The 57,671-nt window shown below is 49.1% G+C and carries 47 protein-coding genes (2 of these 47 running past the window's edge); 19 read left to right on the top strand and 28 right to left on the bottom strand.

Translation table 11 applies throughout. The annotated features are described in order from the left end of the window. From parC to ACJJIQ_RS17495, 3 genes are all read left to right on the top strand, one after another. Nucleotides 1–1,356: the 3' portion of a DNA topoisomerase IV subunit A gene (gene parC / locus ACJJIQ_RS17505; RefSeq protein WP_444911595.1), read on the top strand. The gene continues 894 nt to the left of window position 1, outside the view; the window shows 1,356 of its 2,250 coding nt (coding positions 895–2,250); the start codon falls outside the window, past its left edge; its stop codon occupies nucleotides 1,354–1,356. Between the two features lie 137 nt (nucleotides 1,357–1,493). Then, on the top strand, nucleotides 1,494–1,943 hold the full coding sequence (locus tag ACJJIQ_RS17500) for a MarR family winged helix-turn-helix transcriptional regulator (protein ID WP_445362575.1): 450 nt from the start codon (nucleotides 1,494–1,496) through the stop codon (nucleotides 1,941–1,943). Then, nucleotides 1,936–3,015: an HlyD family secretion protein gene (locus tag ACJJIQ_RS17495; RefSeq protein ID WP_282931136.1), complete on the top strand. Its 1,080-nt coding sequence runs from the start codon at nucleotides 1,936–1,938 to the stop codon at nucleotides 3,013–3,015. Before ACJJIQ_RS17500 ends, ACJJIQ_RS17495 begins: the two co-directional genes overlap by 8 nt. Nucleotides 3,016–3,079: 64 nt before the next feature. On the opposite strand, the gene ACJJIQ_RS17490 is transcribed toward ACJJIQ_RS17495, so the two are convergent. From ACJJIQ_RS17490 to ACJJIQ_RS17480, 3 genes are all read right to left on the bottom strand, one after another. Then, on the bottom strand, nucleotides 3,080–3,499 hold the full coding sequence (locus tag ACJJIQ_RS17490) for a DUF2147 domain-containing protein (protein WP_445362574.1): 420 nt from the start codon (nucleotides 3,497–3,499) through the stop codon (nucleotides 3,080–3,082). Between the two features lie 183 nt (nucleotides 3,500–3,682). Next, nucleotides 3,683–5,206, bottom strand: coding sequence for a protein adenylyltransferase SelO (locus tag ACJJIQ_RS17485; protein ID WP_445362573.1), 1,524 nt, complete (start codon nucleotides 5,204–5,206; stop codon nucleotides 3,683–3,685). Nucleotides 5,207–5,221: 15 nt separating this feature from the next. Next, nucleotides 5,222–6,694, bottom strand: a complete 1,473-nt coding sequence (locus ACJJIQ_RS17480) for a Ppx/GppA phosphatase family protein (RefSeq protein WP_445362572.1) — start codon at nucleotides 6,692–6,694, stop codon at nucleotides 5,222–5,224. A 385-nt stretch (nucleotides 6,695–7,079) separates the two neighbouring features. On the opposite strand from ACJJIQ_RS17480, the gene ppk1 (ACJJIQ_RS17475) reads away from it, so the two are divergent. Continuing rightward, nucleotides 7,080–9,128 carry a polyphosphate kinase 1 gene (ppk1, locus tag ACJJIQ_RS17475; RefSeq protein ID WP_445362571.1) on the top strand — a complete coding sequence of 683 codons (2,049 nt, stop codon included), beginning with the start codon at nucleotides 7,080–7,082 and terminating at the stop codon, nucleotides 9,126–9,128. Between the two features lie 359 nt (nucleotides 9,129–9,487). Then, nucleotides 9,488–11,539, top strand: a complete 2,052-nt coding sequence (ppk1, locus tag ACJJIQ_RS17470) for a polyphosphate kinase 1 (protein ID WP_445362570.1) — start codon at nucleotides 9,488–9,490, stop codon at nucleotides 11,537–11,539. Between the two features lie 89 nt (nucleotides 11,540–11,628). Here ppk1 (ACJJIQ_RS17470) and ACJJIQ_RS17465 read toward each other — a convergent pair whose 3' ends face one another. Continuing rightward, nucleotides 11,629–12,138 carry a hypothetical protein gene (locus ACJJIQ_RS17465; protein WP_444907179.1) on the bottom strand — a complete coding sequence of 170 codons (510 nt, stop codon included), beginning with the start codon at nucleotides 12,136–12,138 and terminating at the stop codon, nucleotides 11,629–11,631. A gap of 56 nt (nucleotides 12,139–12,194) precedes the next feature. Beyond that, complete coding sequence (aceK, locus tag ACJJIQ_RS17460; RefSeq protein WP_445359009.1) at nucleotides 12,195–13,949, bottom strand: bifunctional isocitrate dehydrogenase kinase/phosphatase; 1,755 nt, start codon at nucleotides 13,947–13,949, stop codon at nucleotides 12,195–12,197. A gap of 156 nt (nucleotides 13,950–14,105) precedes the next feature. Between aceK and ACJJIQ_RS17455 the strand changes: the two genes are divergently transcribed. Together ACJJIQ_RS17455 and ACJJIQ_RS17450 are read left to right on the top strand one after the other, a co-directional pair. Further along, entirely contained in the window at nucleotides 14,106–14,714 is a 609-nt protein-coding gene (locus ACJJIQ_RS17455; RefSeq protein ID WP_282931144.1) for a MarC family protein, read from the top strand. 149 nt (nucleotides 14,715–14,863) lie between these two features. After that, on the top strand, nucleotides 14,864–15,598 hold the full coding sequence (locus ACJJIQ_RS17450; RefSeq protein WP_445362569.1) for a sulfite exporter TauE/SafE family protein: 735 nt from the start codon (nucleotides 14,864–14,866) through the stop codon (nucleotides 15,596–15,598). 127 nt (nucleotides 15,599–15,725) lie between these two features. Here ACJJIQ_RS17450 and ACJJIQ_RS17445 read toward each other — a convergent pair whose 3' ends face one another. Both ACJJIQ_RS17445 and ACJJIQ_RS17440 read right to left on the bottom strand, forming a co-directional pair. Next, nucleotides 15,726–16,667, bottom strand: a complete 942-nt coding sequence (locus tag ACJJIQ_RS17445) for an IS1595 family transposase (RefSeq protein WP_445362153.1) — start codon at nucleotides 16,665–16,667, stop codon at nucleotides 15,726–15,728. A 99-nt stretch (nucleotides 16,668–16,766) separates the two neighbouring features. Then, nucleotides 16,767–17,126, bottom strand: coding sequence for a putative quinol monooxygenase (locus ACJJIQ_RS17440; protein WP_444911587.1), 360 nt, complete (start codon nucleotides 17,124–17,126; stop codon nucleotides 16,767–16,769). A 912-nt stretch (nucleotides 17,127–18,038) separates the two neighbouring features. Between ACJJIQ_RS17440 and ACJJIQ_RS17435 the strand changes: the two genes are divergently transcribed. After that, a complete protein-coding gene (locus tag ACJJIQ_RS17435) occupies nucleotides 18,039–19,901 on the top strand; it encodes a diguanylate cyclase (RefSeq protein ID WP_445362568.1) in 1,863 nt (620 codons plus the stop codon). 1 nt (nucleotide 19,902) lies between these two features. On the opposite strand, the gene pstS is transcribed toward ACJJIQ_RS17435, so the two are convergent. Continuing rightward, nucleotides 19,903–20,985, bottom strand: a complete 1,083-nt coding sequence (gene pstS, locus ACJJIQ_RS17430) for a phosphate ABC transporter substrate-binding protein PstS (RefSeq protein ID WP_445355595.1) — start codon at nucleotides 20,983–20,985, stop codon at nucleotides 19,903–19,905. A gap of 111 nt (nucleotides 20,986–21,096) precedes the next feature. After that, a complete protein-coding gene (locus tag ACJJIQ_RS17425) occupies nucleotides 21,097–23,019 on the bottom strand; it encodes a PhoX family protein (protein WP_445362567.1) in 1,923 nt (640 codons plus the stop codon). Between the two features lie 229 nt (nucleotides 23,020–23,248). Between ACJJIQ_RS17425 and ACJJIQ_RS17420 the strand changes: the two genes are divergently transcribed. After that, nucleotides 23,249–25,852: a TonB-dependent receptor gene (locus tag ACJJIQ_RS17420; protein WP_444911583.1), complete on the top strand. Its 2,604-nt coding sequence runs from the start codon at nucleotides 23,249–23,251 to the stop codon at nucleotides 25,850–25,852. 131 nt (nucleotides 25,853–25,983) lie between these two features. Beyond that, entirely contained in the window at nucleotides 25,984–27,864 is a 1,881-nt protein-coding gene (locus ACJJIQ_RS17415; protein WP_445362566.1) for a phytase, read from the top strand. Here ACJJIQ_RS17415 and ACJJIQ_RS17410 read toward each other — a convergent pair. From ACJJIQ_RS17410 to ACJJIQ_RS17385, 6 genes are all read right to left on the bottom strand, one after another. Then, on the bottom strand, nucleotides 27,842–28,279 hold the full coding sequence (locus ACJJIQ_RS17410) for a VanZ family protein (protein ID WP_445362565.1): 438 nt from the start codon (nucleotides 28,277–28,279) through the stop codon (nucleotides 27,842–27,844). The genes ACJJIQ_RS17415 and ACJJIQ_RS17410 overlap by 23 nt on opposite strands. A 100-nt stretch (nucleotides 28,280–28,379) precedes the next feature. Beyond that, nucleotides 28,380–28,799 (bottom strand): hypothetical protein, encoded by a 420-nt coding sequence (locus tag ACJJIQ_RS17405; RefSeq protein ID WP_445362564.1) that lies wholly within the window; start codon nucleotides 28,797–28,799, stop codon nucleotides 28,380–28,382. A gap of 73 nt (nucleotides 28,800–28,872) precedes the next feature. Beyond that, on the bottom strand, nucleotides 28,873–29,583 hold the full coding sequence (locus tag ACJJIQ_RS17400) for an outer membrane beta-barrel protein (protein ID WP_445362563.1): 711 nt from the start codon (nucleotides 29,581–29,583) through the stop codon (nucleotides 28,873–28,875). A 480-nt stretch (nucleotides 29,584–30,063) separates the two neighbouring features. Continuing rightward, nucleotides 30,064–30,513 (bottom strand): hypothetical protein, encoded by a 450-nt coding sequence (locus ACJJIQ_RS17395; protein ID WP_445362562.1) that lies wholly within the window; start codon nucleotides 30,511–30,513, stop codon nucleotides 30,064–30,066. Nucleotides 30,514–30,655: 142 nt separating this feature from the next. Beyond that, nucleotides 30,656–31,321 (bottom strand): replication protein P, encoded by a 666-nt coding sequence (locus ACJJIQ_RS17390; protein ID WP_445362561.1) that lies wholly within the window; start codon nucleotides 31,319–31,321, stop codon nucleotides 30,656–30,658. Beyond that, nucleotides 31,233–32,540, bottom strand: a complete 1,308-nt coding sequence (locus ACJJIQ_RS17385) for a DnaT-like ssDNA-binding domain-containing protein (protein ID WP_445362560.1) — start codon at nucleotides 32,538–32,540, stop codon at nucleotides 31,233–31,235. The genes ACJJIQ_RS17390 and ACJJIQ_RS17385 overlap by 89 nt, the downstream gene beginning before the upstream one ends. 200 nt (nucleotides 32,541–32,740) lie before the next feature. On the opposite strand from ACJJIQ_RS17385, the gene ACJJIQ_RS17380 reads away from it, so the two are divergent. From ACJJIQ_RS17380 to gbpA, 4 genes are all read left to right on the top strand, one after another. Beyond that, nucleotides 32,741–34,984, top strand: coding sequence for a heavy metal translocating P-type ATPase (locus tag ACJJIQ_RS17380; protein ID WP_445362559.1), 2,244 nt, complete (start codon nucleotides 32,741–32,743; stop codon nucleotides 34,982–34,984). Next, entirely contained in the window at nucleotides 34,985–35,353 is a 369-nt protein-coding gene (locus ACJJIQ_RS17375) for a cupredoxin domain-containing protein (RefSeq protein ID WP_282931156.1), read from the top strand. A 155-nt stretch (nucleotides 35,354–35,508) separates the two neighbouring features. Beyond that, complete coding sequence (locus ACJJIQ_RS17370; protein ID WP_445362558.1) at nucleotides 35,509–36,336, top strand: DUF417 family protein; 828 nt, start codon at nucleotides 35,509–35,511, stop codon at nucleotides 36,334–36,336. Between the two features lie 785 nt (nucleotides 36,337–37,121). After that, entirely contained in the window at nucleotides 37,122–38,774 is a 1,653-nt protein-coding gene (gene gbpA / locus ACJJIQ_RS17365) for an N-acetylglucosamine-binding protein GbpA (RefSeq protein ID WP_445362557.1), read from the top strand. Nucleotides 38,775–38,863: 89 nt separating this feature from the next. On the opposite strand, the gene ACJJIQ_RS17360 is transcribed toward gbpA, so the two are convergent. After that, nucleotides 38,864–39,475 carry a TetR/AcrR family transcriptional regulator gene (locus tag ACJJIQ_RS17360; RefSeq protein ID WP_444907191.1) on the bottom strand — a complete coding sequence of 204 codons (612 nt, stop codon included), beginning with the start codon at nucleotides 39,473–39,475 and terminating at the stop codon, nucleotides 38,864–38,866. A 134-nt stretch (nucleotides 39,476–39,609) separates the two neighbouring features. Between ACJJIQ_RS17360 and ACJJIQ_RS17355 the strand changes: the two genes are divergently transcribed. Beyond that, nucleotides 39,610–40,680 (top strand): MBL fold metallo-hydrolase, encoded by a 1,071-nt coding sequence (locus ACJJIQ_RS17355; protein ID WP_445362556.1) that lies wholly within the window; start codon nucleotides 39,610–39,612, stop codon nucleotides 40,678–40,680. A 130-nt stretch (nucleotides 40,681–40,810) separates the two neighbouring features. Here ACJJIQ_RS17355 and ACJJIQ_RS17350 read toward each other — a convergent pair whose 3' ends face one another. Continuing rightward, nucleotides 40,811–41,248 (bottom strand): hypothetical protein, encoded by a 438-nt coding sequence (locus tag ACJJIQ_RS17350; RefSeq protein WP_445362555.1) that lies wholly within the window; start codon nucleotides 41,246–41,248, stop codon nucleotides 40,811–40,813. A gap of 29 nt (nucleotides 41,249–41,277) precedes the next feature. Then, nucleotides 41,278–42,393 carry an alpha/beta hydrolase gene (locus tag ACJJIQ_RS17345; protein WP_445364825.1) on the bottom strand — a complete coding sequence of 372 codons (1,116 nt, stop codon included), beginning with the start codon at nucleotides 42,391–42,393 and terminating at the stop codon, nucleotides 41,278–41,280. Between the two features lie 29 nt (nucleotides 42,394–42,422). Here ACJJIQ_RS17345 and ACJJIQ_RS17340 point away from each other — a divergent pair, with 29 nt between their 5' ends. Next, on the top strand, nucleotides 42,423–43,448 hold the full coding sequence (locus tag ACJJIQ_RS17340; protein ID WP_445362554.1) for an IS630 family transposase: 1,026 nt from the start codon (nucleotides 42,423–42,425) through the stop codon (nucleotides 43,446–43,448). Nucleotides 43,449–43,772: 324 nt separating this feature from the next. Here ACJJIQ_RS17340 and ACJJIQ_RS17335 read toward each other — a convergent pair whose 3' ends face one another. The 6 genes from ACJJIQ_RS17335 to ACJJIQ_RS17310 all read right to left on the bottom strand — a co-directional run bounded on the left by ACJJIQ_RS17335 (nucleotide 43,773) and on the right by ACJJIQ_RS17310 (nucleotide 48,600). Next, on the bottom strand, nucleotides 43,773–44,525 hold the full coding sequence (locus tag ACJJIQ_RS17335; protein WP_445362553.1) for a copper resistance protein B: 753 nt from the start codon (nucleotides 44,523–44,525) through the stop codon (nucleotides 43,773–43,775). After that, a complete protein-coding gene (locus ACJJIQ_RS17330) occupies nucleotides 44,518–46,308 on the bottom strand; it encodes a copper resistance system multicopper oxidase (RefSeq protein ID WP_445362552.1) in 1,791 nt (596 codons plus the stop codon). Before ACJJIQ_RS17330 ends, ACJJIQ_RS17335 begins: the two co-directional genes overlap by 8 nt. Before the next feature lie 11 nt (nucleotides 46,309–46,319). Then, nucleotides 46,320–46,808, bottom strand: a complete 489-nt coding sequence (locus ACJJIQ_RS17325; RefSeq protein ID WP_445362551.1) for a DUF411 domain-containing protein — start codon at nucleotides 46,806–46,808, stop codon at nucleotides 46,320–46,322. Between the two features lie 108 nt (nucleotides 46,809–46,916). Continuing rightward, nucleotides 46,917–47,264 carry a hypothetical protein gene (locus tag ACJJIQ_RS17320; RefSeq protein ID WP_445362550.1) on the bottom strand — a complete coding sequence of 116 codons (348 nt, stop codon included), beginning with the start codon at nucleotides 47,262–47,264 and terminating at the stop codon, nucleotides 46,917–46,919. 81 nt (nucleotides 47,265–47,345) lie between these two features. Then, nucleotides 47,346–48,143 (bottom strand): oxygen-binding di-iron domain-containing protein, encoded by a 798-nt coding sequence (locus ACJJIQ_RS17315; protein WP_108734605.1) that lies wholly within the window; start codon nucleotides 48,141–48,143, stop codon nucleotides 47,346–47,348. A gap of 13 nt (nucleotides 48,144–48,156) precedes the next feature. Continuing rightward, the gene (locus ACJJIQ_RS17310) at nucleotides 48,157–48,600 is read right to left on the bottom strand and encodes a pseudoazurin (RefSeq protein ID WP_282931168.1); all 444 of its coding nucleotides are present in this window, start codon (nucleotides 48,598–48,600) and stop codon (nucleotides 48,157–48,159) included. A gap of 261 nt (nucleotides 48,601–48,861) precedes the next feature. Here ACJJIQ_RS17310 and radA point away from each other — a divergent pair, with 261 nt between their 5' ends. After that, the gene (gene radA, locus ACJJIQ_RS17305) at nucleotides 48,862–50,256 is read left to right on the top strand and encodes a DNA repair protein RadA (protein ID WP_444896030.1); all 1,395 of its coding nucleotides are present in this window, start codon (nucleotides 48,862–48,864) and stop codon (nucleotides 50,254–50,256) included. Between the two features lie 83 nt (nucleotides 50,257–50,339). Here the strand turns inward: radA and ACJJIQ_RS17300 are convergent, their stop codons facing one another. The 4 genes from ACJJIQ_RS17300 to ACJJIQ_RS17285 all read right to left on the bottom strand — a co-directional run bounded on the left by ACJJIQ_RS17300 (nucleotide 50,340) and on the right by ACJJIQ_RS17285 (nucleotide 55,547). Further along, nucleotides 50,340–51,446 (bottom strand): YHYH protein, encoded by a 1,107-nt coding sequence (locus ACJJIQ_RS17300; RefSeq protein ID WP_445362549.1) that lies wholly within the window; start codon nucleotides 51,444–51,446, stop codon nucleotides 50,340–50,342. Nucleotides 51,447–51,498: 52 nt separating this feature from the next. Then, nucleotides 51,499–51,753, bottom strand: coding sequence for a hypothetical protein (locus ACJJIQ_RS17295; RefSeq protein ID WP_413663408.1), 255 nt, complete (start codon nucleotides 51,751–51,753; stop codon nucleotides 51,499–51,501). A 397-nt stretch (nucleotides 51,754–52,150) separates the two neighbouring features. Next, the gene (locus tag ACJJIQ_RS17290) at nucleotides 52,151–53,209 is read right to left on the bottom strand and encodes an AraC family transcriptional regulator (protein ID WP_413663407.1); all 1,059 of its coding nucleotides are present in this window, start codon (nucleotides 53,207–53,209) and stop codon (nucleotides 52,151–52,153) included. Nucleotides 53,210–53,945: 736 nt separating this feature from the next. Continuing rightward, nucleotides 53,946–55,547, bottom strand: a complete 1,602-nt coding sequence (locus ACJJIQ_RS17285; protein WP_445362548.1) for an AbgT family transporter — start codon at nucleotides 55,545–55,547, stop codon at nucleotides 53,946–53,948. Nucleotides 55,548–55,862: 315 nt separating this feature from the next. On the opposite strand from ACJJIQ_RS17285, the gene ACJJIQ_RS17280 reads away from it, so the two are divergent. Together ACJJIQ_RS17280 and ACJJIQ_RS17275 are read left to right on the top strand one after the other, a co-directional pair. Further along, the gene (locus tag ACJJIQ_RS17280) at nucleotides 55,863–56,564 is read left to right on the top strand and encodes a glutamine amidotransferase-related protein (RefSeq protein WP_445362547.1); all 702 of its coding nucleotides are present in this window, start codon (nucleotides 55,863–55,865) and stop codon (nucleotides 56,562–56,564) included. Between the two features lie 572 nt (nucleotides 56,565–57,136). Further along, nucleotides 57,137–57,671, top strand: the beginning of a protein-coding gene (locus ACJJIQ_RS17275) for a TonB-dependent receptor (RefSeq protein WP_445362546.1). It continues 2,453 nt past the right edge of the window; only the first 535 of its 2,988 coding nucleotides appear in the window; the start codon lies at nucleotides 57,137–57,139; the stop codon falls past the right edge of the window.

The following is a 57,671-nucleotide window of genomic DNA, read 5'->3' as shown; positions in this document are numbered from 1 at the left end:
CCCACTCGCCTGGTAATTGTGCCGAAATCCAATCGGGTGGATATGGAATCGGTGATGAATCACCTGTTTGCCACTACCGATCTTGAGCGCAACTACCGCGTCAATATGAATATGATCGGTATCGACGGGCGCCCGCAGGTGAAGTCCCTCGATAAAATCCTGCGGGAGTGGCTGACTTTCCGCGCCACTACCACCCGCCGTCGTCTGCAGTTCCGTCTGGATAAAGTTGAGAAGCGCCTGCACCTGTTGGCAGGTTTGCTGGTTGCCTTCCTCAATATTGATGAAGTGATCGAAATTATCCGTACCTGTGACGAGCCCAAGCAGGAGCTGATGGATCGCTTTGAGCTCACGGATATCCAAGCGGACTACATTCTCGATACCAAGCTGCGCCAGTTGGCACGCCTCGAAGAGATGAAGATTCGCGGCGAGCAGGCGGAGCTGGAAAAAGAGCGAGATACCCTCACCAAGACCCTGAATAGCGAGCGTCGCCTCAAGACCTTGATCAAGAAAGAGCTTCTGGCCGCAGCCAAAGAGTTTGGCGACGATCGCCGTTCCCCAATTGTGGCTCGTGAAGAGGCCAAGGCGTTTAGTGAATCTGAGCTGCTGTCTTCAGATCCCATCACCGTTATCGTTTCTGAAAAAGGTTGGATTCGCGCGGCCAAGGGCCATGAAATTGATGCGGCAGCGCTCAGTTATAAGGCGGGGGACAGTCTCGGTTTTGCCGCGCGGGGCAAGAGTAACCAGCCCGCGTTATTACTCGATAGCACTGGTCGCAGTTACTCCATTGCCTCCCACACTTTGCCTTCGGCACGAGGGCAGGGCGAACCCCTCAGCGGGCGTATCAATCCCCCCTCCGGTGCAACCTTTGAGGGCTTGTTGATGGGCCCTGATGAGCAGCGAGTGTTACTGGCTTCCGATGCGGGCTATGGCTTTATCGCCAAGCTCTCTGATTTGCAGTCGCGCAATAAGGCGGGTAAAGCCATGCTGACCCTGCCCAAGGGGGCCCAGGTGCTTGCACCTCAATTGCTGGAGAGTCTCGATGACGTTCTGCTGGCAGCGGTGACCACTGAAGGGCGCATGTTGGTATTCCCGGTGACTGAGTTGCCGGAATTGTCCAAAGGCAAGGGCAATAAGATTATCAATATCACTTCGGCCCGAGCTGCGGCCCGCGAAGAGGTGGTCATTGGTGTTGCTGTATTGAAGGGCAGGGACCAGCTGGTCGTTCACGCCGGTAAGCGCCATACCAAGATCAAGATCTCGGAGATGGATCACTATCGCGGTGAGCGTGGCCGGCGTGGCAACAAGCTGCCCCGGGGCTTCCAGAAGGTCGATAAGATCGAGGTTCTGGAGAAATAGGCCCATCCCGGATGCAGGTCGAAAGGGCGGTCCTAGTGACCGCCTTTTTTAATGGGGTTTTGGGATATTGATAACTCGCACATTGATGAAATAATAAGCAGGCTTATAATGAGCGGCCTTAGACAGGGAGAGTAGATATGTCCAGGGAAGATGCCGTTACTGAAATGAGTTTTGAACTACACAGTGCAGCACGGCTGCTGCGGCGAAACTTTGACCGCAGAGCCAAGGACCACGGGCTGAGTGGATCCCGCTGGCAGGTGCTTTGGCATCTATTGCGTGAGGAGGGCCTCAAGCAGGCAGAGTTGGCCGAGCGCCTGGACCTAGCGCCGATCAGTCTGGCGCGCCAGCTGGATAACCTCCAGCAGGAGGGGCTGGTGGAGCGGAGGCCCGATCCCGAGGACCGGCGCTGTTTCCGTATTTATCTGACGGGGCAGGCAATGCCGGCCCTCGAGTTACTGGGCGGTGTAGCCCAGCAGACCCGCAGTGAGGCACTTGCGGGCTTTTCCGCCGCAGAGATGGATCAATTGCAGTCGCTGCTATTGCGGTTGCGCAAGAATTTGACACGTGAAGAGATTGAATGTGACTGAAAAGCTGTCTATTAAGCTAGACCGCGCCGGACAAAGAGAGTTCGCACTCTCCTTTTTCCTGGTACTGGCCGTCCTGATAGGGGGATGGAACCTGTTGCGCGGTAGCGATATTGTCGAGACAGAGAACGCTTACGTGAAAGCGGACAAGATCTCCCTGGCGCCCGAAGTTAGTGGTGTTGTCACCCAGGTGCTGGTGAGTGCCAACCAAGTAGTGGAGAAAGGGCAATTATTGATTCAGATCGACCGCACGGCCTTCGAACTGGCGGTGACTGAGGCGGAGGCGCGCCTGGCCCAAGTGCGCAACGAATTGCTCGCTCGTCGTTCGGAATATGCTGAAGCAGATGCTGCGTTGCAGCAGGCACGGAAAGATGCGGACTTTTACCGCCGCCAATTGGAGCGCAATGAAAAACTGAGCAAGGTGGCGTTTTCCGAGGCGGAGCTGGACAGCGCCCGCCAGCAGCTGGAGCGCGCTCGCGCCCAAATCACCATTAATGCTGAGAAGCTTTCCAGCTTGCGCGCTGAACTGGGAGGTGATCCCAGTATTGCCCTGGAAGAGCAGGCAGATTTAAAAGTGGCTCAAGCGCAACTGGATACCGCCCGCTACCAGTTATCGCGCACGCGTATTATTGCTCCCGTGGATGGCACTATCGCCAATACTGTACCCAAGGTGGGGGAGATGGCCACTCTGGGCATTAACCTGCTACAAATGATTGGCTCCACTGGCCTTTGGGTGGAGGCCAACCTGAAAGAGACCGAGCTGGGCCGCGTGCGCACGGGTCAGCAAGCGGAAGTGACCCTGGATGCCTACCCGGATTTTGAGTGGCAGGCTCAGGTGGACAGTATGAGTCCCGCCAGTGGCAGTGAGTTTGCTTCCACACCGCCGCAGAATGCCAGTGGCAAGTGGGAGAAAGTAGTGCAGCGGGTGCCGGTGCGCCTGCGTCTATACCCTCTCAAGGATTCTCCGCCTCTGCGCGCAGGTATGAGCGCCAAGGTAAGAATTGATACCAGTGAAGACGATAAAGTGGTGTCGGCTCGTGCAACGAGCGGTGAAAGCGGCAGGGTGGTGCTTTAACTGAGTTTGAGAGAGAGGGTTCTGGGCCCGATAGAACTCGGGCCCGAGAGCTGCACCTAGTTGCTTATTGAACTCGGTGCCAAGTTTGGGTGCGGTAGAGGAAGCCCAGGTAGCCGCGCAGCTTAAGGGTGTTGTCATCCTCCAGCCAGACTTTAAGGTCGTAAACCTTGCCTTTTACCGGGTCGAGAATTTCCCCGTCCTCGTATTTTTTCCCTTTCTTTTCCAGCCCGCTGATGACATCCATGCCGACAATGGGCTTACCTTTCAGGTCGCCTGGGCACTTGTCGCAAGCGGTGTCGTTAGGCTTCATCAGAAGATCCACTACCTTGCCGTAATACTTCCCATCCTTTTCATAGATGTTGACGATGGACTTTGTCTCTCCGGTCTCGTCATCGATAGTGCGCCAGTTGCCCAGGATATCTGCAGCACTGGCCTGCAGGGCGAACAGCAGGCCAAAGGTGGCCAGAAGCAGGTTTCTAATCATCACTTATTTTCCTATGTAAAGTAGGGTGACCCGGATATTACATCAAGTCACCTGCGAGGGCAGTGGGCTAGTCGTCATCAGGTAAAATCTAACAGTCAAAAAGTAGCATTTGGCCACATATCCCTGCCTTTTCTCTCTATTTGTCCCAATTTCGGGACCTTTGTGTGTTACCCAAAGGCACCTTTAAGAGGAACAGCTCAAGGGGATACGCTTGCCGGATTCTGGCGGTGCACTGGCCCAGACTTCTCGCTCCGGGTGCTCGGCGAAAGGGGATTGCAGTAACTGGCGCAGAGTCCGCAAAGGATGATAGTCGCCATCTTCAGCAGCCTCGATGACCTTCTGTGCCAAATAGTTGCGCAGAATGTATTTCGGGTTGACTGACAGCATGGCCAAATTGCGCTCCCGGGAGTTATTTGTCTCCCGGGTGAGGCGGCGATCGTAGTGCTCCAGCCATTGATCCAGGGCGCTGTGGTGAGAGGGTTTGAGTAACTCGTGCAAAGCGCTGGCCGGACGCTCCCCCCGGTAGTGGGCCAGGGCGCGGAAAAACAGGCTGTAGTCGGCCTGGCCGTGTTGAAGCAACTTCAGCAGTTCCGAGCAGAGGGCCTGGTCGCCATCCTCTTCTTTTTCCAGGCCCAGTTTGGCCCGCATACGTTGCGCATAGGCTTCGCTTACCACCGGCTGGAATTGCTCCAGGCATTCGCGTAGGGCGTCTACACCGACAAAGGCCGACAGTGCATGGGCGAGAGCATTCAGGTTCCACAGTACGACTCCAGGCTGTTGCTCAAAGGCGTAACGGCCGGTGTGGTCGGAGTGATTGCAGATAAAAGTGGGGTCGTAGTCGTCCAGGAAGGCGTAGGGTCCGTAGTCAAAGGTGTCGCCAATAATCGACATGTTGTCGGTGTTGAGCACGCCGTGGGCAAAGCCTGCGGACTGCCAGGCTGCAACTAGCTCTGCACTGCGGCGGGTGGTAAAGCGCAGCAGTGCTTCAGCTTGGTCTCCCACTGCCATACCCTCTGTACCCGGTATAAAGCGTCGGCAAATAACCCCGATCAACTCCTGTAGGGCCTCCAGTTGCTTGGTGTAAAACAGGTATTCAAAGTGACCGAAACGCACGTGGCTCTCCGCTACTCGGATCAGCATGGCCCCGGTTTCAATTTTCTCACGGGTGACAGGTTCGTCGCTTCCGACAATGCACAGTGCCCGGGTACTGGGAATACCGAGGCCGTAGAGTGCCTCACTGGCGAGGTACTCCCGTATGGTGGAGCGCAATACTGCGCGGCCATCACCAAAGCGGGAGTAGGGCGTTTTTCCTGCACCCTTTAAATGCAGTTCCCAGCGCCGGCCTTCATTCTCGATTTCACCCAACAGCAGCGCTCGCCCATCCCCCAGGTCCGGGTTGTAGACCCCGAACTGGTGACCGGTGTATTTCATGGCAAATGGGCGGCTTCCCTTAAACAGGCGGGCGCCGCAGCCCAGCTCGGCCCAGGCGGGGTCAGATTTCTCGTTGGGATCTATTCCCAATAGTTGCAGCACTGAAGGGTTGGTATCGATTACCTTGGGGTGGCGGAAAGGAGTGGGTGCTATGGGGGTGCCAAAGGCTTCCCCCATATCCGCATAGTGGTGTTCGAGAGTGACTTCGCTCAGTTTCATAGCTTTTGATTGTAGGGTGAATATTCGCGTAAAACGCCAGTGTCCAGAGTGGCTCACAAGGGCCCCTGGCTCTTATATCGCCGTTATCTGTAGGGGCCGATTTTGTGAGCGCCAGTGTTGCTCTTCCTGCTCCAACAATTCTGCAATTGCCGGGCTATCCTCCAGCCACTGTTGATCGGCTTCCAGGTGATAGGCGTCTCCCTGGTCATATAGCTTTAAGCCGTCCAGGCTGCGTTCGGTGCGGTCCCGGTGAATAATACATCCGAGGCGCAGACATAATAGAAGGTCTGGGCTGGGGTGGAAGCCATAGTGCTCCCGTGGCGGTTTGATTCTTCCCCGTTGGTTGTGCACCAGATAGGCCAGGTGCTCCTGTTCACTTTTGGCAAATCCGGCCATATCGGCGTGTTTAACCATATAAGCCCCCAGCTTGCGGAAGCTGCTGTGAGTTAGGGCCAGGCCGGTTTCGTGCAACTGGATAGCCCAGTGCAGTCGCACCTTGCCTTCTGGTGGGTACTGGGGGCGCAACTGCTGCAGGAGCTTGAGTGAGGTGGAACTGACACGTTTAGCCTGGTTGGTATCTACCTGCCAGCGCTCTACCATGGCGGCAATCGTATCTGCACGTCGATCCCCGCCGTGCAAGCGCCCGGCCAAGTCGTGCACTATGCCCTCGCGGATTGCATAGGGAGAGACTTCCATACGCATAATGTCAAGTTCGCAGAATATTGCATGCAGTATCGCCAGGCCGGCAGCTAATACCGGGCGACGCTCTTCATCCAGGTAGGGCAAATCCAGGTCCGCGATATGTTTGGCGGAGGAAACCCGGTGCGCAAGCTGATCGATATCCCCGCGCTTGATCGCCTTTACTTCACCATCATTGCAAATCCTGGCAACCGCTTTGATAGTCCCGGAGCAACCGGTAACTTCCGCGCCTTCGGCAATATGCTGTAGCTCCTGCAATTCGGCCCGCGCCGCTCGCCGCGCGCGCTGGAAGTGGTTTACAGTGTTGCGGCTGATCAGGCCATCGGCGAAGAAACGTTTACTGTAGGAAACACAGCCTATATCCAGGCTTTCCAGTTGCTGTGGAGTATCACCACCGCGAACCAGCTCCGTAGAGCCACCGCCAATATCAATAATGCAGCGCAAACGAGGGGGGCCATTGGCGGCGGCGAGAACCCCAGTAAAGATCAGGCGGGCCTCCTCGATGCCGCTGATAATTTCCACCGGCACACCGAGTATTGATTCCACTTCTTCCAAAAAGCCATCGGCATTGGCCGCAGCCATACGCAGTGTATTTGTACCCACAACACGTACATGGTCGAGGGGCAGTTTATCCATCACAGGTTGAAAGCGCTGCAGAGCGGCCAGGGCCCGTTCGGTTACTGTCGGGTCCAAGTGGTGGTTAATATCCAGCCCCTCGGCCAGGCGCACCATGGCTCTGTCTGTGTGCAGGCGTACCATGCGCTGATCACGAAATTCTGCCAGGAGCAGATGAAAACTGTTTGAGCCCAAATCTAGGGCGGCATAGCGTTCGTTTGGAGCTTGCATCAATATCCCGTTGAAAGCGCTAATGTATGGAGTCGGACGCTCTATTATTCATTTCGCCACTTTTCAGTCCAATAGTGGGTGCAGTCAATTTACAGCGCACCAAAAAGGCGCCACCTATAAAAGTGTTACAAAATTATTAAATATCTTTTATAAATAAAAGATATTTTTTATTTATTTGTGCCAATTTATGGACTGAAACAGTGTGGCAGAAAACTGTGAAGCCATACTAGATCGTTATATTGCTATAGGCGCTTGCTCACAGCCACATTTCAGTGGCATATTTCTTTACTTAATCTTGACCCTCAGCCCCGTGTTAAGGCTGCTTTCAGAATAATCTGGATTTTTAAACTGCCGTCAGATACTGGGTGCGTTTTATGGTTTTGCAATGTCTAACGATGTGCCTCTATTTCCCAAAGAGTTGAGCTGGCTTTCATTTAACGAGCGTGTTTTGCAGGAGGTGGAAGATGAAAGTGTACCTGTTATTGAGCGCGTACATTTTTTGGGAATCTTCTCTAATAACCTGGATGAGTTTTTCCGTGTGCACGTTGCAGCGGTACGTCGTTTAGCAGCCTTTTCCGTTGGCGGAGAAAAGAAGGAATATTACAGTAATCTATTGCAATCGATTAATAATCGAGTGTTGAGGTTACAGTTGCGCTATGCGAAGGCCTATAACAAAGCTTTAAAGGATCTGGCAAAGCATGATATCCATGTGGTTAGGGAGACTTCGCTTAGCGATAACCAGCGCCAGTTTGTAGAAAGTTACTTTCACCGGGAAGTGCTGCCGGAGTTGGAGCCATTCTTTATCGATGGGCGCAAGCCCATGCCATTGATTAATGAAACCAGTATCTATTTTGCGATAGCACTTGAGTTGGATGATGGTACCGAGCGCTATGTGGCAATGGAGATTCCTACGGATACACTTCCCCGCTTTGTGGAGATTCCTCCACGGGAGGGGAAGCGGGAGAAAGTCTACATCGTTCTCGATAATATTATCCGGGGATGCCTTAAAGAAATATTTCGCCATGTGGTGCCTATCGCTAAAGCCAGCGCCTATACCTTTAAGATCAGTCGCGATGCTGAGTTGGAGTTAAGTGAAGAGGTAACCCAGAATATTCTCGACCGAATGGAGCGCTCTCTAAAAAAGAGAAAGCGCGCAGATCCGGTGCGTATGGCATACGATGGTGATATGCCTGAGGCTCTACTGGAGTTGGTGAAGAAGAAACTGAAAATGGGTCGTTATGATACCTATACCCCCGGTGGGCGTTATCACAACTCCAAAGATCTGATGAAATTCCCGGGAGAATCCGCCCGACTTCGCTATAAGCGCCTCACACCACTGCCAGCCTTACCGAAAAATGAAAGTGTATTTTCACAGCTATGCGTAGGGGATCGGCTTTATTATTATCCCTATTATGACTTCCATGCGATTGTCAATTTCCTGGCCTCTGCCGCACTAGACCCTCAAGTTAAAGAAATTCGGATTAATCTCTACCGGGTAGCAAAGAACTCCCGTGTAGTTGCGGCTCTGGTTAATGCGGTTCGCAATAACAAAAAGGTGACTGCGGTGGTGGAGTTGCGGGCGCGCTTTGATGAAAAGGCCAATATCCATTGGTCCCATGAGCTGAGCGATGCCGGGGTGAATGTAGTGTATGGCATGCCCAACCTCAAAGTACATTGCAAGTTAATTTCTGTGCTTCGCCGCGAGGATGGCAAAGACCGTTTCTACAGCCATCTAGGCACCGGTAACTTTAATGAAAATACAGCGAAGGTCTATTGTGATTTTAGCTTATTGACCAATAACCAGGAGCTGGGTAGGGACGTTTACAATGTATTTGAGTTTATGCAGGCACCGCGTAAGCGCCCTTCTTTTAAGCGTATTATCACTTCACCATTTTTCTATCGGGATGCGATTACTGCGGCGATAGATCGTGAAATTGATGCCGCCCAGGCAGGGAAGGAAGCGGCGCTATTTTTCAAGTGTAATAACCTTGTGGATAGTCAGATTATTGAGCAGCTGTATCGCGCCAGTGCCGCAGGTGTAAAAATTCGTATTATCGTTCGTGGGATGTGTGCATTGGTTTGTGAAACTCCGGGCGTATCAGACAATATTCGTATTATCAGTTTGGTAGATAAGTACCTGGAGCATGCCCGGGTCTATATTTTTCACAATGGTGGTGATGAGCTGATGTGGTTGTCTTCGGCGGACCTGATGAAACGAAACCTGGATCAGCGAGTTGAAGTCACTTTCCCGCTTATGAATCCGGAGCACCAGGCTACAGTTCGCAAAATTATGGAATTGCAGTGGAGTGATAATCAGAAGGCGCGGCTGATTGATGCCAAGCAAACAAATTCCAAGTTAGCTAATGAGGGACGAAAAGGTTGTCGATCCCAGGATGCCATCTATCGCTTTTTAAAGCAGCGTGAGGCGGAATAGTATAGATCGCCAGTGATGGGCTGCAGACCTTCCTTAGATTAAATGGTGACCCTTCAGTTTGTCTGTGGGGTCACAAATACCATTTGCACTGCTAACATCATTATTCTACCCAGTTTAGGCTTCACTCTTGACAGAGTGCATCTTTTCTCTATTTATTGATCCCGCTACCAAGATAGAAACTTTACTGTTGGTTTTATAGCCGACATCACAAGGAGTTAATCCAAAAATACGCTGTCACCTTGTTCTATTATTTTATAGTTAGCCAGATTTTAAGCTCTGTACCAGTAGGGCGGATTTAGGGAGGCTAGCATCTGGATTTTGGTGATTAATAGTAGAAGCGTTGGTGAAGTGCTCTATCTATGCTGAATGATATTCCTCTATTTCCCAGCGAATTAAGCTGGCTATCTTTTAATGAGCGAGTACTGCAGGAAGCCGAGGATGAAACAGTCCCGGCTATCGAACGGGTACACTTTCTCGGAATTTTCTCCCAGAATATGGATGAGTTTTTCCGCATTAAGGTGGCTGGTGTGCGGAGGTTGGCGAGTATTGATTCTGGTGTGGGGCAGAGGGAGCACTTTTCCCAGCTGTTGAAAACTATTAATGATCGTATTTTGACACTTGAAAAGCGCTATGCCGAAGCTTATGTCAAAGTGTTATCGGGGTTGAAAAAACATAGTATTTATCTTGTTCGAGAAGATAGCTTAAATAGCCATCAGTTGGGATTTGTAAAAAATTATTTCCATAGCCTGGTTTTACCGGAGTTAGAGCCTTTTTTTATCGATGGCAGATCAGCAATGCCATTGCTGAGTGACAACAATATCTATTTCGCTATCACTTTGAATTTAAAAGGGGAGCCAAGCAGATATGCAGTTATGGAGATTCCCACTGCTATTCTTCCCCGGTTCCTGGAAATCCCATCGCGCCAAGGCAGGAAAGAAAAAGTTTACATCGTTCTGGATAATATTATTCGAGTGTGCCTGGAAGAAGTCTTCCGCAATGTTCTGCCTATTCTTTCTGCCAAGGCCTATATGTTCAAGATAAGTCGGGATGCAGATATTGAGCTGGGGGAGTATGTCAACCGGGATATTCTCGAACGTGTTGAACGGTCGCTCAAACAGCGTAAGCGTGCAGAGCCGGTACGTCTTGCTTACGACATGGAAATGCCTAATACACTGTTGGAGCTGATTAAGAAAAAGCTGAAGATGGGGGCCAGGGATAGTTATACCCCTGGTGGGCGTTATCACAACTCCAAAGATCTTATGGGCTTTGCCCCGGACTCCAAAAGTTGTCGGTATAGAAGGCCGGCACCGCTCTTGGCTTTATCCGCCAGTGAAAATATTTTTGACCAATTGCAAGCCGATGATGGATTGTTTTGTTATCCGTATCACGATTTTTGGGCAATAACAAATTTTCTTGCCTCGGCATCTATTGATCCGCAGGTAAAAGAGATACGTATCACCTTGTATCGAATGGCGAAAAACTCAAGAGTGATCGCGGCGTTAATTAATGCGGCTAGAAATAATAAAAAAGTGATTGCGGTTGTTGAATTGCGGGCGAGTTTTGATGAAAAAGCCAATATTTATTGGTCCCGTAAATTAATAGAAGCAGGAGTATTGGTTGTTTACGGCGTTCCTGAAATGGAGGTTCATGCGAAGTTAATTTCTGTAGTCCGCCGTGAGCAGGGAAAGAATCGTTTTTATACCCAGTTGGGAACAGGAAATTTTAACGAGAGTACTGCTCGTGTCTACTGTGATTTCAGTGTGTTGACTAATGATCAGGGAGTGGGTCGCGACATCTATAACTTGTTTGAATTTATGCGATTCCCCAATACGAAACAGGTTTTCAAGCATATTATCGTTTCTCCTTTCTCATTGAGAAGTTCCTTTGAGCAGGCAATAGACCGGGAAATAGAGGCAGCCCTTGCTGGGCGTAAAGCTGGCATATTCTTTAAGTGCAATAGCCTGATAGACAGCAAACTGATTGCCCACCTTTATCGGGCGAGCGCTGCGGGAGTAGAGATTCGATTACTCGTTCGCGGTGAGTGCTCTTTGGTATGCGACACCCCTGGATTATCCGACAATATTAAGGTGATCAGTTTGGTGGATAAGTTTCTGGAGCACGCAAGGATTTATGTGTTTCATAATGGTGGCGATGAACTGATGTGGATGTCCTCTGCAAACCTGAAAAACCGCTGTCTGGATCAACGGATCGAAGTTACTTATCCGGTAACCAATTCTCGACACCTCCGAACCATTAAGAAGATCATGGAATTACAGTGGCATGATAATCAGAAAGCCCGCTTAATTGATGCCGGTCAAACCAATACTAGATTGGCTAATGAAGGGAGTAGGGGCTGTCGGGCCCAGGACGCTATTTACCGCTATTTAAAGAAGCATTCTCAGAGGTACTAAAAAAGGCAGAAGGGAAATTGTACGGTGCCCAAGAGGCCTAACCGGGTGTCTCAACTAAGGTCTATTTACGCTAGTGGCAACTCTTTTTTTCAGTTGGGGCTAAATCCCACCAGTTGTCCATCACTAAATGAAAAACGATATCCCTGGCCCACCTTCAGCCGCTGGCCGCAGGGGGATTGAATCGTAATACGGGGATATTGCGGTGTTGAGATCCAGGTTGCAAAGTCGCCTCTAGGTCCGCGTCCCAGCAGCTGGTAATAATCTCCATAGTTACAGAAGGCTGCTGGCGTACACCTTTCCGCGCCCCAGACATAGGCAATCACGTCGAACTGTTGGGGTAGGCCGTATGACTCTACGAACGGTTGTCGCGGATTTTCGGTAAAAGTAAACACTTCATCAAAGGATAGGGTTGGAAACCCCCGGGCGGGGGTTGCGCAGCTAACTACGTGGGGTTTTCCTGTGATTCGTGCGTAAGGTGGTGGGCGCTTTGCCGGCGGAAGCTTACCGGGGATGGACATCTCGCTGGGGAAATAGCCGCAACCGCTGGTCGTCAGCAGGGAAACAGTTGCGGCAACTAGAGCCCAGCGAAAAATATGCACGGATTATCCGCTCCCTTGGAAAAGTCCTCCTACCAATATAGTCATAGATTGGTCGTCTACTTTTGTTGTGCACGGTTATGGGAACGGCGCGGGAAACGCCACTTGCGTCGATAGGGGAAAGCACTCTCCACATGTCCGGCGCGAATACGATCTTGTAAGAGTTTCCAGAAGCGATAGTTGTATAAATCGCCGTGCTGCTTTTCGAATGCAGCGCGCGCGGTGGGATTGCCAGAGAAGAACAGGCGGAATTCTTCCGGGAAGACGTCGGCTTCTGCGACGGTATACCAAGGCTTGTCGGCCAGCTCCTGCTCAGAGGTGTGAGCTTCGGGAATCTTGCGGAAGTTACATTCCGTCAATGGGCAGAGCTCATCGTAATCGTAGAAGACTACCCGCCCGTGACGGGTAACCCCAAAGTTTTTCAGCAACATGTCGCCTGGGAAGATATTTGCGGCTGCCAGCTGTTTGATGGCATTGCCATACTCTTCCATGGCCTCCTTGGTTTGCTCTTCATTGGCGTGTTGCAGGTAGAGGTTAAGCGGTTCCATACGCCGCTCTACATACAGGTGTTTGATGATGACCCGCTTCTCATCAATGATCAGTTTTGATGGTGCTACTTCCTGCAGTTCTTTAATCAGCTCTTCACTGAAGCGATTGCGGTAGAAAATAAAGTAAGAATACTCCTGGGTGTCAGCCATACGGCCGACCCGGTCAGAGCGGGATACGAACTTGTACTTTTCTTTTACGATCTTCTCGGTGACAGTTTTCGGCTGGTCGAACTCATCTTTAATGACTTTAAATACCACCGGGTAGGAGGGCAATGTGAATACACTCATCACCATCCCTTTAATGCCCGGTGCAATAACAAACTTGTCGTTACTGACCTTCATATGGGCGAGGATATGGCGGTAGAACTCGGTCTTACCGTGTTTGTGGAAGCCGATAGAGTTGTAAAGCTCAGACTTCTCCTTGAGCGGCATAATGGTGGACAGGAAGCGCACAAAGCGGGAGGGGATTGGCGCATCCACCATAAAGTAGGAACGGGTAAAGCTGAAAATGATACTGGCGGAGTCGTTATTGTAGATAAGGGTGTCCACAAAAATACCGCCGCGCCCGTTGTTTAGGCAGGGCAGGATCATGGGGATAACTTCGCCGTTCAGGATAATGCGCCCCACCAGGTAGGCCGCTTTGTTACGGTAGAAAACCGACTCCAGCATATCCACCCGCAAGTGTTTCTCGCTGTCCACATTGGCCAGGGGGGCGCTGCGCAGGGATTCGCAGATATGGGCAATGTCGCGCTCCATATTCTCCCAGGGCGTGGAGAAGCTGAAATCCTTGAGAATATCTTCGATCATACACTCGAGGCCGTGGCGGCCGCTGTAACTGATATAGATACTGTAATCCCGTAGCGGCTTGTCTTCCGGTGCTCGGGACGGCTTGACGAAGATATTGCTGTCGTGAATGTTGGTGTGGTGAAACTGGCTGCAAAACACCGAGTTAAAAAAGGTCTCGGCGATCTCATAATTGCTGTGATTGGCAATCAGCTGTGCATAAGTGGCGCGGGCATCACGCCACAGCTCCAGCTGGCTGGTGTCCTTGCTGGTTACCGAATGGACCAGGTCCACCACTTGGGTGACCTTGGTTTTGTACAGATCGATCCGGGCTTTATTGGCCTCATGTGCCGCTTGCCAGGAGGCGGTTTCAAAACGGGCCTTGGCGCCCAAAGTGATGTTCTGATAGTCTGCGAAATAGGCGTCAAAACCATTGAGGATGGTTTTAGCGATGCGTCGGGCGGTCGGTGAGTGATTCGTCATGCACTAGACTTTTTTTCTAAGTTACAAGTTACGCTTGCGCCAGCAGTTACCGTAGATAACGGCGTTGGACCCCCTAAGCACACCTCGCTCCGGTCCTGCCCATACTGCCTGGGGCTCTAATTAAGCGGATAGTAGCACGGCACGTCGGAGTCCCAATTGAACGATTGGATCAGTAGCTTTGTCTTTTTCTTTGCTGTGATTGACCCGGTGGGTACTCTGCCAGTGTTTATCGCAGTCACTTCACGACATGCAGAGTGGCAAAAGCGCAGGATAGCCTGGCTGGCAGTACTCGTCGCAACCGGGATCTTGTTGTTCTTTTTGGTCGCAGGGCAATTCTTCCTCGAGGCGATTGGCGTGCCCCTTTCTGCATTTCAGGTAGCCGGAGGCGTCGTCCTGTTCCTGTTTGCCTTAACCATGATATTTGGTGAGAGCAAGCCAGAGCAGGAGATAGAAATCATCCGTGAGGGGCATGAGACAGCGATTTTCCCTCTTGCGGTGCCCTCCATTGCCTCACCCGGAGCCATGCTCGCGGCTGTGGTACTCACAGATAACCATCGATTTGATGTGGTTCATCAGCTGAGTACAGCATCTGCCATGATAGCGGTGTTGGCGATAGTGATATTGCTGCTGCTAACTGCCAACTGGATATATCGATTTATTGGTGATGCCGGGGCCAGTATCGTAAGTCGCGTTATGGGGCTGATCCTGGCCTCCGTAGCAACAACCAATGTACTTGTCGGGATTCAGCAGTTCTTTTCAATTTAACTACTGGCATTTGGTTTTGTACTGGTTGAGCTAAGGCTGCGTTTCTTCTAGTGAAGAGAGTATTGGATTGCTGGTTAGTGTTGGAATTGCGCCCAAGCCTGAATTTCTACTTTATTCATTGTGATTTTGGTGACTTCTGAAGCGGTAAAATGATAGAGCTATTGCTGCTGATTTTTGGCGTCTTGATTTGGTATATCAGCACGCTTGCGGCCGGGGGCGGGGCACTGCTCCTTGTTCCAGTGATTAGCTTTATCGTTGGCCCACACCTGGTTGCACCAACGGTAACCATTGCCAAGTGCCTGGCTTCACCCTACCGGGCCCTGATTTTTTGGTCCTATATTGATTGGCGGGTAGTACGCTGGCTTACCCCGGGAAGCTTAGTCGGGGCATTGCTAGGTGCATATTCCTATACACAGATGTCCCCAGAGTGGATACAAATAGTGGTTGGGCTTTTTTTAATGTCCACGATACTTCAGTATCGCTTTGGCCATAGGGAAAGATCTTTTCCCATGTCACTTCCCTATTTTTTACCTCTGGGATTGGTGACCGCTTTTGCTTCCGGTCTTATTGGGGCAATGGGTCCACTTAAGAACCCTTTCTTGCTGAATTATGGTCTCGAGAAAGAATCCCTGATAGCCACTAAGGCCTTTAATGGGCTGTTAATGCAGCTTGTAAAGCTGGGAACTTATATTACATTCTCGGCGGTATCCCTAGAGTTGGCATTCTATGGTGTGGCGGCTGGGCTTGGGGGGATTATTGGTGTAACCCTCGCTAAAAGGAGATTGAATCAGGTCAGCTTTAAAAAATTTAGGAAATACACTCTATTGGTAATGTTTTTGTGTGGCTTGGTATTAGTGATAAAAGCGCTTTATGACATGGTTTAGATTTATAGGGATAGTGTTTATAATTTATTGCCAGAACTAACCGTTTGGAAAGCAAAGAATTAAAATTCGCTCTCCTAATTACAATACTATCATCATAAGAATTAGTATAATTTTTCCTAATTACCACTTATGCTAAGCCAATTTTTAGCAACCTTTCTGGCATCGGTGGTGTCCGAAGAGAGACGTAAATCAATCTTGGAATGAGTGCCGACAAATCAAACCTCCGATTAAAGCGATATTGAAATTCTGCCAAATAGCGCTGTGCATATTTCGGCCTAATAGCATGGTAAGTGCTACGTAGCGCACTCTTTAAATTACCAAGTACTGTATTTACCCAATAGAACTCAGGCTCTTCAACAGAAGCTCGGCCACCACCACAAACAATTTTGTCATGTACACAACCGGCCTCCTTAATGGCATTGAAGCATGGAAGACCATCTGAGATGACTGTGCTGCCACTGCAAAGGTACTTTTTACTCCAGGTTGAAATTTCACTGCTTTTGAAGCCCTTGATAATTGAGAGCTTAATACGGGTTGGGCGTCCCTCCTTGGTTGTTTCAACGGCCGCCACAAAGGGAGTTTTACCCTTGGCTCCGCGCCCGGGCTTGCATCCAGTACGCTCACCACCGAGATAGGCATCATCTAGTTCAATAAAACCGGACAGTTTGTATCGTTGGTCTCGCTCCATCATCACTTGCATGAGTTTCTGCTTCATACGCCATGCTGCGTTGTAAGAGATACCTAGATGTCGAGATAGCTCCATAGAGGAAATGCCCTTCTTATCCTGAGTAATCAGGAAAATACCGAGAAACCAGGTGGTGAGGGGGAGCTTCGTGGAGTCAAAAATTGTACGAGAGGTAATCGATGTCTGACGCCGACAATGGTTACATTGCTTAAGCTTGCGATAAGCGAGGTCGCAATGCTTGTCATGCCCGCAGTGAGGACAACTAAAGCCATTGGGCCAACGCCACTGCGACAGTGCATCGAAGCACTGTTCCTCGCTGCCGTACATTTTGAGGAATTGGGTCAAACTAATACCCTTCTGAAACTGTACCTTGTTGCGAGCCATGGCGTATTCCCTTGCAGATCAACGAGATAGCTGTATTTATATACAGTTACGCATAACTTAGCAAGAGTGGTAATTAGGTAATTTTTTATATTCAGTTTATTAATGGCTGCGTTCGAATCCTGCATAGGTGTGATACTGCTGGGGGGTTAGGCCTGCATGGCGTGCCTGAAGATCTTTGGGAAGATCGCCTAAATAGATGACGCGAGTGGGTTCTGCCGTCTTGAGCCAGCGCTCTGAATAATTCTCCCAGGTATCCACATGTTTATGTGCGGCACTTACATCTTTGAAATGCTCGTATACAATAATTTCTCCACTATCAGAAATATAGTACTGGTAATTCAATGTCCCCGCTTCTTTCTGCGAGACTACCTCTACCATTTCATCAACAATTGACCTAAAGGCCTGCTCCTGTCCGTTCTTTATTTTCGCCTCCACAAGCCAGCCAACATTATTAAACATAAGTATCTCCAATACGGTTTAAGAGGCTTTGACATAAGTGGTAGAGCAACAACTGTCCTGGAAGCATGCTGACTGATAAGCAACCTGTCGCTAAATACCAGAGGGGGAGTAACTGCTCTACTCAGGAAGAAGATCAAGTGATGGTCCTAGATATTGTAGACGACATCGTGGCGTCTAGTTTGGTAAGGCTAGCTATTTGATAGCTCTCCAGTTGCACTGAACCTCACCGGGCTACTTGTATAAGAAACCTGCTTCAGGAATGACTATTGGTTCATTGTTTGGTCTAAGGGAGGGTTCAATGCTTGGGTTGTGAGATAAGCCCAATTGTATTCAGCTGTTCTTTAGAGGCTCCTTAATATCTAAGAGTGGCATATTTTCTATATGTACTGATTGGTAAACAATGATGAGATCCCCGGATCAGCAACAATTTCTAAATTTAGCGTTCTAGAGACAATATTTAAATTTGATGTGGGTAGTCAAATGTAATCGTTAACAGGAATTTTCTCTTTGGCGTATTTAAGATTTTGTATCCTAATTAATACCTGACTTTAAGGCTTAGCCCCAAGGTGTAAGACGGCGTAACAGCCTGTGTACCCTTATTTCAAGCTAAAAGGCATAAAACACATTACTTAAGCGCTTGATAAATGAAAAGTGAAACTGCCAAATAGGGGGAGCAGAAAAAAGTTGTACCTGATAATTTAAAGTCCTTGCTAGTGTGTTTTTTGTACAGGTGCGGACTTGTAGAATTCATACATAGCTATTTTATGTAAGTATGAATTGATGACTTTCTTGTATGGAAGCTATTTCTCTGAAATACAAAAAGCATCATCAATTTACTTTGGAAGTCAGTATCCATTATGACTGATTTGGTCTTTATGAAGACGGAAATTGTTGCGCATCTACATAGTAAGAATGAAAAAAACAATTGGTGAATTTGAACTGTGGACTCAAAAGGGTGGCCCTAAATGGCACTACCGTTTGGTTTGTTGTGCAGTGCTGATGTTTGTCATACTTCTTTCTATGCCCAGCTACCCCCATACGGTCGTGGATGTCACCTCGTTGGAGGGAGGAAGTAAACCGAGTGGCCTAAATGCAATTTGGCATGAACCATCGGGGTTTGGAAACATTGTTGAAGCTGAAAAAGCTTACAAAAATAAACTTTTTCTTCCCCTGGGGACTGCCGGATCTACCGGACTTAAATCCGGAGCCTTCTGGTCTCACTTCATATTAAAAAACTCCAGTAGTGAAACAGTTTATGTCTCAATTGAATATGTGGATAACCAGCTCGATGGGCTGACGGCCTTTTCTAGGATTCAGGGCGGCAGTCAGCCTTACACTGAACTGGCAAGTCTGTCTGCGAACCAGCCTTTTTCCAGTCGAAAAATCAAGCATCATCGTTTTGCGTTCCCACTTAAAATCCCCCCCTTCGCATCAAAGGAAATGATGGTTAAATTTGATGTTGGAGTTTTGGGTGTTGCCTTTCCCAGTATGCGTATTTGGAGACCTGAACAACTTGAAGAGAGGAGTAAGGCTGAGGCCATTTTAACGTCATTTCTTTTTGGTGGTTATTTTTTGATGGCCATTCTTGCGCTGATTGGTGCTATTGCTGCGCGTAAGAATATCCTGTATTTATACTCTTTATATTCTGTAACGAAAATTTGGGTGTGGGGGTCTTTACTGGGATATACCCATCAATATTTGCTCCAAGAGCAATTTGATTGGCGCTATCAATCGATTAGTAGTGCTGTGGCGATCCTGACCGGAATTCTTTTTGCCCGATACTTTCTTGAAACGGCAAAGTACACGCCAAGACTGGATTACTTTTTAAAATTAATTTTACTCAACGGTTTATTCCTGGTTATTTGCGTTGTACTGCAGTGGGAGGCTCTGGGGCACATCTCTATGATGCTCGCTCTGTTTTTCTATCCTGGCGTTGTTGTTGTCGCACTGGTACGTTGGCGGCAGGGGGATACTTCTGCGGCCGTTTTTGCTTTAGCCTGGGGCGTTTTGGTGTTGGGGCTTTTGGTGCAGGCGATGAGGGATCTCGGTTATGTGGTGCACAATCCAATTAATTATTATTGGCCCCCGGTTGCCTCTTTTGTTGAGATGTTGGCAATAATGATAGCTATCGGATTACTGGTAAAACGTTTAAGGCAACAAAAAGAGACTGCAGAAAAAAGGTATCTACTACACCTGGAAGCCTCGAGAACCGAGCTGGAGCAACAGGTAAAACTTCGCACACAGGAATTGGAATACGCTAAATCCAAGGCTGAAGAAGAGGCGCGCACAGACCCGCTAACAGGTATTTTTAATCGCCGCTGCTTTTTCGAAGAGGCCAGTAATCTGGTGGCTGTGGCAATTAATAACCAAATGCCATTGTGTGTATTAATGCTGGATATCGACAATTTTAAATCTGTTAATGATATTCATGGCCACTTAATCGGCGATCAGGCACTCTGTGCGACTTCTCGAGTAATTTCTCAACACGTGCGGGATGTGGATATCTTCGGGCGTATTGGTGGGGAGGAATTCGCGCTAGTACTCAGCTCCAATGTCGAAGGAGCTATGAAGGTTGCCAATCGTATACACCGGGATATCGCTAAAATCGTGATTAAAAGTGCAGTTGGGCAAGCCCAGTTTACCGCGAGTATTGGCATCGCCCGCCTTCAGGGGCGAGAAAACATCCTGGAGCTAATGCGACGGGCAGACTCTGCGTTGTATCAGGCCAAACGCGCTGGACGTAATCGTATTGTGGAGTGCGCTGAAGCTACGTAAATTAGCGTACGTAGGTAACGGCATTGAGTACTTTTTGACGTATATTCTCCGGAAGGGGCACCAGGCCCAAGCTTCCGGCCTGGCTTTGGGATGCGTTGCTCAACATAAAGACCAGCATTTGCCGCAATGCTTGTGCTTTTTGATCATCCTGGTCTGCGTAGAGCAACAGCCAGGAAAAGCTGGTAATGGGATAGGCGGTTTCTCCCTTGGGGTCCCAGATCCAGGCAATAAGGTTGGGGGCACCGCTAATCGGTAGTGATGCTTTTGGAAACTCAACCTCTGATAGTGCCTCTGCCCCGCTCTTGGGGCCGGCGGCAATATAATTGCCCGCGCGGTTTTCCAGTAAAGCCACGGGTAGGTTTACCAGTTGGGCAAATCCGTGTTCGACATAGCCGATGGCCCCGACTTTCTTGCGGACCTTAGCGGCTACGCCTTGATTGCCCGGTGCTCTTTTAAATCTGGGCAACTTTGGCCAACTGGGAGTTCTGTCCAAACCAATTTTTTCGCGAAAATCTTGGCTCACGCTACTCATATGTCCAGAAAAGATATATGAGGTACCCGAGCTTTCAGAGCGGGTGACAACGGTAATCTCATCTCTGGGCAACTTGATATCGGGATTTGCAGCTGCGATCTTGGGGTCATCCCAGTGAGTTATTTCTCCGAGGAAAATCCCCACATAAGCTTCCCTGGACAGTTTGAGCTTGTCGATTCCAGGGAGGTTAAATACCAGTACGACTTCCCCAGCAGTAACCGGTAGTACCACGCCACCGCCTTTCAGCTTGCGTAACTCATCGATCTCAATAGCGGCATCTGAGGCGGCAAAGTCAACTGTATGACCGAGAAAGTCCCTGATGCCGTCACCGCTACTGCTCATCTCGTAGAAAATAAATATATTGTTTTCCCGATGGGTGAACTGTCGAAACCACTCGACATAGATTGGGTAGGGGAAACTGGCGCCGCTGCCCCGGAGATTTACAGGATTTTCTGGTACCTGGGCAGTTCCCGGTGTGGCGGCAAGGATAAAACTGGCGGTTGCCAGCACAGCGGTAAGGCGGCGTATAAGGGTTGCACACCTCGATATCATAGGGACCTCGGCTTATAGGCCTCTGACAACCTGCCTATAGGCGGGGGGAGAGGCCAAAAACTGCTTTAGATTAAAATTTTAGCAGGGTCCCCGGTTTGTCATATCAATTGCCTAGCTACCGACTATTTGGTCGTCCTCACGGTAAATGGCCAGTACTGATGGCCGAGGCGGTAACAGGGGATTATTATCTGGCCAGCGGTGCAGGGGTTGGTCATAAGTGGAGTTGCGCGAATCGGCCGGATGTTGCACGGCAATAAACAGGGTTTTTCCATCGGGAGTAAATTCCGGCCCGCATACTTCAGCCCCTTGCGGGCAGCCAAAGAAATGCTTGGGTGCCGCTCGCAAAGGCCCTTCAGTAGCCATTGCCCAAAGTCCATCGTGGAACCCAAAGCGCTCACAGCCATCGGTAGCAATCCACATATTGCCCCTGGGATCGAAAGCGACGTTATCGGGATTGGCAAACCAGCCGTGCTCAGAGATATCGTAAGGGGACTGCTGTCCATAGGCGCCCCTTTCAGCGGGGTTTTCAGCATTGGGATTTCCGCCAAGTAGAAATTGCTGCCACTGAAATTGTGCGCTTGTGTGGTCGCGGTTTCCCTTCTTCCCGGGGGGCGCTATTTCCAATACATGGCCGGCAGTATTGCGGGCGCGGGGGTTGGCGGCATCGGTATCGCTGCGCTTCTTGTTTTTGGTCAGCATTACATAGGTGCAATCATTGTGGGGGTTAGTCTCCACGTCCTCCGGCCGATCCATTGGCGTGGCTCCCAATAGCGCGGCTGCGCGGCGCGCATCAATCATTACATCTGCTTGATTGTGAAAACCATTCTCTGCGGTCAGTGGGCCCTGGCCATATATCAGCGGCAGCCATTCGCCACTGCCATCGTCGGCAAATCGCGCGGCATAGAGCGTGCCATTAACGAGTAGCTTTCGGTTTGTATCGGGATCTTCGGGCTGATAGTTATCTTGGGATACATAGCGATAGACAAATTGATGTTCATCATCATCGCCGCCGTAAGCAACGATCGGTTGTCCCGGTTTACAGACCAGGGTAAAGCCTTCGTGCTCAAAACGCCCCAAACTGGTCAGCTTGCGCGGTTTTGATTGGGGGTTATAGGGGTCAAACTCCACCATCCAACCGAATCGATTGGGCTCATGGGGTTCTACCTGAATATCAAATCGGCGGTCGTGGTCACCCCAGTTGCGATTTTCTGGTCTTATACCAAAAAGTTGATGGTTTTCGATCTCCCGGGAATCTTCGAGCTTTTTTGGGTCTCCCTGAAAAGCGCCGCCAAACCCCTCTTCAGCAATTAATACAGTTCCCCATGGAGTTTTCCCTCCTGCACAGTTACCTATGGTGCCGAGGACCTGGGTTCCGCTGGGATCTTGGCGGGTCTTCAAACGTTCGTCGCCTGCGGCGGGGCCAGTGATTTCCATTGGCGTCGTAGAAGTTATCCGCCGGTTATAGGGACTGTCAGCCACTACTTTCCAGCCCTGTTTACTTCTTCGAATTTCCACGATGGAGTGTCCGCAGGCGGCCTGTTCAATGGCCACATGCTCGGCACTCACTCCTCGGGTGGCACTGTATTCGTCGTTATAACCCGAGAACATCAGATGGGGCTGAGTGTATTCGTGATTGACACATAAAAGCCCGCGATCACTATTTTTACTTTGTATATGCAGGTACCCCAGGGTGGAACTGGTCCCCGCTGCCAAGGGCATAAATGCAATAAAATCGTTGTTGTAACCGAATCGCTGTTCCTGGCTACTGGCGCTAAGTTCTTCAGGCTGAAAAGATGTTTCCTCTTTATGTAAAGGGTCTCCCCACCTCAGCAGAACCGTGGATTTATAGCCCTCTGGTAGATGGTGTTGGTAATCCAGTCTATGGGGGATTTCTTGAAAGGTGAGGGAGTTGCGTGTGGGGTTTTCACTCCCACTACAGCCGGGTAGTAAGCTGCTTACAGCACCGGTGGCGGTTACACCACCCAGGACTTTAAATAGAGAGCGGCGTGCTGGATTTTTGGGGCTTTCGTTCATGACTGCTCCATATTTGGTTTCAGTATATGACGCTTTTTACTGTTAATTGCCTTGATGGTTCCTTTTAAGGCGATTGATATCTGTGTAAATAGCAGGGCTTACATCTATCGTCGCAGTACTAATTGACTATGTGATGACAAGCTTAAAAAAAATGTCACGTAAAGTTCATAGCGGCCTTCTAGTCTGCGTTCAATTCAATTAACCACCGGCAAAGTGGGAGTGGGACGCAATGAAATACAGAACTTCAGGCTTGCGGTTACTGGGAATGCCATTGGCGGCTCTGGCGACAGCCATCATTAGCGCAAATGCTATCGCAGAAAATGAGCAGGTAATGGAAACTGTGACGGTTACCGCCCAGGCAAGTAATGCGCGCAGCGACTTGGATCGACAGCGGGACGCCAATAAGGTCGTAGCGGTGCAAACTTCTGATGCGATTGGTGAACTCCCCGATGCCAATGTCACAGAAGCGTTACAGCGAATGCCCGGTGTATTTATTGCGAGAGATCAGGGGGAGGGGCGTTTTGTTGGTGTGCGGGGTATAGACCCAAATTTGAATGCGGCAACAATTAATGGTGTGAGCCTGCCTGCACCGGAAACAAACACCCGAGCGGTAGCCCTGGATGTTATTCCATCGGACTTATTGGCGAGTTTGGAGGTATTTAAAACTCTTACGCCGGATATGAGCGCAGACTCTATTGGTGGTGCCATTGAGATAAAAAGTCTGAATGCCCTGGATTATGACAGCAATCGCTACAAGTTCAGCGTAGAGAATAGTTACAGCGAGCTTCAGGAAGAGTACAGCCCCAAAGTGGCTGCGACCATGACCAATATTTTTGAACTTGATGGAGAGCGCCGTCTCGGGGTGGCCTTAGCGCTAAGTCACCAGGAGCGGGATTTTGGCTCAGATAATATTGAGACTGATGGTAGCTGGGAAGAACTGACCGCTGAAGATGGCTCTGTAGCTAAGGGCGCGACCGAAATAGAACATCGCGATTACAGTATTACCCGGGAGCGCACAGGTCTTGCTGCCAACTTCGACCTGGACCTGGGCAGTGACTCAAGCATCTATCTCCACAGCTTGTACTCCGATTTTTCTGATCAGGAAATCCGCCAGCGCAATTCCTGGAAGCTCGATGATGAACGCGATGAGCCGGAGACTATTTCGGCCAACTCGGCAGAGTGGGAAGAGGCAGCACTGGAGAAGTCCCTGAAGGACCGCCTGGAAGAACAGGAAATTATTTCTGCGGTATTTGGCGGAGAGCATAATTTTGAGCAATGGGGATTGTCCTATGCCTTGGGATATTCCCATGCAGAGGAATCTGAACCCAATCGACGCGATACCGATTTTGTCTTGGACTCCCTGCGTTTGGGGTATGTTGAAGCTGGTGATACTCCCCGTATGGCGGTGGGAAGTGAGGATGTTGAAGCAGTATTGGACCCGGCCAGTTATCAACTCGATGAGTTGGTCATTGAAGATAACTTTACTGAAGATGAAGAAATCAGCTTCCGTATTGATATCAGTAGAGAAATTGATTGGGCTGGCAATCCTTCAGTAGTTAAATTCGGATTACATGAGCGTCAGCGAGAAAAGGCTGGTGACTTAAATGCGACTGTATATGAAGGGTTTGGTGGGGATTACACTCTGGCGGACTTTTCTCGCAATAGTATCGATTATGGTTTGGATGCATTTGGACCTGGCGTCAATGTTGGAAGCCTGAATAGTTTTATCAATGCTAACCTCAGTGATTTTGACATAGATGAGACTGAGACCGCTTTGGCATCCGCCCGTGACTACGCAATGAATGAAGACATCACGGCCTTGTATGTGATGAATTCTATTGAGTTGGACCGCTCCCAGCTGGTTTTTGGGGTTCGCTATGAGCGCACCGAATTTAATGCTGAAGGCGTGAATGTGGCAGAGTCGGAAGAGCCCCTGCCGGGTGCCGATTTAATTGCAGAGGAGGTTTATGCCACTGAGGTTAACTACGAGCGGGACTACGACAACTTCTTCCCCAGTATTAATTACAAATTTGATTACAACGATAATGTTGTTCTCCGTGCAGCCTATTCGGAGTCCTTATCGCGTCCATCATTTGGTTATTTGAACCCCTCTCCGGCCAAAATTGAATACGATGATGGGGAACTGGAGGTTGAATCTGGAAATCCAGAGTTAGACCCCTATGAATCCCGCAATATCGACCTCTCTGCCGAATACTATGCGGATGATCTGGGTATGTTCTCTGTGGGACTTTTCCATAAGAGTATCGATAACTTTATTGTCATGTCTGAAGTTTCCAGTAATACCGATTTTACCCGTTTTGTAGGGAATTTAGCGGTTGATGATGCTGAAGTATGGCAACCGATTAACGGAGACAACGCCCGTATCAGCGGTGCCGAACTGGCCTGGACCCAAGGTTTTGAAAATGGGTTCTTACTCAGGGCCAATGCAACATTTACCGATTCAGAAGCTGATCTGGGTCTCAATAGCAGTGATCGCAGTGACAAAATATCTATGCCTTCCCAGGCGGATTTTGTCGGCAACTTTATTGTAGGCTATGAGCGCGATGCCTTTAGTATGCGCCTGTCAGCAGCTTTTCGCAGTGAACGCCTGCTGGAAGTAGACCTTGAAAATGAGGCTAATGATCGCTACGAAGAAGACCATTTGCAATTGGATTTGTCGGCCCGCTACCGCTTTGATAATGGCCTTCAACTTACTTTTACTGGGGTTAACCTCACGGATGAACCTTACTATGTTCACACGTCTGGGTTTAATGGTCAGTACGAAGAATACGGTCCGACCTATGCGATTGGGCTGAGCTATAGCACTTTCTAGAATTTACACTGGAATTTTTGGATTAGTGCAATTTTTTACCCTGATAAAGCCCCTGCAATATTGTGGGGGCTTTGTTTTTGTAAAAATAATATTTTCTGTCAGTTACCGGTAAGTCCTAAGCAGGTTTTATTATGCGTTTTTCAATAGTGGGTGTTTTGTCCTGCCTTATATTACTCGGATGTGATCTTGAAAAGGATAGTCAAAGATTATCTTCACAAAAGATCATCTCTTTAAAGGGGCTGATAGCTGAACAGATTCAGCTGGTCAGTTTCCCTAAGCAGCAATACTTGTTGCTATCCAGTAAAGATAAGGGGCTAGTGCTTGTAGATGAGTCCGCAGAAATACAAGTTCAAAAGGATGGCAGAGTAGAGGCACTTGCCATTCAGCCAAGGGAAGGTGGTAGCTACCTGGTGGCGGCTTACGAAGAGCAGGAAGCGCAATTACAGCTATATCAATTATTTACTGATCTAAACGATGATTTGCAGCTTCAACTTTTAGGAAAGCTTGAGAGTGCCAAGCCTGTGAGCGCACTCTGTTTTTCACTACAAGCAGGAAGAGATCACCTGTTTGCCATTGGAGAGGACGGACGGGGGTTTGAGTACCTGCTTTCTCCCAGTGATGAGCACTGGGACTTTACCGAGATACGCCCAATATATTTGGGGGAAGAGGTTAATAGTTGTAGTGTGGATAACCGTCGGGGGCGATTACTGGTATCACAGCCGCCTGTAGGGATATTGGCATTGAATGCCGATGCAGAGCGAGATGAGGAGCGTGAGCTTTTAATCTCGGCGAAACAGCTCGGTGATGATTTCGGCAGCTTGCGACTGGGTTATCAGCAGGACCAAACCTGGATTGCAGTGGAACAGGGAGTACAGGCTTTCGACTTGTCAGGAAGTGGTAGGTCCGACCAGTCTTGGACATTGCCTGCAGAAAGCCCTGCCTCTATAGCAGTTTTTGATGATAGGTTGGCCGTATTAAATGATAATCAGAGTGAAATAACCTATTTCCCGATAAATACCAAGCTGACCAGCGTTACAGATAGTCCGCTTGAGATTATTCCCACTGTTGCCGCCAGGGGACAAACTGACCCCGTTCACTCTTATGGGGATGCTGCCGATGATCCCGCTATTTGGGTGAACTCTCATTCGCCGGAAAACAGCCTGATTTTTGCTACAGATAAAAAAAAGGGGCTCAATATCTATCATCTATCAGGCGGCTTAAAACAGCACTTTCCGGTAGGCAGGGTTAATAATGTTGATATCCGTAAAATTTCCCACCCTAATATTGATGCGATTGCCGTTGCCTCTAATCGTACTAACCCCGGTTTGGATCTATTTACTATTAGTACAACGGGCGAGGTGGGGTATCTTGGATACCGGAGTATAGGGCTTCGTGATCCCTATGGCTTGTGCCTGCAACAGGACGATAGTGGACTTTATGCCTGGGTTTCTGACAAGGAGGCCAGCTTGCATCAGCTCAAAATCAATGTCTATGAGTCCTCCAATGAGTTTGAGATTGAGCAGGGTATCCAGTTTGATGACTATGGACAGGTTGAAGGCTGTGTTGTGGATGACCAGTTCGGAACCCTGTTTTTTGCTGAGGAAGACCGGGGGATTTGGCGGCTGGACCTAAAGTCCTTATCAGAGGCCTTTCCAGAGTTGGTGGCAGAAGTGGATGGTGAAAAGCTGGTGGCAGATATAGAGGGATTGGCACTTTATCAGGATGGCGACAAGGGCTATCTAGTGATATCCAGTCAAGGTAATGATAGCTATGCGCTATTCAGCCGTAGTGGGAATGAATTTATTACCCATTTTCGGGTTGGTATGAATCCCCAGCTAGGTGTGGATGGCAGTTCGGAGACCGATGGTTTGGCCGTTACTAGTTCAGCTTTGGGTGCGGAATATCCTCAAGGTTTGTTAGTTGTTCAGGATGGGCGCAACCGAATGCCCAGCGCAGCCCAGAATTTTAAATTGGTTGATTGGAGGAATATCAATCGTCTGTTGTCTCACTAGCGGTATCGGGGTTTTCAGGCTGGCTTAAATTGTTAATATTGTGGGCTCTCTGAACTAGGTAAACCAGAGAGCTCGCAAGTATCACTCCAACGATATCGGCGGCCAGATCAAGTAAGTCAAAAGTCCTTGAGCGAACAAATGCCTGGCTTATCTCTTCAATCAGGGCAAAGCCAAGTACTGCGATAGCACCATAGTAAATTCTAATAAAGCCGAGCTTAAAATAAGTGGCGCGGGTGGCAGGTATCAGGATAAGGCCAAAAGTACCAAACAAGGCGATATGGCCTAGTTTATCGCCATAGGGGATAGCACGGACAAGGTCAAAAAATATACTACTCGATCCGGTATTGGCTAGATAGATAATCCAAAGAATAAAAAGAAAAAACAGTAGGGCTGAAGCCTTGAGAAATCTTGGCATAATACTTATTGATACAGTTTTGTTTAATCTTGTGAAGTCTAGATGTTGATTTTATCTATATCTTATGAGAGGGGAAAGAGAGGCCTTAAAAAACTGTGAGTTAACCAGATTGTGATGGCTCAGTATCAATTATTTTTGACTTGCAGTCTTCACATAGATAGACGATTCCCCTCAGATCTTGCCACCTGCATCCGCTGGTATATTCACAGCGCCGCATCTTGTTATTGCAATTACTGCAGATAGGGGGGTTGTTAATTTTCTTCTGTTCCAGTTGCCAGTTAAGACCGTATAAAGTAAGTATAACCCCAAAGGTAATGGCCATTAAAAGTTTGTCATATCGTTGAGCGTAACCCGAAAGAAAAACTGAAATAATAAGTATTATAGTGAAAAATAATAGTGAAAATGTTATAATTAATTTATATTTATCTTTTAATCGATTTTCAAATTCTATTTTTGCTCTATAGTCTTCACTGTATTCTTTTATATCTTTTGCTTGTAGGTTTTTTTTCTTGTTTTTCATTTTTTTATTGTTTGAACCGGTGAGCTGATAGCTGTTTTCTAGGAATAATTAATGTTGAACCTTCCTTACTTTATCAAAAGTTAATACTCCACCCCATGGTGATAGCTTCACTATCTATTTCATCCAGAAACGTATCGCCCCCAATTTTTGAAAACTGTTCCCACTCTACCCGTAGGCTCCATTTGCCCCTATAGCTATAGTTAACACCAGCACCATATGCCCAGTGGAATCCATTGCTGCTATCGGTTAATTCACCTCTGACTGGAGTTAATTGTTCTATTAAACTGCCATCTTCAAGCTGGTATAGGATAAAAACTTCACCCTTCTGAATCTCATTGGTTTCTGCGTACCAGACGCCGGTGCCAAGTTTCCCGAATAAGCTGAATGACTCTCCCAGGGGAAGATACGCCAGGGAAAATATATTGAAAAGCTGGCTATCAAAATCAGAGAAATAGTTTAAATATTCACCATCCCCATATGAGATATGGGTATCCAGTTGGTACTTATTGAAATTTTGATAGCTGGCTTCAATTGCCAGGTAAGGTGTCCATCGAATTCCTGCAAATAGTTCCCAGGCGTTATTTTTATCATCACACCGACTGAGATCCACTTGATCTAAGCTGGCGCTAATTTGTTGAACCCGCTTTTCTGCTTCACTACACAATTTGTTGGCATACTGGTTACCGAAAGAGATACCAGCATATTTGTGTGAGTAGAAATCGGCGCAAGTAAGGGCAGGTAAGGAAAGTAGAAAAATAATGAATAGGGGGCTAAAGCGGTTCATGGCTTGACCTTATTTAGCTTATATGGGGGGACCCCTGAAGCTGATTTTAGAGTGAAATTTGATTAAGGCAACCACCAAAATAATAACAATCTTTTAGATTGGTCGAAGGTAGGTTCTACTCTATTAACTGGATTTGGCGCCTAAAGCTAGAGTTCCCAGTAATAGTTCGTGGGAACTCTATTTAATTTGTATAAAGTTATAGATGTCAATTAACAAAACTCAAAAAAGCCGCCCTAAACCCAGTGATAGTGTTTCTGCATTGAAGTCTACTCCAGTGGGCTCCAGTTTCTCCCACTCCAGTCTCCAAACCCAGTGATTCCTATAGACATAATTCATTCCGACCCCAACTCCCCAGTGGGGGCCTTTGTGGTTTTGGGACTTGTCTTTATCGAGCGTTTGAAGTTGTGCCGTGAATTGTCCATTGGATAATTGCTGGGGGATATAAAATTGAGCGGATTGTTGCTCTGATAATTTCCCTCTCTAAGCTCCAGCTCCGACTCTGGCAAACATATTTATATTGGAGTTAACAGGATAAAAACCCAATAAAAAGGCGGTCAATAAATGTGTTTCAACCTGGTATGCAGCCTTTGCATACTCTCCATTTTCATTATTGGTATAAAAGCTGCTTTGCGCAGCTGAAGGTTTTAGATAGCTGATTTCAAGGGCGAGGTATCTGTTCCAACGCAAGCCGCCATAAAACTTAATCGTACTGCCGCTACTATTGCAATGAAAACGTCCGTCTGTAGATCCTTGAGGAATCTGTGATTTTATCCGGGGGTTTGCAGATGAGCAAAATTGAGGATAAGAGGTTTCACCGAGGGTAGCCCCAATATATTTCCTGTTGGCAAAGTCAGCGCTGGTATTTGTAGCGAAAGTGAATATAAGGCTGGAAAACAAACTTGTTTTTACGGTGGTCTTAAAATTATTCATGATCTGTCCTGTGCTTTGTTTATTTTTATTTCAAGCACAGTAAAGCTAGATCAGGGCTTTTACTTCACAAGTCATTGGCGTGAGGGCCTTTAGGTATCAGGCCCTGTATTCAAAGTCAGAGTAAGCAGTTGGCTGTTAATTTCTAAATACCAAGCTTTGCCCGCATCTCCGAGAGTCTTTTCGAATTTTCTTCCTTGGAAAGTGGTGAGCCGGGGTTTTCCTCCAGCTTTAATTGCTCTGGAGCGGTTAGTTTTTCTCCCCCCAGGACTCGTTCACATATTTTTCGATAGTGCTCGGCAAAGACCGGGTAGGCGATAGACTCGGGGTTATTGGCAAGAAAAAACCAGTTGGAATCCCGCCCTGCGTGATAGATCGCTAAGTGGCTCCAGTTGTAATTGGTTTTGGGGCTTGGGGCATTGCAGGCTTCGCGATAGGCGGCGCGTGCTTCCGGTAAACCATTCTCCCCAGCGGCGCACAGCTGCAGCATTTTATGTACGGTGGGCAGGTACTCGCTTTGCAGGATCGCTCGCTTGGCACCCTGCATAATATCCTGGGGAGCGAAAGCAAGCAGGGCCTCCAGCCAGAGGCGCTTAGCGTGGTGAAGGGTTTCAGTGTCTGGAAACGCTGCGCTGAACTGATTGTGATAATTCAGTTTAAACAGCGCAAATACTTCATTGATTGCGCGCTTCTTTTCGTTCAGCAGTTCCTGGCCCTGTTCACTACCAGTTTGTGTCTGTGAGTATGTCGCCGATTGACCGGTCGCGGGTGCGCTGGTTGGTGTTGTTGTGGGAGTCTTGTGGATTGCCATAAGAGTTTCCTATTGCCAGTTTGTTACGCTCCGCCCACTGGTGGCGCGCGTGACGCACAAATACGGCGTCCCAGCTTTTACGTGCGGCATTTTGACCGCGCCAGTAAATAATAAATTCCGGAACCAGGGATAGAGCAAAGTCGCGATCTATCTCGCATTGGTTCATTAAATGACTCAGGCAGTCACCACTGGGCTGCCAGTTGCGGGAGATAGGTTTAGCTACAGGGTTTTTCTCAATACCCTGGCAGTAATAGGCCCACTCTTCCCGCGCATACTCGATAAACAGTTCACCCCAGCGGGCACTGTGGCCACCGCGCTCGGTCCATTTATAAATGAATTCCGGTAGCAATTCGGCGGCAAAGCGCGGATTGATGGCCAGGCGCTGCAACTGCTCCCAGGTGTGCTCGCTGGGCTGCCAGTCGCGGGACATAGCAGTGGGCTTGCGTTTTTCGATAAATGGCGTGTCCTGCTTCTCCCAGTCTTCCATGACCCAGTCATTGAATTCCAAATCCCAGGAAATGGACTGCTTGCCACTGGAGCGGTGGTAATCGAGAAAGCGCTGTAGGCCGCGACCGACAAAAGTGCTGGGGACTCCCTCGTCCGCCAGCTTGCGCAGGGTCTCATCGCTGGGTTGCCAGCCGTTGGGCAGTGGCTGTTTGCGCTGAGCAGTTGCGCGAAAAGCCTCCCATTTGCTTTTAACCTGGCGCAGGAACAGGGAGCCAAAGGAGTGGCGGGGCTCGGCGCGCTCGCGCCAGTAAGTGACAAACTCCGGCAATTGCTCCCTTACAAAGTGCTCGGGAATACCCAGCTGAGCGATACGCGCCATGGTTTCACTATCCGGCTGCCAACTGGGGGCAATGGTGTTGGCATTGCGGTTGGATGGGGTAGGGGGTGTTGCCACCGGGCGCTTGTACTCACCGGGCAGGGCGAACTTCAGAATCTCGCTACTGCCGAATGGTGCCGCCCCCAGCAGAAGGGCACCCTGGTTGCGCAAGCTGGTGGCTACCCGCTGGATATCCGCTGCCTGCCAGAAGGGCAGCAGCAGATATAGCTGCTCCCCCTCAGCGGTATACCAATCCCGACCTCCGTAGGGCTCCAGGGGAAGGAATGGAGCCAGGTCGCCAAGTGCAGTGAGCAGCACAGCTTCCTCCAGGCCGACAGTGGCAGCCAGAGAAGGAGAGATACTCAGGGGTCTTTCGGGAAGCAGGGGATGTGTCATGGCGCGATAATAACATTCCGTCGCATCGCATGCGCGATCATTGGCGAATCCTCAGCCTTTTCCTGCCCCTGGTGCCAACCACTAAGCTGAAGGATGAATTGACTGCGAAATTTCGGCAGACGGTGCGCTGCCAACTGTTGCCTTCCCCTAGCGGTAAGGTTGTAACTTTGTCGCTGTAATTGGTGTTGCGGGAGAGCAAGATGACGAAGGAGCAACAATCTGCGCCAACGGTGTTCCGTTTGAGTGGAGTCAATTGTGCCGGTTGTATTAACAAAATTGAGACTGCGGTTAAGGCCGTAGCCGGGGTGACTGATGCCCGGGTAAACCTGTCCGATAAAATCCTGTCGGTATACGGCCCGGCAGAGGCTGCATCCTGTATCGAAGCCGTCCGAGACGCGGGCTACGGCGCTGAACTCCTGCGAAGTAGTGAACGAGAGCAGCGCGCGGAACAGCGGGAGCAGACACAGCGGCACTACCGCCAGCAGTTGTGGCGCTCGGCATTTGCTCTGGGCGTGGGCGTGCCAATGATGGCCTGGGGGCTGATCACCGACAAGGTATCGGTGAATACCCCTGCGGAGCAGCTGGCCTGGGGTGTCATGGGGCTGATTACCCTGGCGGTGCTGGTCTTCTGTGGCGGCAACTTCTTCAGTGGTGCCTGGAAGGCACTGCGTCACCACAATGCCACTATGGATACGCTGGTGGCCCTGGGCACGGGAACGGCCTGGCTCTTTTCCATGATCGTGGTATTGGTTCCCCATCTCTTACCGGAAGCGGCACGACATGTGTACTTCGAGGCCAGTGCCATGATTATTGGCCTGATCAGCCTCGGCCAGGCACTGGAGATTCGGGCGCGCGGGCGAACTAGTGCCGCAGTGGAGAAGCTGCTGGAGCTCCAGGATACGTCTGCGCGAGTATTGAGGGATGGCCGAGAGGTGGATCTGCCTATCGAGCAGGTGCAGCAGGGAGACCAGCTGCGCGTCCGCCCGGGCGAGAAAATTCCGGTGGATGGCACTGTGCTTGAAGGGCGCAGCCTGGTGGATGAATCCATGCTCACCGGGGAACCAGTGCCGGTGAAAAAGGCGGAGGGTGACAGCCTCGCCGCCGGCACCCTGAATAAAAATGGCAGCCTGTTGTTTCGCGCAGATAAAGTGGGTTCCGACACCCGTCTCGCGCAGATTATCGAGATGGTAAAGAATGCCCAGAGCTCCCGGGTACCTATCGCGCGTTTGGCGGACAAGATTTCCGGCATCTTTGTGCCAGTGGTGATGATTATTGCCCTGGTGGCCGCACTGGTTTGGTTCAACTTGGGCCCCGATCCTCGGGTTGCCCATATGTTAGTAGTACTGACTTCGGTGCTGATTATCGCCTGTCCCTGTGCCTTGGGTTTGGCGACTCCCATGTCGGTTATGGTGGGGGTGGGCAAAGGTGCCGAGTACGGTGTACTGGTGCGCAACGGCAAGGCCCTGCAACAATCCTGCACTCTGGATGTCCTGGTTGTGGATAAAACCGGGACTCTCACCGAGGGTTCTCCGCGTCTGACAGATATCGATAGTGATGGCGACAGCGATGAACTGCTGCGTTTAGTGGCGAGCCTGGAGCAGGGCTCAGAGCACCCCTTGGCCGAAGCCATAGTGACGGCCGCTCACGATAAAAACCTTGAATTGCAGTCTCCAGCCAACTTTGAAGCCATCACAGCTCACGGTGTGAGTGGTGATATCGGTGGCAGTCGCGTGCTGTTGGGGAATACCAAGTTAATGCAAAAGGAGGCTGTTTCCCTGGATGCCTGGAGTGAGCGGGCAGCCAAATTGGCCGAGGTGGGGCGCACGGTGATGTACGCCGCCGTGGACGGCAAGTTGCGGGGGATTATTGCTGTAGCCGATCCGATTCGCGCTGATGCGCAAGCTGCAATCGAGCGACTGAACAAACTGGGTTTACGCATTGAAATGCTTACCGGGGACAATCACGGCAGTGCCGAAGCGGTTGCCCGACAACTGGGCATCGACCGAGTTCACGCAGAACTATTGCCGGAAGATAAAGAGGGGATCGTCGCTGAATTGCAAAAAAAAGGCGAGCGAGTGGGTATGGTGGGTGACGGGATTAACGATGCCCCGGCCCTGGCGCGGGCCGATGTGGGCTTTGCGATAGGTGCCGGTACCGATGTTGCTATTGAGAGCGCCGATGTCACCCTAATGCGTTCCTCCCTGCACGGGGTCGCCAATGCCGTGGAGTTGTCCCGGGCCACTTTGCACAACATCAAGCAAAACCTGTTTGGAGCTTTTATTTATAACACTCTGGGTATTCCCATCGCCGCCGGTGTCCTCTACCCGATTACGGGTATGTTACTGAGCCCCATTGTTGCCGGTGGTGCTATGGCGCTTTCCTCCCTGACAGTGGTCAGTAATGCCAACCGCCTGCGCTTCTTTAAACCATCGGAGGCTCGCTAAATGGCTGAAGTTCTCGTAAATATCGTCGGTGTGCTGATGATTCTGGCTGTTATCTGGTGGTTTTGGTTGGGGCCAAAAAGAAGTGCCAGTAAGGCGACGCCGAGCACGGATAATTTACAGATTCTGGTTAAGGATGGAGTTTACGAACCGGATCTTATCCGCCTGCCTGCCGGTCGCACAGCGACTTTGCATTTTCACCGGGAGGACCCAAGCCCCTGCTCCGAGTGGGTATTGTTTCCAGACTTGGAAGTCAGCGCTCAGCTTGCCCTGAATCAGGATACCTTGGTGGAAATACCAAAAGCCGAGCCGGGCGAATACCCGTTCAACTGCCAGATGCAAATGTATCGGGGCACATTGATACTGGAGTAACAGTAAATGTGATTCTCTATGGGGGTGTAATAATTCCCCGGGCCAAGACGACATAGATTTAACCAATACCCCAGAGCCGCCTTTCAACTGTATGGAGAGAGGGGCTCTGGTCAGGCTGGTGACTAAGCTCTAATTTGTTAAGAGGTCGTCAACAAATGTCATTTCTTCTTCGAAAACTTCCCTTCGCCCTGGTGGCCATCGCCTTTGCGCTTATTACGGTGGCGCTTTTTTCTGGCCAATGGGGTGATATCAAGCGCGTATTTGAATTCTACGGTGTCACTAATGAGGAGGTGCTTTCCTCTATACGTTTAATGACCGCCATTATTTTTTCAGTCGCCGCTATTTTAGGGGCACTCGCCCTTCGCTTTGAGCGGGTTGTTAAGCCCCTGGCAATCCTTCTGATTTTAATATCGCTAGTGCCCCTACTGAGTCTTCTTGGCAGCGGCCATTGGATCGACTCCCTGGGCGGCTTTCCTGCAATTGGCTCAGGACAGGGGATAATTAAGTACTTTGCCCTGTTAACCTTGGGTATTACCTGGTTGTATCGGGATTCGTTGAGCCCACTAAAGCTGATATGGCTCAATTATTTCCCTGTCGGCTTGGTATTACTCTGGATTGGTGGGATGAAATTCACAGCGCTTGAGGCTGAGGGGATTGAAGGTCTGGTAAGCACTTCGCCACTGATGTCGTGGTTATACAGTGTATTTAGCGTGCAGGTGGCCTCAAATCTTATCGGTATATATGACTTGATTGCGCTGGCTATCCTCGCCTTGGGTATTTATATCCGGCAGCTGTTTTGGCCGGGACTATTGCTTTGTGCCGCAGTATTTATAACAACCCAGACCTTCCTCTACTCCTATCCAGGCAGTTGGGTAGCTCCCTGGCAACTTAGCTCCAGCGGTATTTTTATTATTAAAGATCTGTGGTTTATCGCAAACCTGATATTAATCTTGGGCTTTAGAAATTCCATGATTAAATCTTAAAACTGATGGGGTCAAAGAGTTGCTCTGAGGCCCCCAAAATGCCAGCTTTGATACATTGGGAATACTATTTGTAAGTTATCGAAAGGTGGCATTTTCTGTGGGCTCAGGGATATCTGGCCGGCGTGAATTCAGTGAAGTGAAAGCTATAAAAAAACTAATATTTTAATTTTCATTGGAAAACCCTCTGCCTGATTAGTTACAGAAGAAGTATTGGTCGTTGTTTTCTAGGTTTTTTCTGCTTCTATTTTGTCGTGGGTGCACCGTGTTTTTTTGCCGGTAAGCGATAGATGGAGTTAGTTAGGGTTTCATATTGAGTTCCGGGAGGGTTTAAGTGTGAAATTCATAGTTCTTCCATATTTTGTTTTTATATTTTTATAAGCGGTATATTCGGATTTATACCTGACTGCCTTTACTGGAATAAAATACCAATAAATGTCGCCTTTATTGATTTTATGTTGCAGTAATTTGCCGAAATTGTGGTCTTATTTTTTGTTTTAGGTCGTCATTTTTCTATTTTGCAAGAAATTATTTTGTCATTATTTATGTTTTTATTTTTGTGTTTATATGGAACTTTTAATGGGGTGGTATTTATTAAAAATTAGACTTATCTTTCGGTGACACGCTAAAAATTGTTTGTTTAAATTATAAAAATAATAGGAACCGTGCCAATTAGTGGCGGTCCATAACTCTGTCGCTAGCGTTGCAGGATTTACATCCTCTAAAAGTAAAAATTTGTGTTCAGCTGGGGAAGGAAGTTGAGCGCAAAGTAATAAATGGGCAGAGATATGATTCTACGTAAGAAAAAATTAGCATCCGTATTTAAACAACCGATAGTCAATCGCACATTAATGGCAGTGGTATTAGCCGGTGCCAGTTCTAATGCTTTCAGTCATGGTTATGTTGAGGCCGCTGACGGTGGTGTAGCTTCTGCGCGTGGTACCCTGTGTAAATACGCATTAGATACCGGTGAAATGAACTTGAATTGCGGTGCAGTTCAGTGGGAACCACAGAGTATAGAGGGTCCTGAAGGCTTTCCCGATAGCGGCCCTGCCGATGGGCAAATTGCCAGTGGAGGAAGCAGTGCCTGGTCTGAGCTTAATGAACAGACATCTGATCGCTGGGTAAAAAATTATATTAGCTCCGGTTGGCAAACCTTCAAATGGTACTTCACCGCCAACCATGTAACTCGTGATTGGAAATACTATATTACTAAAGAAGATTGGAATCCGAATTCAGTCTTGACTCGCGATCAATTTGATCTCGCCCCATTCTGTGAGATAGATGGCAATTATGAACAGCCAGATGTAAATACAACTCATGAGTGTCAGGTGCCGGATCGCGAGGGCTATCATGTAATTCTGGCTGTTTGGGATGTGGGTGATACGGTTAACGCTTTCTACAATGTTATCGATGTAGAATTCGATGGCGATAATGTCACTAATACCGAGTGGAGCGCTGCGGGTACCATCAATCCGACGCAGGACTTGAACGTTGGCGATAAAGTATATACCCGCGTATTTGATGGCTCAGGTGAAAACTCATCTTACAGCACTGTTTTGGAAATTGCCTCCGAAGAGCAGGGCATCGCTGAAAACTGGTCACACGATTTGGCTGAGTTGATTAATGCAGAGCAGACCGATATCCGCGCCGGTGATTTCGATGGCGATAGTAGTTTTGAGCCTCTGTACGGTATCAACCGCATTTATCTAAAAGATGGCAGTGGCCTGGAAAATGTCGAGATCGGTTACGAGTTGAGCGAAGAAGAGCCCAACTATGAAGTAACGGTAAATGGCCTTGAAAGTGAATACACAATTACAGGCGGTGCTATTTCTCTAGACTTGGCTCTCAGTGCTACGGGAGATGTCAGCGTTGAGGTTACAGTGGTAAATCATGGCGGTGATACTCTAGCAAGCTATAGCAATAACATTGATGATGGTGATACTGCCAGTACTAGCTTGACTCTCTCAGAGACTGTAGCAGGGCACCATATGGTTGTAGTGGTGGTAAAAGACCGCGATGGCAACATGGTTGATCAAAACACTCTGAACTTCTACCTGGTTGAAGACACCTCTGGTGATGATGACTCCTCGAATGGGGATGACGATACTTCCAATGGTGATGATGACTCCTCGAGCGGCGACGACGATAGCTCCAACGGCGATGACGACAACTCTAATGGAGACGATGATACTTCGAACGGAGATGATGATAGCTCCAATGACGATGACCAATCCTCAAGTGATCAGGATTATGATTATGTCTTCCCTAGAGGTCATAGAAACTATGCTGCGGGCACCAAAGTCCTGGGCCGTGACGGTAATGTCTACGAGTGTAAGGACTCTGCTTACTCCCACTACTGTAAGGAAGTAAAAAGAGGTGCAATACAGTTCGAGCCAGGTGTTGGTGGGAACTGGGAGATACTTTGGGAAAGACTTTAATTTATTCCCGATAAAATAAAAAAGGCCCCTTTTGGGGCCTTTTTTGTTGGTAAATTAGTAGGTGAAAAATGGCCTCTTAGGGCAGCGATTCAAGCCTGGTAATAACTTAAAAACATCGCAGCGGTGCGCTCGGCCAGTGCCTCTTGCTCGGCGGAGCTCGGTGGGCCAGAGAGTTGAAGTAACTGAGGCCAGTAGCAACCGCCCTTAATCAGGTTGTGAATCTGCCCACTGGCGACCTCTATGTCGAGAGACTTTAGTCGCCCATCAGCTACGGCAGATTTGATCCAGCGCTGCACCCCGGTTTCATGGGCCTTATATTTTTCCATTTCCTTCTGTAGTGCTTCCGGCTGGTGGAAGAAGTAGTCGAAGGCCATGCGGTTAAGCTCAATATACTGCGGGTTGCAGATCGTTTTTATTTCCTGCTCTAACAGTGTGCGGAGTTGTGATTGCATATCACTATCCGGGTTGTAGTCACAACCGGAGGGCTGGGTGGCCTGCTGCCAGAGTTCACCGATCAAATACATCACCAGGGCTTCTTTACTGGAGAAGTGGTTGTACACGGTGCGTTTTGATACCTGTGCTCGGGCTGCCAGCTCGTCCATACTCGTGCCCTGCACTCCCAGCTCCTGAAAAGCCTGCTTGGCGGCATCAATAATAGCTTGGCGTTTCAGCTCACTTCTGGTTGGTTTCTTTTCAGTCATGGGTATCTCTGTGAAATCTGGGCCGGAGGATTCCATTGCCGGCGAGTTACTTCTTACGCAAATTTTACACTATATAGTTTACTTTTATATAGTTAGTTTATACACTGCACTGTATAGTTTACATGGTAAGTGAAATGAAGAAGCGCTGGTGGATTCTGACAGGAGTGATTGTTATGTCGGTAGGTCTCTTTGGTAGCTGTACAAATCAACCCGAGAAGTTCCGCAACAGTGATACGGACTACAAAGTCAGTAGTGGCGGTATAGTTGAGATGATCGGCGCCTACATTAAGGCGGATCGTGCAGCCCCCGCACCGGTGAAGCCTATTCCATTGCGACAGATTCCCGCTGCAGAGCTGGCTGCCCCAGTCGCTGAGAGTGCCGTATATCGCTTCGGGCACTCCACAGTACTGATTCGAATGGATGATCAGTATGTTTTGACAGATCCGGTATTTAGCAAGCGGGCATCCCCGGTTCAGTGGATGGGCCCGAAGCGCTTTCATCCATTGCCCATAGAGATTCGAGACTTGCCTTCGATTAAAGCGGTCGTTATCAGCCATGACCACTACGATCATTTGGACAAAAATAGTATTCGCGCACTCAAGAATAAAGTAGAGCAATTTATCGTTCCTACCGGGGTGGGAAGTCGTTTGCGTAACTGGGGAATTCCGGCCGAAAAAATTGAGGAGTTGGCCTGGTGGGAATCGTTTGCCTTGGGCAGTTTGCACTTTACCGCGACCCCGGCTCAACATTTTTCCGGGCGTGGACTAACGGATAAAGACTCAACATTGTGGGCCAGCTGGGTAATTGAAGGGCGCGAGGGCCGTGTATTCTTTAGCGGTGACAGTGGCTATTTTAGTGGCTTTCGTGAAATTGGTGAGCGATTTGGTCCGTTCGACCTGACACTGATGGAAACGGGTGCTTACAACAAGCTTTGGAGTTCGGTTCATATGATGCCTGAAGAGAGTGTACAGGCACATCTCGATCTCAGAGGGCGAGCAATGTTACCTATCCACAACAGTACTTTTGATCTTGCCCTACACGATTGGTATGAACCTCTGGAGCGCGCACAGACGGCAGCCAAAGATCAGGGTGTCACTTTGGTAACGCCTATCATTGGAGAGGCTGTTCGCCTGCAATCTCCCACCACAACAAAGGCTTGGTGGAAAGATGAGATGGCTACGGATTTACGCCTGGTGAGTGAGTAGAGAGGTTCTGTGAATTTGCTATTAGTAGCTGGGTGCTGCTGGATTTAGATATCGATATGTTTTCTGTGGGCGAGCTGGAGGTAAATGCCAGCTCGTTTTTTAGTTTTCCACCTTACTAAGTGCCCTTGGCCTAAGGTTCTGAAGAGCAATTATCGTCCTCTGTGATCATATGTAAAAGATAACCTGTACTCCTAACAGATATACGTCCTTCTCTAACGCAGCTTGGAAATCCGTAATTAAAAGCAGCAGTGATTACTGTGTCAGGGGTTCCTGTTGCATCACTATAATAGCTGGTAGATAAAGTGAAGCTTCCGGGATCTATTCCTTTGAAGTTGTCTATAACGTCTTTTGGTATTTCAATTGGTGTGTTATTCAGGACAAAAACAAGATTTTTGACGGTTTTTGTAGTATTCGAAAACTCAGGTTTTAAATATACATCAAGTCTAAGAGTCCCGATTTCTGTCCGGAAAGTTTTGTAATAACTTATCCTGTCCCACCATCTTGGATTTTCCTGTGAGGTGAATGCCAACGGGGAAAAGAAAATTAGTGTGATAACTATATTTTTCATTTTTAGTAAATACAATTTTTAATCGTAAGCTAATTGAGCTTGAGTTCAGCTATTTGCCGATTTATCGTCGCCGTTTTACTTTTATCCTGAATGCGAGAAATTTCTAGTGCTTTCTTCAAAACATCAGAAGCCTCTGAAATTTCATCATTCTGTTGTAACGCCTGGGCCAAACTTTGGTGGGCGTCAATAGAATTTGGCCGATATTCCACCCATCGCCTTGCGACATTGATGGCTTCTTGGATACGACCATCCTTTAGTAACAAACTGGTGATATAGCTTAATTTGTTAACATTTCTCCAACGTGTAGCCCTGGGTAAAATAGGAAAGCCATATTTCTGTGAGAGTGATTGGTAGAAATGATCGATATTTTGTAAGGCGTCACCAGGCTGGGATATCAATTCTCGATAATTTGCGGACCATTCTTCGTGGGGATAATTAAGCTCGATAGCCGATAACGCGGCTTTTATAAAGGCACCGTAATGGTTTTCATTGTTAATAATTTCTATTTTTAGTTTGAGGTTCTCTTTTGCGTAAGGAGAAAGTTTGGTGTTAATTTGACTTAAGATTTTTTCATAGCGCTTATCTTTACGCATATCACTGTCAGCCATCGCGAAATAAAAAGCATTGATCTTGTTTGATGAGGTCTGCATACTTGTGGTTATTTCATTAATAAAAGTACTCTCTGAAGTGGGCCCCATACCAAATATGTCAGCTGCAGATAAAAAGAAGTAAGACTGAAACAATCCAGGTTTGTTAGTTAGGGCGTAGAGAGGAAAGATACTGCTAGTTGAGACACCAATAATCATTCTATTGTTGAGTGCGCGGTAATTGCTTTCTAAATATGGGAATAGTTCTTCAGTTAGAAATTTACTATAGGTCTCAGGGTTTCCCAGGGCGCTAAACTTCTCCTCAGTGGTATGCTTCCACATTCCATGTAGGTAGGTTTCCGGTTCATCACCGCCATCATTAAGGCTGATTACAATACTTTCCGGCATACGTTCTACGCTACTTAGATGCTTTACTACCCCGGTTAAGGCGTGGAAAAATTCTTTGCCGTGAGTGCCATTAATAAAGATAACCGGGTATCTATGCTGCTTTGATGCTTGATGGAACGTTTGCGGTAAATATACTAGCGGGGCAGAAATAATCAGTACACCCTGGTAATATAAACTGCATGAAATACGATGCCAGAAAACTTAGTACTGAGGAGCAGCACCTCATACGTAAAATTGCTGTTCAGCGAGTATTTGATGGAGAATCTGCGGCGGAGGTTAGTCGTAGCTTAGGGCTGGGGAGCAGAACTATTTTCCCATGGTTAAGGACTGCTCGGGAGAAAGGTATTGAAGCGCTATCTCCAAAAATTAGACCTGGACGCGGTAGAAAACTGTCAGCTATTGAAGAAGAGGAAGTCAAACGATGGATTATTGGTGGCGATCCAAGGCAATATGGCTTTGATTTCGGATTGTGGACACGTCAGATCGTATCGGATTTGATTTTTGAGAGATTCAAAATTGAACTTAGCGTTTCTAGTGTCGGCACACTTCTACATCGACTGGGCCTGACGCCACAAAAGCCTCTACGAAGAGCTTACGAGAGAGATGAGAAGGCGGTGAATAAATGGGTAAAGGAAGTCTATCCAAAGATTAAATCTTATGCGAAAAAAACTGGTGCAGAAATATTTTGGCTGGACGAGGCTAGTATCAGATCAGACGATCCACTCCAAAGGACATGGGGAGAAAAAGGAAAAACTCCAGTGGTAAAAACGAGTGGTCAAAGACAGTCAATCAATGCGATCTCAGCTTTATCGAATAGAGGTGGCTTCTGGTATCATATTTATAGTGGAAAGTTCACGGCAGAAAAGTGCGTAGAATGCTTCAAAAATTTCCAGAGAAGTCAGAAAAGACCAGTGATTCTCATTGTTGATGGGCACCCAGTACACAAATCGAAAAAGGTATTGGAGTATGTCGATTCACAGGATGGAAAGCTTGAAATGGTGTTCTTACCGCCATATGCACCAAACCTAAATCCAGATGAGTTGGTCTGGAATCATATGAGAAATATAGGGACTTCAAAGAGGCCGCTGAAAAAAGGTGAGACACTACTGAGTCGTGCAAATGCAGATTTGCAGAGCATCAAGAAAAATAGAAAACTTGTGAAATCATTTTTTCAAGAGTCGACTGTATTCTTTGCTGCTGCCTAGGTAGTATGTTGATTGGTATTTCACGACTCAAGATTCTGGATGAGAAAAGAAATTCATCACCATAACTCAGGTGATTGGTCGTGCTAACAGAAGAGTGGCTCTGTGGGCTTTCAGCTTTTGCTGATAGGCCCACACACAGTAGGGAAACTGCGATTAACAGTATTCGGGAGGAAATCATATCACCGGCATCCTTGCTGAATTTAAATATTTTTAAAAAGGCGATTAAGATCTATTAGATGCTATGACAGATTGAGGAGGCGGTAAAGTTGGTTACAGCTGATGCGAAGTGGTACAACTTGTATAGATATAAAAAGTTGGATTCTTTTAAAACCAAGCTCTAAACCCCAGTACCCATACGGTTGAGTCCACATCCTCACCTTCTTCACGGGCGAAATCAGCGGCATTGCCCACTTCCCGTTCATAGTGGACGCCAATATAGGGTGAGAATTTCCTGGTGACTTCATACATGAGCCGAAAGCCGACTTCCGCTTCCGATAAGCCGGAGCCGCTACCTCGGGCTTCATCGTTCTGCCCAAAAAAGTTCAGCTCTATACGTGGGACCAGGTTCCAGTCCTGTGCCAACTTTATTTCATACTCGCCTTCCAGGCGAAATGCAGTACTGCCATGTTCTCCATAGAAAAATACCGCATCCATTTCGAATTTGTAGGGAGACTCTCCAGTAATACCCACAGCAGCCCAGTTTCGGCTGGTAGTCTCCAGATTAAAATCGTGGCGAATTCCAATTAGGAAATTCCAGTTTGCTGAAATTGCCCGGCTATAGAGAGCCCAGAGTTCATTTTTTTCGATTTCCCCACTACTTCGCTCGTAGTCAACTTCGGCAACAAACTTATTTTGTTCTCCGCCATAACTGAAGTCTCCCTCGATTTCTCCGCCGTTATCACCTCGCAGTTCCACATAGTCGAGGCTGACTTCAGCCATGGGTTCTTCTTTGTTATCCTCGCCAGAGGACTGGTAGCTGTGGTGCTGGTGCTGATGCTGAGGTTCTGCCTGCCCATAGCTGGCCTGGGCAGCAAGTATCCTTAGTATTGCTGCTATCCCTGCAACATTCTTAAACAATGCGCACCTCCCGATACATACCGGGCCTCTGGTAAAGCATTTGACTGTGTAGAGCCCAGCGGCCATAGGTGTCGACGCTGACCAAGTAACTGATGCTTGATCCGGGTTGTGCGATCACCGTGTGCTTGCGAGGTAAATACTCCCCGTTGCCGGTTTCCAGCTCACTCCAAAAACCGTGTAAGTGCATGGGTTGGGGAAGCGTAGTGTCATTGACCAGGGTAATGCGCAGGCGCTCCTGGTGCCGAAATAATAATGGGCTGGCATCGCGAAACTTTTCACCATTTATTGACCAGAGATAGCGCTCATAATTACCGGTCAGGTGTAACTGTAATTCCCGCTGTGGCTCTCGCTGATCCTGAGTAGGCTTATTGCTGCGCAAGTCGCTGTAAGTCAGTACACGGCGGTTATAGCGATGTTTATGGTTTCTGAGTCCTACACCGGGGTCAGAGATGCCGTTTGCTGGCGTCAGCGCGCGGTGATCCACCCTGAATCCGGATTCACTTGGCTGGTGAATGATAGGGCTATTACTACCGAGCCCCGCTGCAGCGAGGTTTCCGTAAAACCATCCCCCCTCAGTTGCATCGGGCAAATCGGAATGTTTTTCGGTGTGAGCAGTCTGGGTTGTTTTAAAGTGTGTGTCTGTCTCTTCGGTTTTTCTCCCTAGTCCCAGATCTTGCCGATTGAGCACTGGGCGGTGATCCATCGCGGGAATCTCTGCGCTCAGACGTATATCACTTGTCAGTGTGCCTCGCGCATAGCCACTGCGGTCCATGGACTGCGCAAATATACTGTAGGCTTGTTCACTCTCTGGTTCGACAATTACGTCATAGGTTTCGCCGCTGCCAATGCGAATTTCATCGACGCTAACGGGCTCGATATTTTGTCCATCGGCCGCCACCACCTTCATTTTCAGGCCGGGGATACGCAGGTCGAATAAGGTCATCGAAGCTGCGTTAATTAATCGCAGGCGAACCCTCTCACCAAGTTTAAATAATGCAGTCCAATTGGTATCGGGTGTATGCCCGTTAATCAGGTAGGTGTAAGTCTCGCCTGTGACCTGGGAGATATTGCGGTCGGAAAGCTGTTTCCAGTTCCATTGATGCCGGTCCCGCCAGGTTCGTGCGACACCTTTTGTACGCACTTCACGCCATAAATCTGTAGCTGTGCGCTGTTGCCGGTTGTAGTAGTCCGGGTCTTTTTTTAGATGGGTATAAATAGTTTGGGGAGATTCATCGCTCCAATCGGATAGGACAACAACATAATCCCGCTCGTAAGAAAATGGTTCTGGAGATATCGGATCAATGACTATTGCCCCAATTAGCCCCAGTTGTTGTTGAAACCCGGATTGGCTGTGATACCAATAAGTACCACTTTGGCGCAAAGGGAATCGGTAGCGAAATGTTTGCCCGGGTTGAATGCTGCTAAAGCTCAATCCCGGTTCGCCGTCCATATCGCTGGGTACCCTAACACCGTGCCAGTGCAGGGAGGATTTGTCGGGTAATTGGTTATGGACATTCAGGGTGACAGTTTCCCCTTCCCGCCAGCGCAAAATGGGGCCCGGTAGACTGCCATTAATGGTAAGGGCTTGTCGTTCGCGCCCGGTAAGATTTACCTGGCGGTACCCGATGGATAAATCAAAGTGGTTACCGCGCAGGGTTGTTGCCGAAGCTGTTGGCGAGTTTGGGTGCGAACTGTGGGGTAACCCCAGCAGCAGGGCTCCCGCTCCGAGACCTGTGACGAAAGTACGCCTTGATACGGCGTCGGTGCGGAAGCTATCTTTCATCGATGTCCCTTTTAAAACTGCTCCTGTGCCGTATTGATTTCGGCGTAAATTTCGCTGCTGCCGTCTTTGTTAAGCAGCATTACCTGATAGGGCGTAAAACGGTCGCCCACTTCCATACCGGGGCTGCCCAGGGGCATACCTGGCACTGCGAGACCAATGGCATCTTGCGGTGGATTCTGCAAGAAACGCTGTATCAGCTTTGCAGGTACATGCCCTTCAAAAACATAGCCCTGTTCTGACACTGTGGTGTGGCAGGATTGGTAGCGCGGAGAGATATGGTGCTGCTTTTTCACGCCGTTAAGGTCTTCGACATCCTTTGCTACGACGTCAAAGCCACTTTGTTGGGCATGCTCAACCCAAATTTTGCAGCAGCCGCAGGTGGCGGATTTGTAAGTGGTCAGGCTCACAGATTCCTTTTTGGGGTCTGGAGATTCGGCACAGGCACTTAATGCCAGGGTTGTGAGTAGCGCAGCAATAGCGATCAAAATTGAACGGTTCATATGAACTCCGATGATGAGATTAAGGGCGCACACAGGCGCGCGAGTATTTATAAAAAATATTTGGAGTAAAACTGGGGAGTACGCGTATGCCTAGGCATACGGGGCCCGTTAAATGCGGAATATGGGTGGGCGTAGTGCCATTTCCGGATCTGGAGAGGAATTAAATTCCCGGTAGGCAGTTACAAGTAGATTGCGGTTGTATACAAGGATTTTATATTGAGCGTTTACCGCAGAGCTGGTGCCTGGCCCTGCACAGCAGCTGCATTCAGCAGTGCAACTGGAGGGATGGCTGTCGCTGCAGTTCTCAAGGGTTGCCTCGTCGCAATGGGTTTTTTCTTCTGCAGCGATGGATGCCGCTGGGGGTTCGTGTGTTTCCGCACAGGATGACGCAACTGCCTGGCCGCCGAAGGCCAGTAGCAGTATGAGCAAAAATAGGCGGAAGATCCCGGTGTGCATGGCGGTATTCAGAAAACAAGCCAGCCCGCAGTGTATGGGCTGGCCTCTGCCGGTGCAACTTCCCGCTTGCGGGATGGCGGATTAAGAGCGGCCCAGGGGCAGGCGGAAGTCCTGGTGTCGCAACAGGTCCGGCCCACATTCGAGGCGCTCGAGCCAGCCCAGGAAGCGCTCTTTGACATCGCCTGAGGCAAAGTAACCGCCGTGCTGGGGCACAATCATTGCGGGGTTGAGTTCCCGAATCATCTTGGCCCAGAGACGACAGGTCCAGTTCCCGCCCATATAGCGGCGGTGGAACCCTTCCATCGACGGCAGATGCTCGTCGAAATCTTTGACTTCGCCCTCCTCACCACCGAGGGAGGCACCGATATCACCGGAAAATAATATGCGGCTGACCGGATCATAAAAACTGAAGTTGCCACAGGAGTGCATAAAGTGCGCTGGCAGCGCCCAGATCTCGCTGTCGCTGAAGGGGATAATTTCTCCCTTGTCGTCCAGAGGCATGATGCGTTCCTGCCAGCGTTCAGCACCGGCACGCGAGGCGACAAAGCCGGAAACCAGGTGTGGCAAAAACCGCGACCACAGCTTCGACACCGCCACCTTACAGCGCGAATGCAGCATCCAGCGCGGCAGCGAGGCGATAATATCCGGATCCTGGTGAGAGGCCAGGATCAGGTCCAGTTCGCTCAGGTTCAAATGGCGGCTGAGCTCAATGGTGAGGTGTGTGTAAGTCAGATCGCCGCCGGGATCGATAAGCGCCCCTTTGGTGCCGCGGCGAATAACAAATTGATTGGCCTGTACCCCATCGCTGCCATTCTGCTCTTTAACCAAATCGCCGAACCGCGCAACCAGGTGGTGACCTTTTTCAAATAGGATGTCCACGCCGCGACTCCTCTTATTGGACTTGGCCGAGGTATTGAGTGAGCCTCTCCTTGTTCATGGCGATGGTGGCATTCATGCCTTCGGCATGCTTCTTGGCTTCTTCCAAGTTGGTTGCCTTACCTACCTGAATTACCCCAACCATACCCAGCGGCAAATGTGGGTCGCACTGGTATACGTAGACACCTTCCTGGTTCAAAGTGACAGTCACCTTTTCTCCCATGCTGCCATTCCAGGTAGCGCCCTCGGCAGGGGACAAAACTGAGTGAGTGTTGTGGGCCGCATCAGTGGGCAGGAAGGTGACAGAATCGCCCGGTGCTACTGCGAGAAATGCCGGTTCAAAAGTCATCATGCCGTCCTTGCCCTGGTTCAGCATCTTAACTTCGTGATCCGCAGCCAGGGCGGAGGTCGAGGCCATGGCGAGCGCCAGAATCGCGCCGCGAAGAGTAATAGACGACATACTTACTTCCTGTTCGATGGTTAGTCAGTGTTGTTCAGCGCCTCCCCATTAGTGGGTAGAGGCAGCGGCGGATGTTATCTCGGAGGGGGCTGGGTGAATTGATCTAGATCAATCGCGTAGATAGACCAATTAGAAGGAGAAGATGCCAATAGAAGGGATCCGTGTAGGAGAGTCATTTTAGACTGCTGAGCACCACCCGCCTCGGCCGGATAAGGGGTAAACTGTGCGCCGATCAATTCTGTGACTTTTCGGGAGAGTGCTTTGGCCACAAAACGTAAAACTGCCTACGTGTGTAATGAATGCGGCGCTGACTACACTAAATGGGCAGGGCAGTGTAGTGCTTGTGGCACTTGGAATAGCCTATCGGAAGTACGCCTGGGACCGGATCACAAAGACAGTCGCGCCGCGAATTTTACCGATGCACAAAGTGGTTACGCCGGTTCCGCTGGTGCTGGCAAAGTACAAAAACTATCGGAAATCGACCTCAGTGAATTGCCGCGTATTCCCACTACGGCCTCGGAACTGGATCGAGTGCTGGGCGGCGGGCTGGTGCCTGGCTCCGTCGTACTGATCGGCGGCCATCCTGGTGCGGGTAAATCCACTGTTTTACTCCAGACCCTGTGCCATCTCGCGACTTCAATGCCGGCGCTATATATCACCGGCGAGGAATCTCTCCAGCAGGTTGCTATGCGCGCTAAGCGCTTGGGGCTGCCCACGGATTCTCTGCAATTGCTCAGTGAAACCGATGTGGAGCGTATTTGCCTGGCGGCCAAGGAAGTGAATCCTCGGGTTATGGTAGTGGACTCGATCCAGGTGATGCACATGAGCGATGTTCAATCGGCACCGGGCTCTGTGGCACAGGTGCGCGAGAGTGCGGCCTACCTGACCCGCTTTGCCAAGCAGACTGGCACGGCGCTGATTCTGGTGGGGCATGTCACCAAAGATGGCAGTCTCGCGGGCCCCAAGGTGCTGGAACATATTATCGACTGCTCCATTCTCCTCGAAGGCACCCACGACTCCCGCTTTCGCACACTGCGGGCGCATAAAAATCGCTTTGGGGCCGTCAATGAACTCGGCGTGTTTGCCATGACAGAGCAGGGCCTGAAAGAGGTATCCAATCCCTCAGCCATTTTCCTGCAAAGGGCTGAGGAGATTGCAGCCGGTTCCGTGGTGACTTCGGTGTGGGAGGGCACCCGGCCGCTGTTAGTGGAGTTGCAAGCCCTGGTGGACGATAGCAGTCTCGGCAACCCCCGCCGGGTAGCGGTGGGCCTCGACCAGAACCGCTTGAACATGCTGCTCGCTGTGTTGCATCGCCACGGTGGGGTCTTGGTGGGGGACCAGGATGTCTTTATCAATGTGGTCGGCGGGGTAAAGGTGATGGAAACCAGCGCCGATCTGACACTCTTATTGGCGGTAGTCTCCAGTTTCCGCAACCGTGTCCTGCCCCGGGATCTGGTGGTATTCGGGGAAGTGGGGCTGTCAGGCGAGATTCGCCCGGTGCCCTCGGGCCAGGAGCGTTTGCGCGAGGCCGCCAAACACGGTTTCCGCAAAGCCATTGTGCCTGCAGCCAACCGCCTTAAGAACGATATCGAGGGAATGGAAATGCACTCGGTCAAGACCTTGGCGGAAGCGCTGGCGGTAATTGATATGAGCTGACAGCCCAGCCGGGGACGACTGTTTTGGCAGAGGAATACCTTGCGGTATTCCTCTGGGGAAGTGAGCTTTCAGAGCCTCCTGCGCTAGGGGCGCCTAGTTGCACCCTTGCGCTGATTGTTACCGGGGCCCCGACGAAAATCCTCTGACGGGGTGCCCTTGTAGCAGCGCGGGATAATGGGCCAGTCCTCTGTTAGAAAATAGGCATAGGTGCCCTTGGGGAATTCCGGGGTGCGAACCATTCTGCCGTTGCACTCATCCAATGTGCCGGAGCCAGCCACATAGTGGTAATCATCCACAAAGGTACCATCGTAGTAGCCACCGGGTTCTTTACTGCCCTTGGGGCGTTTCCCGGGTTTCACCTGATAGCTTGAAGTCACTGCCGCAATTCCGGATTTCGGTTCCCAACCATCGGCATAGGCGTACAGGGCATAAATGGGGAATCCATCGGCAGCCCAGCCAATCAGTGGCGAATGCCTTTCCTTAGATACCCCCAGGCGCTGTAATAAACCGGTGGGAATTCCGTGATAGTGATAGGCACCATTGGGCTGAACATGGGCGTAGTTATCGTCTACACCTAGCTGAATCGCACCGGATAGGGCTTCGTAGCGCCAGCGTCCCCGATTGCCCAGGTACCATTCCGCAGCGCTGGGGTCGAAAGGCACTCCGTTCAGTCCGATACCAAAATTCTGCAACGGAACCGGTGTAGGTTGAGCGGCAATTTGGGGGATAGCCGGAACTCGGAAACGGTAGCGCTGCACCTCGACTTCATGGGGATTGCCGCGATTGGGGAAGGTACCAGTCTTGTGCTCGGAAATACCATTGGCCTCAATAACGCGCCAGGGTCCCTGGATACTGATACTCACTTTACTAAAGGTAATCGGCGCTTCGGTAGCAGGAACAGTGTGCTGCAGACCGTCGGATTGCACCACTGTGTGTTTGTGAGCGGTGTGGCGTGCACCAGTGACGCCCCCTCCTGCAGAGCGCGCAGTCGGTTTGCGCTCGGGAACACAAGCTAGGCCATGTGATTGGGGGTGGTTGCGGCAGCGACCACTGACTCGGCCATTGGGCAGTTCCATTGAGCAGCTGGCGCCACTGGACAGGTTTCGACAAGCCTCCAGGGCGCTATCGGGTACGTGAGCCAGCGAGAGAGGCGCAATACTGCAAAGCCCCACAAATAACCACTTCTTCATAATGACATCTCAAGATTTACAGTACCGCTGGCCAGTTGCGATTTATTGGGAGTTACTGTTCTTCATCTTCCATGGGGCGAGGGCCGCCTTTGCCCTTGCCGCCGGCAGGTACACAGACCAACTGCTCAATCTGCGGGGGCATACGGCAGGTGCCCTCCAATGTGCCTCTGGGTGTCTCGACAGTGCAGGCGTCTCCTTCAGCCAAGCTGCTGCAGGCATCAATCGCTTCCTGCGGAGGCTGGCGCGGCTGTGCAGATACATTTGTGGCCAGTAAGAGGGCTGCTACTGGGATAAATATTTTTTTCATCGTGTTCTCCTGTCGTAGGCACTTTGAGGGGAGTCCCTGGAGCCTCAACTTTGCTCATTGGGTTTTGACAGAGGTTATTGCTGTCGCCCGAAACTATAGACTCGGGAAATGGCGATTACCGCTCAGCGAAGGGCTGGCTTCTCGGTACCGCCCTGGGACTGCCATCGAAAATAGTCGAGGAATGAGTAAGTAATGTGGATAACTTGTAAAGAAGTGTGGGGCCGGAGAGCTCACTTTACGACTAATGATCCAGAGATCTGACAGGCTCTAATTGATTAGTGGTGGAGGTGGGAATTAGGGGATGAGTAAGCAGGAAAGGCTGGGTATTTAATCAGTCGTGACACAAGCTAAAATCTGGCTTGTGTCACGACTGATTCTGTATTTTTCTGAAGGGGCTTTAACTTTCAGTTTCCAGTGCAGCTTTCGCCGCAGCTTCACTCAACAACCTGCGACGAACTTTCATTGGAGTGGTACCAAACCAGCGGTCGCAGGCCCGGTTAAATGAGCTCTGCTCCCGATACCCCAGCATATTGGAAATCTGGGCCATAGGTGGCAACTTTCTACTGAGGTAATGCTCTGCGCGTTCGCGGCGAATACGGTCGAGAATATCCTCAAACACCAATTCCCGATCTCGCAACCTGCGCTGCAGTGTGCGCTTGTGCATGCCTAGCTGATTGGCGACTTCCTGCAGACTGCAGCGCTTTAGCGGCATCAGGCAATAGATCAGCTGTTCTACCTGGTGAATCAGGTTTGATTCACCTTGTTCCAGTACTTTGTCGATATAAGACTTTAATAGAGGCCTTAAAACCGGGTTGCACTTCTCGGTCGGTTGGGCCAACTGGCCGCTACTTAGAATCAAGGTGTCGCTATTTTGTGAAAACTGTACATTTGTACCAAAAAAGTTTTCATATTGGTCGTGGAGCGGCTGTTTGGACTTTAAATGAACCGCCTCCAGATTGAACTTTTCACCACATAATATTTGTAGTGCGACAACAGAAACCCCAAGGAGAAATTCCCGGAATAGCTCGAGAGGTAATGGAGAGTCCGAAGGTATATAACTTTCTAAATCATTTAAACAATGAAAAGTTATAAACGTTTGGAGCCCTTTAACTTCCAATTCAACTCGCAGGTTATAAGGAGGGGCGGCGAATTGCTTTACGGCAGCATTGAGGAATTCCCCGAGGGTCAACGACTGCAGTACTGCTGCTCCAAGAGAACTGAGGGCGGCAGCCCCCTGGCTTTTTGCCAGTCTCAGTCCGAAATCCGCGCAATTGAGTTGTCGTGCGGCCTTTTCAACAAGGTCAGTCACTTTACTCAACGGGAGATACCCCTCGAGTTTTTCAACTTGCTCGGGGTTAATACCGGCGCTATTAAGCAGTGTTTCCGGGCAGCCGTTTAGCTGGGATACTTGGTCATAAAAGCCGGTTAACAGCTTAGCTCTTATTTGTTGGGTCAATTTCTTCCAAATCCTTCCAAGAACCCAGCCTGATTTAATTATTAGGCGTGCCGGGTCGCAACTTCTATTTGAGCGGAAATATTCAACTGATAGGCGCGCCCGATAATTTTAGGAATCTACAAATAAATGCAAATTCCAGGATTACACATTCCTGGGCATTGTCTGACAGATTTGCAAAACCGTCATATTGGCGAATGCCTGTTTTATTTCGAATTCCTGATATGTATTGTGCGCTATGGATAACTGTTACTGCACTAACTACCACAAAGTGCACACGACTCATCCTGAGAAAATAATATATGAGATTAAAACAAGGCAGCCGAAACTGGCGTAATCCGCCTATCAGTCTCCGCTAAGTATTATTTCAAGGCCTATATTACTTGTTTTTTTTTGTGGATTCGAAGGGCTTTTGGCTTTTGCTTATAATCAAAATGTCACCTAATGAAAAAAAATACCAATTAAAGTTAATACATTGAAACTTTATTCCCTTATGACAGCAAAAAAAATTTTTTGTTTTATGGTGACTCCATATCTGGGAATAATAATTTTTTCTTAATTTATCCACTTTTTTACCCCTGCCTAAAGCTATCTTGAATGACTGGTGATTTCAGGAACGCTTTAACACTTTTTGGGTAGTTACCAGCGGATATAAATGACCAGTTCAAATGTACGGTCATCTTGGGGAGACAAAAAAGCCCGCATAAGCGGGCTCTAGGATTACTGATTAATCAGTGGATTAGCCACCATAGTAAGTGGCAGCACCGGGGCCGACGGGCAGTCCCAGGGCAAAAACCCAGATGAAGAACAGGGCTGTCCATCCGATAAAGAAGAAGATGGAATAGGGAATCATGGTGGCGATCAATGTACCCATGCCCAAGTCTTTCTTATAGCGAGCAGCAAAAGTAATGATCAGGCCAAAGTAACTCATCATCGGCGTGATAACGTTGGTCACAGAGTCACCGATACGGTAGGCCGCCTGGATTACTTCGGGGGCGTAGCCCAGCAGCATCAGCATGGGTACAAAGATGGGAGCTGTCACCGCCCACTGAGCAGAGGCACTGCCCAGCATTAAGTTCACAAAGCCACACATCATGATGAAGAACAGGAACAGTAGTGGCCCAGTGAGGCCGATGCTTTGTAGCGCATCAGCACCTAAAACGGCAAAAATGGTGCCCAGGTTGGTGATCTTAAAGAAGGCGACAAACTGTGCAGCAAAGAACACCAGGACAATGTACATCCCCATACTGTTCATGCTCTTGGCCATGGCATCAATGACATCTCGGTCATTTTTCATGGTGCCGACAACCTTACCGTAAACAAATCCCGGGATAGCGAAGAACACCAGGATCAGTGAGACGATACCTTTAAGGAACGGAGAGCCCGCGACCAAGCCTGTCTCGGGATTACGTAAAACACCCCACTCAGGCACCACCGTCAAAGCGAGTACTGCAGATACGCCCAAAACAGCCAAACCTGCGTACTTAAGGCCGCGCTTCTCGGCGTCGGTCAGGGTGCCAACTTTGTCTTGAGTCAGGTCGACAGATGCTTCACTGGGATCATATTTACCCAGCTTGGGTTCTACGATCTTCATGGTCACCCAGCTACCAACTCCGGTGATCAGGAAGGTACTGACAATCATAAAGAACCAGTTTACTTCCGGGCCCACGGAGTAGCTCGGGTCGATCATATGGGCTGCTGATTCTGTGATCCCCGATAGCAGCGGGTCCACCGTTCCCAGCAGCAAGTTAGCACTGTAGCCGCCAGAGACACCGGCAAACGCGGCGGCCAGGCCAGCGATAGGGTGTCGACCGAGAGAGTGGAAAATCATTGCGGCTAATGGGATCAGTACCACGTAGCCCAATTCAGAGGCGGTATTAGAGATGATGCCGGCAAAAACCACTATGACAGTGACTGTGCGTTTGGAGGCCTGGAGTACCAGACCGCGAACAGCGGCACTTAACAGGCCGGAGTGCTCGGCAATCGCAACCCCCAATAGGGCCACCAAAACTGTCCCCAGCGGAGCAAATCCGGTGAAATTCTTAACCAGACTGGTAACGATCATCCTGAGTCCATCGCCACTCATAAGGTTAAAGACCTCAATGACACCATCTGGCGCTCGGCCAGCAGCCCCAACCGGGCGGGGGTCGGGGACAGACAGGCCAAAGTAAGAAGCGATACCACTAATGACTATCACGCTAACGGCGAATAGCGCGAACAGTGTTATTGGGTGGGGGAGAAGGTTGCCGAGCCATTCCACTGCATCTAGGAAGCGGATAAAGGCTGTCTTGCGCCCTGGGGGACTGTCCTGCCGATCACTCGGGGAGGTTGTTGTGGTCATTGTTGGTCCTCAGTCGTTACTGCAAGCGACCCTAATTGCCTCTGGGCCGCCTTGTAGCCGAAGGGTTGGCTGAAAAATGTGCTAAAGCCGAGATCATACACAAAACTACTTCAGCTAAGAATGCCCAGAGAGAAATGTTGCTCCTAGGCAGTGGGCCAAAGAGCTATCAGGCGACCCGGATAGGTAAAAGATCTATGATGAAAGATGTGCTGTTATGGCGCTTGTCATATCAGGGTAAATCTTTCTGATAGCGGTCTCTGATGACTGGATATGCCATAATCCCAATACTATGTAGTCAATTCAGCGGTGAAAATAATGAAGATTGGAATTTTAAAAACCGATGATGTGCGCAAAGAGCTTGTTGGCGAATTTGGGGAGTACCCGGAGATGTTTGCCGACTTGCTGCGCGACCAGGACTCCAATTTGGAGTTTAACACCTACGAAGTCCAGCACGGCCAGTATCCCGACCATATAGATGAAGTAGATGCTTACCTAATTACCGGTAGCAAGACAGGCGTTTATGACGACAAACCCTGGATTGCGCCTTTGATGGATTTTGTACGCAAGTTACATGGCGAGAAAAAGCCGACCATTGGTATTTGCTTTGGTCACCAGTTAATTGCCCAGGCACTGGGTGGCCGGGCGCGTAAGTCAGATAAGGGCTGGGGGCTGGGGGTGCATACCTACGAAATGCAGGAGACGCCTAATTGGATGTCTGAACCCGCCCCCAACTTTAGTCTCTTAGTAACGCATCAGGATCAGGTGGATCAGCTGCCGCTTGGTGGGCGAGTACTGGCTTCCAGTGAGTTCTGCCCCATGGCAATGGTGCAGGTAGATGATCATATGCTTAGCTTCCAGGCGCATCCGGAATTTACTAAGCCCTACTCGAATAGCTTAATGGAGCTTCGACGGCAGGCTTTTGGTGAAGCTGTGGTTGATAAAGGGCAGGAGTCATTGAAAAACGACATCCATGAGAATGCTGTTGCCAGATGGATGTTGGAGTTTTTGCGTAAGTAAATTTCCCCCATTGAAGAAAATAGGAAACCTTTATTTGGCTATTTTCTCTTCCTCATTCCAATGGTATCTGACCTTTTGAAACCCCACTTATAAGTGGGGTTTACGCTCATAGATGCATTAAACTGCATCGTTATTCACCTTTGTTCTATATGTCTTAAAGGGCATTTAAAATTCTTATAGGGTTATATTTTTTAATTTTATTTGAATATAACGATTTAACTGCAAAAATATAATTTTCTCCGGCAACTGGCAGTTATTTTTGCACTCATGTTTATGTTTGTCACTATCTCTAGATTTATATGTTGATAATATGAACTTTTAAGGTTGTTTTAAAAAGTAGTGGGTGTTTAATATGGGGTTCTTCATTTAAAGATTCTTGTTTAGGACGGGTATTCAATTAAATAACATACTTGTGCCAGTTTTATTTTTCTGGGGGCGTGTATGTATTCTAGTTGATTTAAGTGGAGGTCTTGGGTGTTCGCAATTAGCTCATGGAGGATGGATTAAAAATTAACACAGCTTTTTAATCTAAAAAAATCTATAAATATTTCTATAAGCAAAAGGATAGGTTTATGAATTTATTTAAAAGGGCAGTATTGGTCAGTGCCATTGGCTTGTCAGTAGCTAGCACTAATGTGCTTGCGGCTGGAAATGTAAACGGGGGAATTGATGGAAGGCTTATTGGAGCAGATGGTAGTGAGATTCCTAACGTAACTATTCATATTGAAAATGAAGAAAATGGCTTCAAAAGGACTATATCAACTGGTGACGATGGGGATTTCAAGGTCAAGTTACCCAGTGGAGTTTATAAAATAACCGCGCAGAAGTCAGGGTACCAACCGGCAGTAATCGAATCAGTACTAGTGTCTATCGGTAGCACAGGTAAATTAAGTATCCCTTTGAGCCAAGGCGATATGGAAGAGGTTTTGGTTGTAGCTGAGGCCTTACCACAAATACGTACAGGAACAGCTGAATCTGCTCTCAATATCAGTTTAGAGGATATTGAGATGTTGCCTGTAGGAAGAAATATAGAATCTGTTGCCTTGCTTGCTCCGGGAACTGTATTGGGGGATAACACATTCAGAGAGGATAAAGATCTTATATCAT

This window comes from Microbulbifer maximicatervae (SeqCode) (assembly GCF_052468295.1).
The sequence above is the reverse complement of the archived record's forward strand: the minus strand, read 5'-3'. Positions and strand labels throughout refer to the sequence as shown.

Excerpts from the sequence above, each read along its gene's own strand:
- ppk1 (WP_445362571.1), top strand. The coding sequence starts at position 7,080 with ATGTCTAACGATGTGCCTCTATTTCCCAAAGAGTTGAGCTGGCTTTCA.
- ACJJIQ_RS17340 (WP_445362554.1), top strand. The coding sequence starts at position 42,423 with ATGAAATACGATGCCAGAAAACTTAGTACTGAGGAGCAGCACCTCATA.
- ACJJIQ_RS17300 (WP_445362549.1), bottom strand. The coding sequence starts at position 51,446 with ATGAAGAAGTGGTTATTTGTGGGGCTTTGCAGTATTGCGCCTCTCTCG.
- ppk1 (WP_445362570.1), top strand. The coding sequence starts at position 9,488 with ATGCTGAATGATATTCCTCTATTTCCCAGCGAATTAAGCTGGCTATCT.
- ACJJIQ_RS17400 (WP_445362563.1), bottom strand. The coding sequence starts at position 29,583 with ATGAACCGCTTTAGCCCCCTATTCATTATTTTTCTACTTTCCTTACCT.
- ACJJIQ_RS17425 (WP_445362567.1), bottom strand. The coding sequence starts at position 23,019 with ATGAACGAAAGCCCCAAAAATCCAGCACGCCGCTCTCTATTTAAAGTC.
- ACJJIQ_RS17450 (WP_445362569.1), top strand. The coding sequence starts at position 14,864 with ATGATAGAGCTATTGCTGCTGATTTTTGGCGTCTTGATTTGGTATATC.
- ACJJIQ_RS17440 (WP_444911587.1), bottom strand. The coding sequence starts at position 17,126 with ATGTTTAATAATGTTGGCTGGCTTGTGGAGGCGAAAATAAAGAACGGA.
- ACJJIQ_RS17415 (WP_445362566.1), top strand. The coding sequence starts at position 25,984 with ATGCGTTTTTCAATAGTGGGTGTTTTGTCCTGCCTTATATTACTCGGA.
- ACJJIQ_RS17390 (WP_445362561.1), bottom strand. The coding sequence starts at position 31,321 with ATGGCAATCCACAAGACTCCCACAACAACACCAACCAGCGCACCCGCG.
- aceK (WP_445359009.1), bottom strand. The coding sequence starts at position 13,949 with ATGACGAATCACTCACCGACCGCCCGACGCATCGCTAAAACCATCCTC.
- ACJJIQ_RS17445 (WP_445362153.1), bottom strand. The coding sequence starts at position 16,667 with ATGGCTCGCAACAAGGTACAGTTTCAGAAGGGTATTAGTTTGACCCAA.
- ACJJIQ_RS17295 (WP_413663408.1), bottom strand. The coding sequence starts at position 51,753 with ATGAAAAAAATATTTATCCCAGTAGCAGCCCTCTTACTGGCCACAAAT.
- ACJJIQ_RS17325 (WP_445362551.1), bottom strand. The coding sequence starts at position 46,808 with ATGAACCGTTCAATTTTGATCGCTATTGCTGCGCTACTCACAACCCTG.
- ACJJIQ_RS17370 (WP_445362558.1), top strand. The coding sequence starts at position 35,509 with ATGTCATTTCTTCTTCGAAAACTTCCCTTCGCCCTGGTGGCCATCGCC.
- ACJJIQ_RS17405 (WP_445362564.1), bottom strand. The coding sequence starts at position 28,799 with ATGAAAAACAAGAAAAAAAACCTACAAGCAAAAGATATAAAAGAATAC.
- ACJJIQ_RS17420 (WP_444911583.1), top strand. The coding sequence starts at position 23,249 with ATGAAATACAGAACTTCAGGCTTGCGGTTACTGGGAATGCCATTGGCG.
- ACJJIQ_RS17490 (WP_445362574.1), bottom strand. The coding sequence starts at position 3,499 with ATGATTAGAAACCTGCTTCTGGCCACCTTTGGCCTGCTGTTCGCCCTG.
- ACJJIQ_RS17320 (WP_445362550.1), bottom strand. The coding sequence starts at position 47,264 with ATGCACACCGGGATCTTCCGCCTATTTTTGCTCATACTGCTACTGGCC.
- ACJJIQ_RS17280 (WP_445362547.1), top strand. The coding sequence starts at position 55,863 with ATGAAGATTGGAATTTTAAAAACCGATGATGTGCGCAAAGAGCTTGTT.
- gbpA (WP_445362557.1), top strand. The coding sequence starts at position 37,122 with ATGATTCTACGTAAGAAAAAATTAGCATCCGTATTTAAACAACCGATA.
- ACJJIQ_RS17480 (WP_445362572.1), bottom strand. The coding sequence starts at position 6,694 with ATGCAAGCTCCAAACGAACGCTATGCCGCCCTAGATTTGGGCTCAAAC.
- ACJJIQ_RS17350 (WP_445362555.1), bottom strand. The coding sequence starts at position 41,248 with ATGAAAAATATAGTTATCACACTAATTTTCTTTTCCCCGTTGGCATTC.
- ACJJIQ_RS17410 (WP_445362565.1), bottom strand. The coding sequence starts at position 28,279 with ATGCCAAGATTTCTCAAGGCTTCAGCCCTACTGTTTTTTCTTTTTATT.
- ACJJIQ_RS17395 (WP_445362562.1), bottom strand. The coding sequence starts at position 30,513 with ATGAATAATTTTAAGACCACCGTAAAAACAAGTTTGTTTTCCAGCCTT.
- ACJJIQ_RS17385 (WP_445362560.1), bottom strand. The coding sequence starts at position 32,540 with ATGACACATCCCCTGCTTCCCGAAAGACCCCTGAGTATCTCTCCTTCT.
- ACJJIQ_RS17500 (WP_445362575.1), top strand. The coding sequence starts at position 1,494 with ATGTCCAGGGAAGATGCCGTTACTGAAATGAGTTTTGAACTACACAGT.
- pstS (WP_445355595.1), bottom strand. The coding sequence starts at position 20,985 with ATGATATCGAGGTGTGCAACCCTTATACGCCGCCTTACCGCTGTGCTG.
- ACJJIQ_RS17310 (WP_282931168.1), bottom strand. The coding sequence starts at position 48,600 with ATGTCGTCTATTACTCTTCGCGGCGCGATTCTGGCGCTCGCCATGGCC.
- ACJJIQ_RS17355 (WP_445362556.1), top strand. The coding sequence starts at position 39,610 with ATGAAGAAGCGCTGGTGGATTCTGACAGGAGTGATTGTTATGTCGGTA.
- ACJJIQ_RS17360 (WP_444907191.1), bottom strand. The coding sequence starts at position 39,475 with ATGACTGAAAAGAAACCAACCAGAAGTGAGCTGAAACGCCAAGCTATT.
- ACJJIQ_RS17380 (WP_445362559.1), top strand. The coding sequence starts at position 32,741 with ATGACGAAGGAGCAACAATCTGCGCCAACGGTGTTCCGTTTGAGTGGA.
- ACJJIQ_RS17330 (WP_445362552.1), bottom strand. The coding sequence starts at position 46,308 with ATGAAAGATAGCTTCCGCACCGACGCCGTATCAAGGCGTACTTTCGTC.
- ACJJIQ_RS17435 (WP_445362568.1), top strand. The coding sequence starts at position 18,039 with ATGAAAAAAACAATTGGTGAATTTGAACTGTGGACTCAAAAGGGTGGC.
- ACJJIQ_RS17375 (WP_282931156.1), top strand. The coding sequence starts at position 34,985 with ATGGCTGAAGTTCTCGTAAATATCGTCGGTGTGCTGATGATTCTGGCT.
- ACJJIQ_RS17285 (WP_445362548.1), bottom strand. The coding sequence starts at position 55,547 with ATGACCACAACAACCTCCCCGAGTGATCGGCAGGACAGTCCCCCAGGG.